The 57671-nt window shown below is 38.1% G+C and carries 62 protein-coding genes and 2 pseudogenes (2 of these 64 only partly in view); 12 read left to right on the top strand and 52 right to left on the bottom strand.

The genetic code is table 11. The annotated features are described in order from the left end of the window. Positions 1-541: the 3' portion of a MurR/RpiR family transcriptional regulator gene (locus IGJ25_RS03830; protein WP_005227526.1), read on the top strand. It extends 212 nt beyond the left edge of the window; the window shows 541 of its 753 coding nt (coding positions 213-753); its start codon lies beyond the left edge, outside the window; its stop codon occupies positions 539-541. 190 nt (positions 542-731) lie between these two features. On the opposite strand, the gene IGJ25_RS03825 is transcribed toward IGJ25_RS03830, so the two are convergent. Then, positions 732-2060, bottom strand: a complete 1329-nt coding sequence (locus IGJ25_RS03825) for a PTS sugar transporter subunit IIC (RefSeq protein WP_225001296.1) — start codon at positions 2058-2060, stop codon at positions 732-734. Between the two features lie 144 nt (positions 2061-2204). Then, on the bottom strand, positions 2205-2918 hold the full coding sequence (locus tag IGJ25_RS03820) for a GntR family transcriptional regulator (RefSeq protein ID WP_005227520.1): 714 nt from the start codon (positions 2916-2918) through the stop codon (positions 2205-2207). Positions 2919-3086: 168 nt separating this feature from the next. Here IGJ25_RS03820 and IGJ25_RS03815 point away from each other — a divergent pair, with 168 nt between their 5' ends. Next, a complete protein-coding gene (locus IGJ25_RS03815) occupies positions 3087-4511 on the top strand; it encodes a glycoside hydrolase family 1 protein (RefSeq protein ID WP_060792765.1) in 1425 nt (474 codons plus the stop codon). Positions 4512-5030: 519 nt separating this feature from the next. Here IGJ25_RS03815 and IGJ25_RS03810 read toward each other — a convergent pair. Further along, positions 5031-5135, bottom strand: coding sequence for a putative holin-like toxin (locus IGJ25_RS03810; protein WP_081116989.1), 105 nt, complete (start codon positions 5133-5135; stop codon positions 5031-5033). Positions 5136-5502: 367 nt separating this feature from the next. On the opposite strand from IGJ25_RS03810, the gene IGJ25_RS03805 reads away from it, so the two are divergent. Together IGJ25_RS03805 and IGJ25_RS03800 are read left to right on the top strand one after the other, a co-directional pair. Further along, entirely contained in the window at positions 5503-6336 is an 834-nt protein-coding gene (locus IGJ25_RS03805) for an AraC family transcriptional regulator (RefSeq protein ID WP_081116990.1), read from the top strand. Beyond that, positions 6329-6748 carry a DUF2000 domain-containing protein gene (locus IGJ25_RS03800; RefSeq protein ID WP_005232083.1) on the top strand — a complete coding sequence of 140 codons (420 nt, stop codon included), beginning with the start codon at positions 6329-6331 and terminating at the stop codon, positions 6746-6748. Before IGJ25_RS03805 ends, IGJ25_RS03800 begins: the two co-directional genes overlap by 8 nt. Positions 6749-6942: 194 nt before the next feature. On the opposite strand, the gene IGJ25_RS03795 is transcribed toward IGJ25_RS03800, so the two are convergent. The 3 genes from IGJ25_RS03795 to IGJ25_RS03785 all read right to left on the bottom strand — a co-directional run bounded on the left by IGJ25_RS03795 (position 6943) and on the right by IGJ25_RS03785 (position 9276). Continuing rightward, entirely contained in the window at positions 6943-7485 is a 543-nt protein-coding gene (locus IGJ25_RS03795) for a DUF3267 domain-containing protein (RefSeq protein WP_208788461.1), read from the bottom strand. A gap of 58 nt (positions 7486-7543) precedes the next feature. Beyond that, entirely contained in the window at positions 7544-7861 is a 318-nt protein-coding gene (locus tag IGJ25_RS03790) for a hypothetical protein (RefSeq protein ID WP_081116992.1), read from the bottom strand. A gap of 446 nt (positions 7862-8307) precedes the next feature. Next, positions 8308-9276 carry a GGDEF domain-containing protein gene (locus IGJ25_RS03785; protein ID WP_225001295.1) on the bottom strand — a complete coding sequence of 323 codons (969 nt, stop codon included), beginning with the start codon at positions 9274-9276 and terminating at the stop codon, positions 8308-8310. 126 nt (positions 9277-9402) lie between these two features. Here IGJ25_RS03785 and IGJ25_RS03780 point away from each other — a divergent pair, with 126 nt between their 5' ends. Beyond that, positions 9403-10593 (top strand): IS256-like element ISLgar5 family transposase, encoded by a 1191-nt coding sequence (locus tag IGJ25_RS03780; RefSeq protein WP_438779109.1) that lies wholly within the window; start codon positions 9403-9405, stop codon positions 10591-10593. 387 nt (positions 10594-10980) lie between these two features. On the opposite strand, the gene IGJ25_RS03775 is transcribed toward IGJ25_RS03780, so the two are convergent. Both IGJ25_RS03775 and IGJ25_RS03770 read right to left on the bottom strand, forming a co-directional pair. Then, the gene (locus IGJ25_RS03775) at positions 10981-11361 is read right to left on the bottom strand and encodes a DUF7006 family protein (protein WP_194185775.1); all 381 of its coding nucleotides are present in this window, start codon (positions 11359-11361) and stop codon (positions 10981-10983) included. A gap of 653 nt (positions 11362-12014) precedes the next feature. Beyond that, positions 12015-13262 (bottom strand): helix-turn-helix domain-containing protein, encoded by a 1248-nt coding sequence (locus IGJ25_RS03770; protein WP_438779108.1) that lies wholly within the window; start codon positions 13260-13262, stop codon positions 12015-12017. Between the two features lie 544 nt (positions 13263-13806). Between IGJ25_RS03770 and IGJ25_RS03765 the strand changes: the two genes are divergently transcribed. Then, entirely contained in the window at positions 13807-14994 is a 1188-nt protein-coding gene (locus IGJ25_RS03765) for an IS110 family transposase (RefSeq protein WP_438779107.1), read from the top strand. A 912-nt stretch (positions 14995-15906) separates the two neighbouring features. Here the strand turns inward: IGJ25_RS03765 and IGJ25_RS03760 are convergent. The 8 genes from IGJ25_RS03760 to IGJ25_RS03725 form a co-directional block, all read right to left on the bottom strand. Then, entirely contained in the window at positions 15907-16611 is a 705-nt protein-coding gene (locus IGJ25_RS03760; RefSeq protein ID WP_002326402.1) for a Firmicu-CTERM sorting domain-containing protein, read from the bottom strand. Positions 16612-16673: 62 nt separating this feature from the next. Continuing rightward, complete coding sequence (locus tag IGJ25_RS03755) at positions 16674-17843, bottom strand: GGDEF domain-containing protein (RefSeq protein ID WP_162783196.1); 1170 nt, start codon at positions 17841-17843, stop codon at positions 16674-16676. Positions 17844-17860: 17 nt separating this feature from the next. Further along, positions 17861-18565 (bottom strand): EAL domain-containing protein, encoded by a 705-nt coding sequence (locus tag IGJ25_RS03750; RefSeq protein WP_194185778.1) that lies wholly within the window; start codon positions 18563-18565, stop codon positions 17861-17863. Between the two features lie 439 nt (positions 18566-19004). Further along, positions 19005-20525, bottom strand: coding sequence for a TIGR03766 family XrtG-associated glycosyltransferase (locus IGJ25_RS03745; protein WP_025478680.1), 1521 nt, complete (start codon positions 20523-20525; stop codon positions 19005-19007). Between the two features lie 13 nt (positions 20526-20538). Next, positions 20539-20910 (bottom strand): 6-carboxytetrahydropterin synthase, encoded by a 372-nt coding sequence (locus tag IGJ25_RS03740; RefSeq protein ID WP_002326398.1) that lies wholly within the window; start codon positions 20908-20910, stop codon positions 20539-20541. A gap of 6 nt (positions 20911-20916) precedes the next feature. Then, positions 20917-22251 carry a TIGR03111 family XrtG-associated glycosyltransferase gene (locus tag IGJ25_RS03735; protein ID WP_081117380.1) on the bottom strand — a complete coding sequence of 445 codons (1335 nt, stop codon included), beginning with the start codon at positions 22249-22251 and terminating at the stop codon, positions 20917-20919. Next, positions 22251-22853: an exosortase family protein XrtG gene (xrtG, locus tag IGJ25_RS03730; RefSeq protein WP_002326396.1), complete on the bottom strand. Its 603-nt coding sequence runs from the start codon at positions 22851-22853 to the stop codon at positions 22251-22253. The genes IGJ25_RS03735 and xrtG overlap by 1 nt, the downstream gene beginning before the upstream one ends. A 404-nt stretch (positions 22854-23257) precedes the next feature. Then, on the bottom strand, positions 23258-24448 hold the full coding sequence (locus IGJ25_RS03725; protein ID WP_002324630.1) for an IS256-like element ISLgar5 family transposase: 1191 nt from the start codon (positions 24446-24448) through the stop codon (positions 23258-23260). A gap of 508 nt (positions 24449-24956) precedes the next feature. On the opposite strand from IGJ25_RS03725, the gene IGJ25_RS03720 reads away from it, so the two are divergent. The 3 genes from IGJ25_RS03720 to IGJ25_RS03710 all read left to right on the top strand — a co-directional run bounded on the left by IGJ25_RS03720 (position 24957) and on the right by IGJ25_RS03710 (position 26315). Next, positions 24957-25202, top strand: coding sequence for a hypothetical protein (locus tag IGJ25_RS03720; RefSeq protein ID WP_081117390.1), 246 nt, complete (start codon positions 24957-24959; stop codon positions 25200-25202). Positions 25203-25325: 123 nt separating this feature from the next. After that, the gene (locus IGJ25_RS03715; RefSeq protein ID WP_081117389.1) at positions 25326-25727 is read left to right on the top strand and encodes a VOC family protein; all 402 of its coding nucleotides are present in this window, start codon (positions 25326-25328) and stop codon (positions 25725-25727) included. Between the two features lie 291 nt (positions 25728-26018). Continuing rightward, the gene (locus IGJ25_RS03710) at positions 26019-26315 is read left to right on the top strand and encodes a YciI family protein (protein ID WP_081117388.1); all 297 of its coding nucleotides are present in this window, start codon (positions 26019-26021) and stop codon (positions 26313-26315) included. 1478 nt (positions 26316-27793) lie between these two features. On the opposite strand, the gene IGJ25_RS03705 is transcribed toward IGJ25_RS03710, so the two are convergent. From IGJ25_RS03705 to IGJ25_RS03615, 19 genes are all read right to left on the bottom strand, one after another. Further along, the gene (locus IGJ25_RS03705) at positions 27794-30100 is read right to left on the bottom strand and encodes a phage tail tape measure protein (RefSeq protein ID WP_438779106.1); all 2307 of its coding nucleotides are present in this window, start codon (positions 30098-30100) and stop codon (positions 27794-27796) included. Positions 30101-30109: 9 nt separating this feature from the next. Further along, a complete protein-coding gene (locus IGJ25_RS03700; RefSeq protein WP_438779105.1) occupies positions 30110-30469 on the bottom strand; it encodes a hypothetical protein in 360 nt (119 codons plus the stop codon). 14 nt (positions 30470-30483) lie between these two features. After that, entirely contained in the window at positions 30484-30849 is a 366-nt protein-coding gene (locus IGJ25_RS03695; RefSeq protein ID WP_010749671.1) for a hypothetical protein, read from the bottom strand. A 125-nt stretch (positions 30850-30974) separates the two neighbouring features. Further along, positions 30975-31604, bottom strand: coding sequence for a hypothetical protein (locus IGJ25_RS03690; RefSeq protein ID WP_225001459.1), 630 nt, complete (start codon positions 31602-31604; stop codon positions 30975-30977). Further along, positions 31601-31885 (bottom strand): hypothetical protein, encoded by a 285-nt coding sequence (locus IGJ25_RS03685; protein WP_216448641.1) that lies wholly within the window; start codon positions 31883-31885, stop codon positions 31601-31603. Before IGJ25_RS03685 ends, IGJ25_RS03690 begins: the two co-directional genes overlap by 4 nt. Continuing rightward, positions 31869-32141: a hypothetical protein gene (locus IGJ25_RS03680; RefSeq protein ID WP_317745569.1), complete on the bottom strand. Its 273-nt coding sequence runs from the start codon at positions 32139-32141 to the stop codon at positions 31869-31871. The genes IGJ25_RS03685 and IGJ25_RS03680 overlap by 17 nt, the downstream gene beginning before the upstream one ends. Before the next feature lie 22 nt (positions 32142-32163). Continuing rightward, a complete protein-coding gene (locus tag IGJ25_RS03675) occupies positions 32164-32763 on the bottom strand; it encodes a hypothetical protein (protein ID WP_333718932.1) in 600 nt (199 codons plus the stop codon). After that, positions 32763-32975, bottom strand: coding sequence for a hypothetical protein (locus tag IGJ25_RS03670; protein WP_438779104.1), 213 nt, complete (start codon positions 32973-32975; stop codon positions 32763-32765). Before IGJ25_RS03670 ends, IGJ25_RS03675 begins: the two co-directional genes overlap by 1 nt. Beyond that, positions 32959-33210, bottom strand: coding sequence for a hypothetical protein (locus IGJ25_RS03665; protein WP_438779103.1), 252 nt, complete (start codon positions 33208-33210; stop codon positions 32959-32961). The genes IGJ25_RS03670 and IGJ25_RS03665 overlap by 17 nt, the downstream gene beginning before the upstream one ends. Before the next feature lie 291 nt (positions 33211-33501). Beyond that, complete coding sequence (locus IGJ25_RS03660) at positions 33502-33642, bottom strand: hypothetical protein (RefSeq protein WP_016249869.1); 141 nt, start codon at positions 33640-33642, stop codon at positions 33502-33504. A gap of 12 nt (positions 33643-33654) precedes the next feature. Beyond that, positions 33655-33984, bottom strand: coding sequence for a hypothetical protein (locus tag IGJ25_RS03655; protein ID WP_225001455.1), 330 nt, complete (start codon positions 33982-33984; stop codon positions 33655-33657). 21 nt (positions 33985-34005) lie between these two features. Then, the gene (locus IGJ25_RS03650) at positions 34006-34275 is read right to left on the bottom strand and encodes a hypothetical protein (protein ID WP_225001454.1); all 270 of its coding nucleotides are present in this window, start codon (positions 34273-34275) and stop codon (positions 34006-34008) included. Positions 34276-34564: 289 nt separating this feature from the next. Beyond that, a complete protein-coding gene (locus IGJ25_RS03645; RefSeq protein WP_438779102.1) occupies positions 34565-35968 on the bottom strand; it encodes a DNA primase family protein in 1404 nt (467 codons plus the stop codon). Next, positions 35965-36870 (bottom strand): primase alpha helix C-terminal domain-containing protein, encoded by a 906-nt coding sequence (locus IGJ25_RS03640; protein ID WP_225000878.1) that lies wholly within the window; start codon positions 36868-36870, stop codon positions 35965-35967. Before IGJ25_RS03640 ends, IGJ25_RS03645 begins: the two co-directional genes overlap by 4 nt. Beyond that, positions 36867-37223: a hypothetical protein gene (locus IGJ25_RS03635; RefSeq protein ID WP_071856508.1), complete on the bottom strand. Its 357-nt coding sequence runs from the start codon at positions 37221-37223 to the stop codon at positions 36867-36869. The genes IGJ25_RS03640 and IGJ25_RS03635 overlap by 4 nt, the downstream gene beginning before the upstream one ends. After that, positions 37223-37378 (bottom strand): hypothetical protein, encoded by a 156-nt coding sequence (locus tag IGJ25_RS03630; RefSeq protein ID WP_179189955.1) that lies wholly within the window; start codon positions 37376-37378, stop codon positions 37223-37225. Before IGJ25_RS03630 ends, IGJ25_RS03635 begins: the two co-directional genes overlap by 1 nt. Beyond that, positions 37375-37509 carry a hypothetical protein gene (locus tag IGJ25_RS03625; protein ID WP_263637914.1) on the bottom strand — a complete coding sequence of 45 codons (135 nt, stop codon included), beginning with the start codon at positions 37507-37509 and terminating at the stop codon, positions 37375-37377. Before IGJ25_RS03625 ends, IGJ25_RS03630 begins: the two co-directional genes overlap by 4 nt. A 6-nt stretch (positions 37510-37515) precedes the next feature. After that, complete coding sequence (locus IGJ25_RS03620; RefSeq protein ID WP_225000879.1) at positions 37516-37818, bottom strand: hypothetical protein; 303 nt, start codon at positions 37816-37818, stop codon at positions 37516-37518. A 74-nt stretch (positions 37819-37892) separates the two neighbouring features. Continuing rightward, positions 37893-38165 (bottom strand): helix-turn-helix domain-containing protein, encoded by a 273-nt coding sequence (locus tag IGJ25_RS03615; RefSeq protein ID WP_225000880.1) that lies wholly within the window; start codon positions 38163-38165, stop codon positions 37893-37895. A gap of 152 nt (positions 38166-38317) precedes the next feature. Between IGJ25_RS03615 and IGJ25_RS03610 the strand changes: the two genes are divergently transcribed. Beyond that, complete coding sequence (locus IGJ25_RS03610; RefSeq protein ID WP_208788247.1) at positions 38318-39106, top strand: helix-turn-helix domain-containing protein; 789 nt, start codon at positions 38318-38320, stop codon at positions 39104-39106. Positions 39107-39150: 44 nt separating this feature from the next. Then, complete coding sequence (locus IGJ25_RS03605) at positions 39151-40302, top strand: tyrosine-type recombinase/integrase (RefSeq protein WP_438779101.1); 1152 nt, start codon at positions 39151-39153, stop codon at positions 40300-40302. A 96-nt stretch (positions 40303-40398) separates the two neighbouring features. Here IGJ25_RS03605 and sufB read toward each other — a convergent pair whose 3' ends face one another. The 15 genes and pseudogenes from sufB to IGJ25_RS03530 all read right to left on the bottom strand — a co-directional run bounded on the left by sufB (position 40399) and on the right by IGJ25_RS03530 (position 54509). After that, the gene (gene sufB, locus IGJ25_RS03600) at positions 40399-41790 is read right to left on the bottom strand and encodes a Fe-S cluster assembly protein SufB (RefSeq protein ID WP_225000882.1); all 1392 of its coding nucleotides are present in this window, start codon (positions 41788-41790) and stop codon (positions 40399-40401) included. A 29-nt stretch (positions 41791-41819) separates the two neighbouring features. Next, positions 41820-42314: a Fe-S cluster assembly sulfur transfer protein SufU gene (gene sufU / locus IGJ25_RS03595; RefSeq protein WP_005232105.1), complete on the bottom strand. Its 495-nt coding sequence runs from the start codon at positions 42312-42314 to the stop codon at positions 41820-41822. Next, a complete protein-coding gene (locus tag IGJ25_RS03590) occupies positions 42292-43536 on the bottom strand; it encodes a cysteine desulfurase (protein WP_081117111.1) in 1245 nt (414 codons plus the stop codon). Before IGJ25_RS03590 ends, sufU begins: the two co-directional genes overlap by 23 nt. Further along, complete coding sequence (gene sufD / locus IGJ25_RS03585) at positions 43533-44837, bottom strand: Fe-S cluster assembly protein SufD (RefSeq protein ID WP_005227369.1); 1305 nt, start codon at positions 44835-44837, stop codon at positions 43533-43535. Before sufD ends, IGJ25_RS03590 begins: the two co-directional genes overlap by 4 nt. A 13-nt stretch (positions 44838-44850) precedes the next feature. Continuing rightward, a complete protein-coding gene (gene sufC, locus IGJ25_RS03580; RefSeq protein ID WP_005232112.1) occupies positions 44851-45624 on the bottom strand; it encodes a Fe-S cluster assembly ATPase SufC in 774 nt (257 codons plus the stop codon). A 305-nt stretch (positions 45625-45929) separates the two neighbouring features. Continuing rightward, on the bottom strand, positions 45930-46280 hold the full coding sequence (locus tag IGJ25_RS03575) for a type II toxin-antitoxin system PemK/MazF family toxin (RefSeq protein ID WP_081117112.1): 351 nt from the start codon (positions 46278-46280) through the stop codon (positions 45930-45932). Beyond that, the gene (gene mazE, locus IGJ25_RS03570) at positions 46273-46497 is read right to left on the bottom strand and encodes a type II toxin-antitoxin system PemI/MazE family antitoxin (RefSeq protein WP_375353303.1); all 225 of its coding nucleotides are present in this window, start codon (positions 46495-46497) and stop codon (positions 46273-46275) included. Before mazE ends, IGJ25_RS03575 begins: the two co-directional genes overlap by 8 nt. A 187-nt stretch (positions 46498-46684) precedes the next feature. Beyond that, a complete protein-coding gene (locus IGJ25_RS03565; RefSeq protein WP_438779100.1) occupies positions 46685-47227 on the bottom strand; it encodes a GNAT family N-acetyltransferase in 543 nt (180 codons plus the stop codon). 60 nt (positions 47228-47287) lie between these two features. Next, positions 47288-47944, bottom strand: a complete 657-nt coding sequence (locus IGJ25_RS03560; protein ID WP_081117114.1) for a DUF624 domain-containing protein — start codon at positions 47942-47944, stop codon at positions 47288-47290. Between the two features lie 11 nt (positions 47945-47955). After that, positions 47956-48829: pseudogene (locus IGJ25_RS03555) on the bottom strand (carbohydrate ABC transporter permease). Between the two features lie 13 nt (positions 48830-48842). Further along, on the bottom strand, positions 48843-49745 hold the full coding sequence (locus tag IGJ25_RS03550) for a carbohydrate ABC transporter permease (protein WP_438779099.1): 903 nt from the start codon (positions 49743-49745) through the stop codon (positions 48843-48845). Between the two features lie 86 nt (positions 49746-49831). Next, positions 49832-51102, bottom strand: a pseudogene (locus tag IGJ25_RS03545) (ABC transporter substrate-binding protein). 45 nt (positions 51103-51147) lie between these two features. Next, positions 51148-52299: a glycoside hydrolase family 88 protein gene (locus IGJ25_RS03540; RefSeq protein WP_081117117.1), complete on the bottom strand. Its 1152-nt coding sequence runs from the start codon at positions 52297-52299 to the stop codon at positions 51148-51150. After that, the gene (locus tag IGJ25_RS03535) at positions 52283-54124 is read right to left on the bottom strand and encodes a DUF2264 domain-containing protein (protein ID WP_438779098.1); all 1842 of its coding nucleotides are present in this window, start codon (positions 54122-54124) and stop codon (positions 52283-52285) included. The genes IGJ25_RS03540 and IGJ25_RS03535 overlap by 17 nt, the downstream gene beginning before the upstream one ends. Next, on the bottom strand, positions 54087-54509 hold the full coding sequence (locus tag IGJ25_RS03530) for a hypothetical protein (RefSeq protein WP_074535302.1): 423 nt from the start codon (positions 54507-54509) through the stop codon (positions 54087-54089). Before IGJ25_RS03530 ends, IGJ25_RS03535 begins: the two co-directional genes overlap by 38 nt. A 177-nt stretch (positions 54510-54686) precedes the next feature. Between IGJ25_RS03530 and IGJ25_RS03525 the strand changes: the two genes are divergently transcribed. Continuing rightward, positions 54687-55730, top strand: coding sequence for a LacI family DNA-binding transcriptional regulator (locus tag IGJ25_RS03525; RefSeq protein ID WP_005232137.1), 1044 nt, complete (start codon positions 54687-54689; stop codon positions 55728-55730). 59 nt (positions 55731-55789) lie between these two features. Here IGJ25_RS03525 and IGJ25_RS03520 read toward each other — a convergent pair whose 3' ends face one another. Both IGJ25_RS03520 and IGJ25_RS03515 read right to left on the bottom strand, forming a co-directional pair. Beyond that, positions 55790-57457, bottom strand: coding sequence for a heparinase II/III family protein (locus IGJ25_RS03520; RefSeq protein ID WP_225000885.1), 1668 nt, complete (start codon positions 57455-57457; stop codon positions 55790-55792). Further along, on the bottom strand, positions 57454-57671 hold the 3' portion of the coding sequence (locus IGJ25_RS03515) for a hypothetical protein (protein ID WP_081117122.1). 631 nt of this gene lie beyond the right edge of the window; the window shows 218 of its 849 coding nt (coding positions 632-849); the start codon falls outside the window, past its right edge; it ends in the stop codon at positions 57454-57456. Before IGJ25_RS03515 ends, IGJ25_RS03520 begins: the two co-directional genes overlap by 4 nt.

The raw sequence follows: 57671 nt of genomic DNA, 5'->3' as shown, positions 1-57671 counted from the left end.
ATCTCTTAAAGAAGAAAAAGAGGTAAAAACACTTGATTTTGAGAGTGAACTCTTGAATTTTTTAGCACGCACACAAGACAAATTCTTTGAAGATAAATTTGATGAGGCAGTTCACTTATTGATGGAAAAAGAGCTGATTATTTTTATTGGCGTAGGCTCCTCAAATGTTGTTGCTGAATATGGTTCACTTTATTTCTCGTCACTATTTAACATGGCGATTCGCATTGAAGATCCTAGTAATTACCCTATTAATTACCTATCCACTGAGTTAGCAAAAAAAATGTGTATCGTCGCTTTATCCGTTTCGGGCGAGACCACAGAAATCATTCAATATTTAAATCATTTGAATCTATCAGAAAGCTCAGTAATAGGAATTACCAGCAGCTCTAATTCAACACTTTCTAAATTAGCTGATATTGCAATAACCTATAATATTTCGCTAGAAAAAATTAATGAAGCTGATATTACAACACAGATACCGGCAATGTACATTATTGAAAAGTTAGCGAAAACCGTGAGAAATAGAATGGAAACTCAATAGATTTGTAAAAAAAATTCTTCAGGTAATTCTTTCCCTCTATTCACAAGTTCACCGATCGATATCCCCACAAAAAAAGAGACTCACATGTATCTGTGTGGTCTCTTTTTGATATATAGATTTGTTCAATTTATTTGTTTCTCTTACCTTTGGTTTGAGAAGACTTCAAAAAATCTTGTGAAGTTTCCTCTTCTCAATCATTTGCCTCTTCATTCCCTATTGTTGAGGTAACTTTTTCATCGATACGTAAAAATGGTAAGTAGATAAAAACACTCACAGCAATGATCGCAATTTGCAAGACTGCTGCTCGCCAATCGCCACCAGTTGCTAAAAATCCAGATATGACGGGAGGAGTGGTCCAAGGTATCTGCACGACTACATGATTGATTAAACCAACAGCTGTTGCAAAATATGCAACTGTTAGGGAAAAAATCGGCGCCAATACAAATGGAATAATCAAACTAATATTGAAAACAATTGGTAAACCAAAAATGATCGGTTCACTGATATTAAATAGTGCAGGAGTTACGGATAATTTTGCAAAGTCTTTGTAGTCTTTACGACGACTAAAGATAAAAATAGCAATTAGCAAAGCAATAGTATTTCCTGATCCTCCCATAACAGCAAACGTATCTTTAAATGCCATGTTTATGATATGTGGAATATCTTCCCTATTCGCATAAGCAGCCATATTCTCTTGCATATTTTGAATTAAGAACGGATCGAGAAGTGAACCTGATATCACTGCTTGATGAATTCCAAACCCGAAAAATAGATTTGCAATTGATGTAATTAAGAGGAACCCTGGTAAACCTGTCGTTACCCTACTTAAAGGTCCAGTGATTAGAGTAGTAATCAACGAATTAACATCCATATTGAATAATTGATTGACTGCAAATGAACCAATTGCGAAGGTAGTCACGGTAATCATGATTGGAATAAGGACGTTAAATGACTTCAACACAGCTGGTGGGATATTTCCTGACAACTGAATTTGTAACTTTTTGTTATTTGATAACTTAATAAAGAGTTCCGTAGCAGCTAAGCCCACAAAAATTCCAACGAACATTCCTGACGCGCCAGTATGAGTGACAGGAATAACCCCACCTACCTCCAGCGCTTCTTGACTTCCTTCTGGTGTAAACATCGTCATCATAGGGGTGAGAACAATAAACGTTGAAATAGCGACTAGAACAGCAGCAATATGATTCGTATAATTTCTGCTAACACACGTATGATAAGAAACTGCCGCAACAACTAATAGCGTCGTTATACTTAGTGTTCCATTACTGATGGAAGTCCCGATTTCTTGAATCGTCGTTAATGTTGCTGGATCAATGATATTTCCCATAAATCCTGTTGGCTCTAAAATAACATAGTTGATCAATGTAACAAATCCCGCCAACATCATAAAAGGCATAAAAGTGGCGAAAGCATCCCTTAGTGTTCGAAGATGAATCTGGTTCCCTAGCCTTGTGGCTATTATTCCGAACTTTTCAAAAATAGCATCTTTTTTACTCATAATCCCGATCAGTCTCCTTTTTTAGTTGTAAGCGATTGCTTATGGGATGATCATACACCAGCTTTTTAAAAAAGTAAATATCTTTATCTAAAATTATATATCTTTTTTAAAAGTCAAAAAAAGACCAACGAAATTCGTTGGTCTTCACTTCTCAACAAAAACTGCTTCAAAAATAAAATCTTTGTATAAATGTCTCGAAAGAGAATATTCAAACGGTACACCAGATGACAATGACACCACTTTGTCTACCTCTATCATAAACTCGCCTGGTTTTACAGAAAGAATTTCCGCATCGAAGTCATTTGCCACATCACCTTTGATCCAAATATGGGAAGATTTAATCTCTAGACCAAGCTCATTTGTAATGTAGCCATATACAGAACGTTTCAAATGCTTTGGTTCTAACCCCGGTATAACAGAAAGTGGCATAAACGTTTGCTCAATAGAATACGGTTGTTCATCAATAAAACGACTTCTAATAATATTATAGACATACTCTTTTTGATTTATTTCTAAAATTTCTGCCACTTCATTCGATGGCAACTCAATTGAGAACGTATGGATTTCAGAAGTCACATGTTCTTCCCCTACTAAATCAAAAAGACCTTCATTTGGTCCAAACACTTTCGAATTATCAATTGGTCTGCGTAGAACTTCCGTTCCGAATCCACTACGTGTTCGTAAAACTCCCTCTGATACTAGCATATCAATACCTTTCTTCACAGTGAGCTTACTTGTTTGATACTCATGCGCAAGTTCATCGCCTGTAGGTAATTTTTCGCCGATTTGATAGGTTCCATTGGCAATTTTTTTCTTTACCTCCGTATAAACCTCCATATATTTTGGCTGTTTCTTCATAACTTACTCCCTCATACTCATCTCTATTACTTATACTTTAACATAAAAAATTGTCTTTTTACAGCTAAAAACATACCCATCACACAAAGATATATATTTTTAATAAAAAGTATTTATTTATATCAAAAGCAATGTTACACTATTAAAAACGAACAGGAGGAAACGATAATGTCAAGACAAACTCAGTTAACATTTCCAGATGACTTTTGGTGGGGCTCCGCTTGGTCAGCAGAACAATCTGAAGGGCGTGGAGAAACAGGAAAAGCAGAGACAGTATGGGATCGGTGGTTTCACGAAGAACCACATCGTTTTTATAAACGAATTGGACCTAGTATTACGACAGACCATATCCATCGTTACCACGAAGATATTCAATTGATGAAACAAACGGGGCACAATTCATTTCGTGTGTCTATCTCATGGGCACGAATGTTTCCAAATGACGGGGTTGGTAAACCAAACGAGAAAGCGATAGCCTATTATCGAGATCTTTTCACCGAAATGAAAAATAATAATATCAAAGTTTTTGCGAATCTCTATCATTTTGATATGCCCGCAAAATTACAAGATAAAGGGGGATGGGAATCACGTGAAGTTGTTGATGCTTATGTAAATTTTGCTGATACCTGTTTTCTAGCGTTTGGCGACTTGGTTTATCATTGGTTCACCTTTAACGAACCTTTGGGGCCAATCTTGGGATCTTATTTAGAAGATTTTCACTATCCAAATCTCATTGATTTTAAGCGTGGTGCTCAAGCAGCGTTCTTTACCATATTAGCCCATGCAAAAGCCATTCAAACTTTTAAAAAATACCAGCTATCTAGCAAAATCGGAGTAATTCTCAATTTGAGTCCGACTTTCCCAAGAAGCCAAAATTCAGCAGATAAAAAAGCAGCAGAAATTGCGGATCTTTTTTATACTCGTAGTTTCTTAGATCCCATGGTCAAAGGAGTATTTCCAGAAAAACTAATCTCGTTGCTGGAGGAATATGACCAATTACCCGTTGATTTCAATGACACAGACCTAAAAATTATTGAAGAGAATACCGCACAGATACTTGGTCTAAACTACTATGAACCACGCCGTGTCAAAGCAAGAACTTCTGCCGTTAATCTAGAAAGTCCATTCTTACCAGAATGGTTCTTTGAACCGCATATTATGCCTGGCCGTCGAATGAATGAATATCGTGGATGGGAAATCTATGAAAAAGGAATTTATGATTTATGTATGGATATCAAAAATAACTACGGAAATATTGAATCCTTTATCTCAGAAAACGGCATGGGTGTTGCTAATGAAGAACGGTTCATGGATGAAAATGGACAGGTGATTGATGACTATCGCATTGAATTTATCCAAGACCATCTCGCCTATTTATGGAAAGCAATTCAAGATGGCTGTAATATAAAAGGATACCATCTATGGACATTCATTGATTGTTGGTCATGGATCAATGCATATAAAAACCGCTACGGCTTAGTTTCTTTAGATTTAGCCACACAGAAACGTACAATAAAGAAAAGCGGCTTGTTTTACAAGGAACTAAGTAAGCAAAACGGTTTTTCCTACGATCTCGAGCGACTGGTAGATTAGCATTCACGAATATGATCGATAGTGATCTGTATAGAAGAAACCTGTTGCCACAACTCCTCTTTCGCACCTTTGAAGAAGGCGACAGGGTTTTATTAGTAAAAAAATAACCGTTTCCCTGCTAAAGTCGACGGTTATTTTTTTGTCATTTTTCACTGTGGCTAGGATACGAAAGAGCAGCATGGCAATAAATGTATCAGAATTTATCTGGAACTTATTAGCCGCTAGTTTCGATAATAATGCTTCCCTTTTCTTTAAACATTGCATTCGTTTTTAGATGTTCGAACACTTTTCCAAAATGACTGCATCGAACACCTTATTTCAATTGAGAATAAGGTTTTGCCTATGTCGCTTATCGATTTTGTTTGAGAATATCCTTGTTAAAAGTTGAAAAATCACTCTCTTCTTGCTATACTAACTATGTAAAGAGGAGTTGTTGCCACAACCCCTCTGCAGCGCCATTTAAGACGGCGACAGTTTTTTTAACTTAAAAGATAACCGTTTCCCTGTTAAAGTCGACGGTTATTTTTTTTTGTCATTTTTCACTGCGGCTAGGGTACCAAAGATCAGCATGGCGGTAAATGTACCAAAACTGATCATTAGCCCGATTGCTTCCGCTGTGGACAAAAAGGCTTCTCCTTTCTGAAGAGTTAGTACTTACATTCATAAGCACCACCACCTTTCAAAGATAGCCACCGTCACAAACTTTACTGCAGTCAAATGGTCCCATACTTCCATCAATAAAACTTTCAAATGCCAAGGATTTATCATTATTTTTTCACGGCGCATGGTCCATCTGCTGTGATTCATTCCATAAATTCGTCAAAATAACCCGCTGTTCTCTCTTCAAGCCTGATCCACTCTTTTCCGACCTTCTCCAGCCCCTTTTCTCAGTCCCAACCAAGTGTCTTCCATCAAGAAAAATAGTCAAAAGTCAATATCATTCTATTCACCAAAAACCACTTTTGTTATAGTAACAAAAAGGAGAATGCAGATGAGAAATGAACGAAAAATCATTCAAGATAGCACCCTTGGTGTAGAAGCTTTATTATTTAACGGCATCCAGCAGGAGTTTCCTAACCATTGGCACGAATATTATGTGATTGGCTTGATGGAAGCTGGGACGCGTCAATTCACCTGTCAAAATACCTGCTATATCGTTGAAGCAGGCGACTTGATTTTGATTCCGCCAAAGGCTGCCCACCGCTGCCAGCAACTCACGGAGGAAAAGCTGGTTTACCGCAATATCCACTTAACCCCGGAGAACATGGCGGTACAAGTACAAAAAATTTTTAACACTCAATTGACGCCCCACTTTCCTGAACCGGTCATTCGCCAAGTGAAAGAAAAAGAGGAATTTCATGCAGTGCACCAGCTGTTGCTGTCGGATCGCGGTGATGAGTTTGAAAAGCAAGAACGCTTTACTTGTCTGCTTCACGACCTGCTTGTTCAGTATGCGGATTTCACCCACGAACAAACGGACCCGGTGTCAAATAAAGCCACAGCGGCAAAAGCCTATATCGATCAACATTATGCCGAAAAATTGTCCTTGAGTGAATTAAGTGACGTTCTTGGAATGAATCAGTACGTCTTGATTCGGCAATTTACCAAAGCGTATGGGCTGTCGCCGTTTCAATATTTAAGTACGGTGCGCATCAGTGCTGCCAAGAAAAGACTAGAAGCACAAGAAGCAATTGCAGAAGTCGCTTTTCTGACAGGTTTTAGTGACCAAAGTCATTTTACCCGTATCTTTAAAAGCTTGATTGGGGTCACCCCGAAAGCTTACCAAACAATTTACCAAGAAGATGGAGTGAGAACGTATGAATAACCAAGAAAAATGTGTCATGATTATCGATGAACAATTACCGATTGGCTTAGTTGCAAATACTGCTGCAATTTTAGGCGCAACCTTGGGCAAATTGTTTCCCGAAGGAATCGGAGAAGATATTTACGATTCGACGGGCAGAAAACACCTTGGCATTGTCAACTTCCCCATTCCTATCTTAAAAACGAACAAGGAACAGTTGCAGACCATTCGTGAATCGATCAGTCAACAAGCAGATCCAGAAGTAACCATCATTGATTTTTCCGACGTTGCTCAGACCACCAATTCTTATGAGCAATACCGTCAGACGCTTGAGACGATTCCCACAGAAACACTGGCTTATTTCGGCCTTTGTTTAAAAGGCAAGAAAAAGAGTATCAATAAAGTCGCTGGCAGCTTACCGTTGTATCGGTAAAGCGCTAATAAGAAAACGGTCGTTTAAAACAAGTTGTCTTTTTGTCGGCCGAACAGTCTTCTTGCTATATACGTTTTTTATAAACAGTCCTATAAAAAAAACAAACACTTTTGAGGTGTTTGTTTTTTTGTAAGAGATTTTCTAGCATACATTTTCTTGCTCTTTGATTTTGACAAGATCAATTGAAAAATAAACTACTCTCCTTGATAAATATTCAGCCCCACTTCAGTATCTTCTACACAACTGTTCGCTGGTGCTTTAACAATCAGAAAAAGAAAGTAAAAGTCTCCCACACAAGAAGCGGCATGTGCGGCAGCAATCAAGGTAAAAAGAGATGCCGTCAACCAGCCAAATAAATAAAATAGAAAGAGACCCACAGAAATGCCAAGGAATGGCGCCAATAAAATGATGGCAAATTTCCCTTTTGAATAAAAGGAATGGGGACTCGTGGCATATGCTACGCCATTTTTGAACCCAAACTTTACCTTCCCTTTAGGGTCAAAAAGCTTGAAGAAGTCACCATGGATCAATTCATGAATAATGATGAGAATAAAATATGCAACCATTAAGATCAAAAGATCGAAAATAAACGAAGTTTCAGCATTTGACCCATGACCACCTAAGACAAAGAGTGTAAAGAACACATAGAAAAAAATAAAACTAGGAATCGCCGCGAGATTCAATCTCTTTATTGTTTTTTTATCATCCATCAAATTGATTTGTTTGAGTAATTTCATCGCTGTTCTCCTCTTCTTTTTGTCATTCTTCTTAGTACATGATTTCTATGAATTCCCTTTACCCAACCAATAAGAGCAGCAAACACAAAACCAGTGCCGTTAAAACGAAGAGGAAATTGATCATCTCTGGCGCACTTTCAATCCTTCTCTGTAATGGCGGAGGACGAAAACTTGGATTCATACGTTTCGTTTGGTAGTCCACGCTGCTTGATAAAAAGCTGTCGGAAGGGATCATAAACACCAAAAGAACGCCATAAATAATGGATGCAGGAATCAGGAGTGAGCATTTGGCTAGGTAGCCAATCAGTAGACTCACGATCAAAGGAATAGCTACGTACAAAACACTTTGGTATAGTATTCGCCGAATTGGTTTCATGGGGAAGTCTCCTTAGTCAGTAATCGTTACGCACAGGGACAAAATAATTTTATTTACTTATCAAATAAATATACCATTGCTTTTAAAGACTGTAAACACGCCAGAAAACCAAGTCGATGCTGCCAAGCGCGACTGCCCAATGCTTGGTGCAAAAAAAGAAGTGGTTTCTTCCCACTTCTTAAAAAGCACTCTACTTGTTTTTTCCCTTCAATTAACCTCTCAAGATAATCGGTAAACCGTTATACTTGCCAGATTGCTTCCTCTCTTCCCTTTGAAAAAGACACGACGCTGGAAAAAGAAGCCTGCGAACCTTGTCTCTTTATTAAAACTTCTTCTGAAAAATATTCGTCTAAAAAATCATACGACCTTGTCTTTCCTTTTGGTTTCCTACAACACCTATCCACTTGAGAAAAGACTGCGGAACCTTCTTGAGAAAAGCAAACGTCTCAAGAAAAAATAATCGTGCGGTTTCTGCCTTTCCTTTTGGCTTCGTACAATGCTTGATCTGCTTGGTAGAAGGTTTCTGAAATGTCTAACGCAGAGGCTGCTTCTGAAATCCCTGCCGAAAAGTAAAGGGTCAGTTGGGCGGTTTCTAATTTCAACTGTTCATTGCTTAAAAACAAATGGAATTCTTCAATAATTTTTTTCACAGCATCAGAAGTATTCTCTTTAAATAGGACTAAAAATTCTTCGCCGCCATATCGATAAACTTCGACTAAATGGGAAGGACTTTTCTGGTAGAGAAACGTCATCAGTTTTTCCGAAAAGAAGGATAGGGCTTGATTGCCGATTTGATGTCCATGGTGATCATTGATGCGCTTAAAATGATCTAAATCCATCATCACCACGACGAGCTGGTCCTTCTCAAGTAGCGCCAGCTTTGAAATATCCTCGTTCAGACTGCGGAAATTTTTCACCTTGGTCAACTCATCATAATTGCGTTCAATGATTTTTGTGTTGATTTTTTCCAGGAAATTTTTTTGATTCTGCAAATAATACTTCCATAAAGAAACGATCCCCACAGATCCAATGCCTAAAGACACCACATCCCAAACGCTAATTTCGCGGCGATAAAAAAGCAAGGCGTTGAGCATCGGCGAGACAACCGTAACGAAAATCGAAAATAGGTAAAATGCCGTGTGATTTGGTTGTCCATAAAATCTTTTCTTTAATAAGCCCGTAACGATTAAAATGATGTAATTTAATCCGATAATAAAGAGCATGGCTTCCCATTCAAATTTATTGATCAATGCAAAAAAGGTCAGCAAAATGACGGGTACTAACCCAACCAGATAGATTTTTTCTTTGAGAATGCCAAAATAATAAATAAAGATTGGAATCGTATATTCATACGCAACATAACCGATACTGTTCAAAGAAAATGATATAATAAAGTAGACTTGCGAAATAAACAAAACAATACCAATAAGAATTTTAAACGACAGGCGAGAGTGTAAAATATTTTGTGTAAATAGAAAAAAGGAAGTCCCTTCTGTAGAATAGAGTTACCACAACACATTCACAGAAGAGAGGACTTCCCTATGAACGATTTTACTACAGAAATTCTAAAGACTCTAGCGAACAAAGGCGATTTGAATGAATTATTCCGTGTCCATTTGGAGAAAGCAGTCAATACGCTTCTCAAAACGGAGTTAACGGCTTTCCTAGATTACGAAAAGTATGATCGCATTGGTTTTAACACGGGTAATTCTCGTAACGGCTCCTATGACCGTACGGTCAAGACCGAGTATGGGGAACTTCATCTCCAGATTCCGCGCGACCGCAATGGTGAGTTCAAGCAACAGACTGTTCCTGCTTATAGACGGACGAATGACACGTTAGAGGAGACCGTCATTCACCTCTTCCGAAAAGGTATTACCATGTCGGAAATCGCAGACTTGATTGAGAAAATGTATGGGCATCACTACACGCCCCAAACCATGTCTAATATAACAAAATCATTTACAGAAGAGGTAACGGCGTTTAAAGGGCGGGAGCTTCATGACCGTTATGCTGCTATTTATATGGACGCAACGTATATTCCGTTAAAGCGGAAAACCGTCGCCAAGGAAGCTATTCATATCGCAGTTGGCATTCGCCCGGACGGATCAAAGGAAGTATTGAGCTATGCGATTGCACCGACTGAATCCATCACGATTTGGGAGGAAATTTTATTGGACCTTCAAGAGCGCGGTTTGAAAAATGTCCTCCTGTTCATCACGGATGGCTTAAAGGGGATGGTAGGAGCGATTAGTCGGTTCTATCCCAAAGCTCGTTTTCAACATTGTTGTGTACACGTTTCCCGTAATATCAGTCACAAAGTGCGTGTCGATGATCGTAAGGAAGTCTGTGATGATTTTAAAATGGTGTATCAAGCCTCATCTAAAGAGGTGGCGTTGGAAGCACGTGGTGCTTTTGCGGAAAAATGGAAAACCAGCTATCCAAAAGTGGTTGAATCGATTCTTTCGAACGATCACTTGCTCACTTTCTATGATTTCCCCTTGGCCATACGCAAGAGTATTTATTCTACGAACTTGATTGAATCCTTTAATAAGCAAATCAAGAAATACAGCCACCGCAAGGAACAGTTCCAAAACGAAGAGTCGATGGAACATTTCTTAGTCTCGTCTTTTGATACTTACAACCAAAAATTCCTAGGTCGCAGTCATAAAGGCTTTCAACAGGCCGAAGGCGAACTTGAACAAATGCTAAGCCAACTGATTGAGAATTAGAAACAATCTGCAGTAGGGAAGAATCATTTACACAAAATTATTGACGCTCCCCTACTAATTCATACAATATTAATATTTATTATAGAAAATCAACAGAGTAATATTTCTAGATTCATTTCTATAGTTTTTTTGTTATATTTGCAATTAAAACCTTATTCTGAAAGAAACTGCTAAATGATTAATTAATCTTAAGTTAAGAGGATTGATCAAACCAGTAAAACTACAAAATAATTAAGACTAAATACTATGCATACAAATTCTATTTTTGGCTTTCACAATTGATTATAACGAATCAGAAACAATTTTATAATTCATCATTATTTTCCCAATCAGTTGAGAGAATGATTTTTTGTGCGGAATTGCATGAGAATTAGCAAAAAAATATAATTATAATACTGAAAAATACAATGAGTGATCCATAATTTCACTGGGATAATATTCGCATTGTTCTTTCATGTATGTAAGATAATCTTGCTGAGCGCAATCCAGAATGTCTTTTTCAGTTAAGTTTTTAATAAATTCTGATTCTACTGTCTCAACTAAAAATAAAATAATCTGTAGTTGAGCATCTAAACCAAGAACTTTAGCATGAAGTCGAAAAAAGTCTTTTCCTTCGTAACTGTAAATACATTCTTTAATTTCTTGGCAAATTTTATTTATTCTATTAATAATCAGCGGATACTTTTCACGAAATTCCAGATCATTACATTTCTGTTCAAAGTATAAAAAATACGATTCTTCATTAATATAATGAGGTTTGGAAGTCATAACTGTCTCTCCTGTTTCTTACTGTTTTATCTTTTTCTTAGATTACATAGTAATTGAAAAATTTTTAGATTAAAAAATTATGCAGAGCTGGTTGTTTCCTGGATTGTCTTCTTTGTCAGCAAAATTATTTGTAATAAATATTTGTTAAATTAAGAAGTTTATTTTCATAAACTTCTTAATTTATAGCAATTTTTATACTACTAATAAAGTTTATAAATTGTCTAACGGCTTGTCTTTGCACTATTCATAGTAACATGGATATAACAGAAATCGCCATTCCCAATTTATGTATGATATTTTACACAAATTGGATTCAATAATAGTATATAAGAAAGTAATACACCCACACTTCTTAATAAAATAGGCTCTATAATTTGATGACAGATTCAGAGAATAAATTCAAAACCTTATGAACATTATCTAATTTTTCACAACTCTTCATTTTTTATTGACAAAAGTCCCTTAAAAACGTATCACATTAGAAGAATATAGCATAATTTTACACATTATCTTGCATAAGAAATTTATCGAAATAATTAAAATATAATATATGATAGAATTTAACCGCCAAAATCGTAATCTACAAAGAAATAAACACAATATAATACTATCTAATTATCATAGTGAATTATATAGAAGCATAAATACTTCCTCTACACTTTTTGCATCATCTGTTTATCAAGATACGAATGTTGTATTAACGAAAGTAATTTTCTCCAACTATCCATATTACTGATAGAATCTAAATAGAATACTTTCTTATCACATATTGCTCTTTCTAATGTGTCTGTAACTACGATATCAGCTACAGAATAGTCTTCTGTTATGATAATTTGGTTTTCATTAAACAAACCTTTAAGTCTTCTTTCAATAAAAAATCCAGCCATAAAATCTTTTGACATTCGTAAATATATTTTTATCTCTGTCTTTAATTCTGAAATAAATAAAACATGAAGTAAACTAACTAAAAGGTAATTGTGACTTTTACTAAGATTAAAGGGAGCTATGCTTTTCTGTAATTCATTTATGTATTCATCATTAATATCTGAGTGATATGTTAATGGTGGAATAAAAAGCTTTGTAAAATCCATAATAGATTCACCAACCAAAGCATACAGTGCATTGAATAGTGTCAAGTAATATATGAATAAGTTCTGTTCATGCGTAGACATTTTTTTCTGAAATATTGAAGTGCTTACTCCTAAAATTTCTCTTGATAAAAAACAAAATGGATGTTTAGAATCAATAAATATTTGCCCCAAATTTATTTTACTTTCTTTAGAAATAATGTCGGGAATAAAAAAAAGAGACATAAAATAGAAGTAATCGGCTTCGCAAATTTCATCTACTTTTTCAAGAAAAAAAAACCTATTGTCTTTACGAAATAATAAACCACTTATATTTTCTGAAATGATAGAAAAGAACGATTGGATAAGTTTCGATTTTGGTGAAAACAAGTATTGCTTATTATTAATCCGTGTTTGTAAGACTGCAAAAAAAATATCCTTTAACTGCCCTTGAGTACTTGATTCGCTATAAGTAGTGTTTAGTAATTTATCAGGCAAAAAGGAGGGAATGCTTGCATTAGAAACATCAGAAAAAGGCCATTCTATATCTTGAAAGGAGTCTTGCAAAAAAATACAAGAGAAGAGCCTGATATTAAATTCATTTCCTGCTAATCTATACTGACCATTTTCATTTAGTATATAAAAATCGAAAGAAGAAAAGAAAATATTTAGTTTTTTTGTTATTTTATTTAAATAACTCGGTGAAATGAAGAGCTCCTCTAAAATTTCTTTTTTTGTTAAAGAAACTCTTGTTACAAGTAATATCGTATAATTAAATGCAATATTTTTTTCAGTAAAAGGAGTTTCAATGTGTAGGCCAAAGAAATGGCACAATCCCAGTATTCTTCTCGAATTTTTATATTCCCATTCCTACTTGAAACAACAAAATCAGTGATTTTCATTAGTTCTTCAAAGTGTTCATTTATCGTTTTAATAGTTTCTCTAACTGCTCTTTTAGAAATTTTTAAATTAAAAGAAATTTCTTCCGTTCTTGTTTCCTTTTTATTAATAGTAAAAAAAAGTACATGAAACTCTCTTCGCAAATAATTTGGAATCACTCATTAACTTCCTTGTATATTAGAGTTAGGGTTTTAACCTTCCGGTTTTGATTGGATAACCCTATGAACCATCGTTATTTTAATTTGGTATTAACTCATTCATTTTGAGATAATATATTTATTGGATTGAGAGGCTTTGCCGTTGCCTCCTTGAGTTTTGAAGCTCGTAATCGAAAGACTGGCACCTCTCTCTGATAAGTGGATTACGTATGAGTTAGATGTTGAAAGTTTTTGCTTTACTCCGTATCTCGTACAAGGTAGTGACGCTTTTCAGTTGAGCGGGTTTCAATCAAAAATATTTTTTTAGAAAGGTCAAATGTATGTACTTCTTAGGAATTGATATCGGCAAGCGAACTCACGTGGCTTCTTTAATGAGTGAAGAAGGTAAAGTGATCCTAAAAGGTTTTTCTTTCCCTAACACTACTGAAGGAGCTGATTCCCTGATTGAGCGGCTTTCAAAATATTCAGAGACTCCCGCTGACTTTATTGTCGGAATGGAAGCTACGGGTCATTATTGGCTCTCCATCTTTTCATACCTCCACGAATCAGACTTTTTGATTCACGTTGTGAATCCTCTTCAAACCGATGGCTGGCGCAAAGGAACAGAAATCAGAAAACGAAAAAATGATATTATTGATTCTGTTTTGATTGCTGACTTGATGCGTTATGGTTCCTTTGTAGAAACAGTATTGTCTGATGAAAATGTTTTTTCGTTAAAACAACTTTCACGTTACCGAACCTATTTAGTAGGTACCGCAAGCGACTTCAAACGAAAAATCATAGCTGTACTAGATCAAGTGTTTCCTGAATATGCATCAATTTTTTCTAAACAAGGTATTTTCGGAAAAGCGTCTAAAGAGTTATTGCTTGAGTTTAGTTCTCCTATAGAGCTAGAAGAAATTTCGGCAGAAACGTTGGCTCAATACTTAGCTGAGTTAAGCAGGAACCGAATAAAGCCAGAGAAAGCAGATCAATTGAAGCAAGCAGCTTCTAACTCCTTTGGAGTGAAATTTGCTCAAGAAGCTTTTACATTTCAATTACGCTCCATGATTGAACAATTGAAATTCATCGAAAGCCAAGTAAAAGAAACTGAAAAAGAAATTAAGCGCATAATGAGTAATTTAGACTCTGTTATTCTCACAATCCCTGGAATCGGCCCTATAAATGGCGCGACAATTCTTGGTGAAATTGGAGACATTCGCAAATTTTCTAATCCGAAAAAACTGGTTGCTTATGCTGGCATAGACGCGTCTGTGTCCCAATCTGGGCAATACGAAGCAACACATAATGTTATGAGCAAGCGTGGATCTCCATACTTACGAAAAGCCTCGTTTTCAGCTGCTCTAGTTGCTTCTCGATGTGATCCTGTTTTTCGCGCGTTTTATCAGAAAAAAATTTCTGAGGGAAAGCATCATCTGACGGCCTTAGGTGCTGTTTCTCGTAAGCTTTGTTATGTGATTCATGCTATTTTAACTAAAAATGAACCTTATAAGATTGTTTCCGATTAGCTATTGAACAATCAAAAAAATCTAATAGTGAAAGGTCTATTTGTTGTACTCATTTTTTGGACTTAACTGTTATAAAATATTTTTTTGATTTAGCTAATTTTCACTTGACTCTATATAGTTAGTCTTTCTTACAAACCTTACCTACTATTAATACCTATGATTGTGTATAGGGATTCTTGTTTTTTACTTAAGATTGATCGATATCTAAAAAAAATATATTCAGCTAAAATAACTAATTACTTGAATTAATAAAAATCCACCTTTACTTGCTCTCTTATATCTAGTTTTTTCCAGCGCTTTTAAACGATTAGGTTCTTCAAATCTTTTAAATAAACGCTTTTCAAAGTCTGATTTAGGGCGTGGAGTATATTTTTTTCTTCATGCAATAATCACCTCTTAAAAAATTCTTACATCTATTATTACCACATTTGGATATAAATAAAATGATTTTCTAAATCATTGTAAATTTGCTAAATTACATGGAGTGTTTTTCCTTCACAAATACCAATACAACAAGATATTTCTTAAGATTATATCGCAATAAAAACGAATAGGATGATACATATTTTCAAATGTAACATAGTTAAGTAAATCTCTATATTATTTTTACAATTGCGTTGGCATAGAATTTTAATCAAGCACTATATTCACTCATTCCATAAAGTTGTTTCCATCTAGATATAGTAATTATATGTTCTATATTCTTTTAAAATATAATAATTTATGTAAAAAAGAGGGGCAACCACTTCCCCAAAATTCCCCCTCAAAATATCTTAAAAGATATCTTTAATTCTATTATAAGAAATTTGAAATAATTAAATCAAGACATCTTTAACCACAAAAATTGTTATTCAAATACAATTTTTGTATTTATACTATAGCTATTTCCTCATAAATATTCCTAATTATTAATCAAGAAATTCTTGAGAGTAAGTTTTTTATTTTAATTTTTTGGGATTTCTCTTTTTTCCATAAAGAATAACCTACGATTACTGCTGCAATTCCGGCAAGTATCCATGGCCCAGTGCTTCCTCCTGCTACAGAAATCATCTGCTGTCCCAAATTGTTATTGCTATAAGTGATAGTTTGACTGCTTGTTGCTTCTACTTTCAATTGCTCAAAAGGAGCTGCAACTTCCACTGTATCTGAGTAAGAAGTAGCGCTATAATTCGTTTTTACACGAGTAAGTTTCCCTGGAATCGTTAAGTTAACAGTATTATCTTCAGCCCAAAAATTGACCTGAACATCTTTTGTTTGACCAATAACTGACAGGTCTTCACTATTAAATACATTAATAAATGTCATCCAATACACTTTGTTTCCAATTGTCAACCTATGTCCACTTGGTTGTAAATTACGGTAGTTATGTCCTTCTGGTGCCATATCCAAACAGAAATACAAGTTCTTATCATCCGTGACTAGGCTAGCATATTTAATATTTTGTCCATTTTCATAAGAAAAAAACATTTTAGTCTTTGGCAAGTCTGACCAGTCACTAAATGCACCATCAATCACAATATCATACTTATTGTCTGCATGAGCATTTATTGTCAAAAAAACATCCGTTATTACCATGACTAGTAAAGCGATAAGCAACTGATAGTATTTTTTTTTCATTTGGTTCTCCTCCCTAATAACCGCTATAAATACTGTAAAAGTAGAAACACAATCTATTCTAATTAGGTAATATAATTGATTTTACCATCCATAAATATGGCATTACGTCCCGCGCGCTTAGCGATATATAAGTATTCATCCGCACGCTTATAAAGATCCTTCTTACTATGATCCGTTATATTATAATGAGATACACCAGTGGAAATGGTTACTCGAATTTCTTCTCCCTCAATAATGAAGGAAAAATTTTTTATCTTTTTACTTATCACTTTCAAGATATCCAAAATATCATGATGTTGTTCTTCTTGAAATAATAACCCGAACTCTTCCCCCCCAATCCGAAATACCTGATTTTCTAATTGATATTGAAAGAGTGTTTCTTCAATGATTTGAGCTACACTTTTTAAAATTCTATCACCTGTATCATGTCCATAATTATCATTGATCCTTTTAAAATGGTCGATGTCGACTATAGCAAGCACCAAACTATTTTTTAAATTCGGAGAATCGAACCGTTTCTTAAATTCTTGTTCAAAAGTCAATCGATTTTTTATACCAGTCAAAAAATCTATTTGAACTTGGTTTGATAATTCATTTATTTTTGCAAATTGTTTATACACTAATCTGTTGACTAAACGAACTATAATCATCAAAAAAAGAAAGTTTAATAAGAAAACAATATATGTAGGAAAATCAAATTTCAAAGATGGATTCATTTTGAACCCCCAAGTAGATCCGAAAAGAAAAATTGACAAAAAGAATGTAGAAAAATCTGTTAGGGCTCTATCTTCTAAAACCAAAACAAGATAACATGATAAAAAGATCCCTCCTATAATAGCTATTGAAATAATGTAATCTTGTGTTGTGTGATATTCTCCTTGATACATATAGTAAAAGGTAATAATACTGCCTAGAAACACATTAAAGTAAATGACCCATTTTTCTCTAAATAGATATAAACTATAGAAAAGAATGACCATTTGTAAATCAATATTTTGAACAACAATACCATAAGCGTAATTCTGAATAATGTAAGAAAAACCAGGTACCCCTTGCAAAATTAACAAACTATTGATTATAATCAATATCCAAATAATTCTTTTTAGACTACTTTTTGTTTCAAAAACAGGTGATTGAGTTACTCCCATAAAAATCATGTAGTTACAAAAAAGGAGTCCCATTACAATAAATAGCCGAATAATCATAAAATACATTCCATAAAATATTTCCATCAAAAACTTCCTCCTTATCAATCGATATTTTGGAGCCTTTTCGGTATCGAGTAAAGATAGCCTTGATGATAACAAGAAATATTTGTTTCTAACCATTGTGCAAATTCTTGATTTTCTATTCCTTCAACAACAAAGAGCTTATCTAACTGAATCGCAATGCTTGCAAACAACTTTATAATTTGCTTCAAAGTTTCTTCCGAAGTTGTTTTCCTAAATACCATTGTTGAAAATTTGATGATATGAAAGTAATTTTTCATTTTAAACATAGCACTTAAAGAATTAATCCCTTGACCAACATCATCTATAGAAACTGTGTAACCAAATTGGATAATTTTTTTTAAAGCATCTTCGCTTATTAAAGAGTAATAGGGGTAGTTTCTCTTAAGGGGCGGAGTTTCTGTGATTTCAATAATTAATTGATGCTTATACCGCCTCAACTCTTCAAGCAGTAAAAAGGTGGAGTCGTACTCTAACTCTTGTGGGTCTAAATTAAGACTAAAAATTTTTTTCGGATTATTTTCTAAGATCTTAATTAACGTTTTCTTTAGCCAATACATATATAGCCAATGTTTATCTAGATCGCTAATTATACTCAAATGAAAATCTTTAGGAAAAATACTTTCACTTTCTTTTTTTCTTAATAATAACTCATAATAAATTGTTTTCTTCGTTTCTGGGTGATGAATCCCCTGACAAAAAAAATTTAAATCATTATAATTCATTACCAAAAAATACTCCCTTAACAATTTTTCAAAAAATATGATTATTCCAATATACTTACTATTCGCTTAAACAAAATAATACTTGATGTGGGATATTCTCCTTGATACATATAGTAAAAAACAACAATTATACTTAGAAAATATCAAAGCAAACGAACCATTTTTATCAAAATAGATATAGAGACTAGAAAAGAATGATCATTTGTAAATCAATGTTTTGAACAACAATCCCATTAGTGAAATTCTGAATAATGATAAAAAAGCGAGGCACTATTGATCATTGTCAAAACCCAAACAACTTTTTTAAATCACATTTTGTTAAAAATAGCTAATCGGGTTACCCTCACATGAATGATGGAGTTAAAGATTCTATATCAAGTAGAGACAGCCTTGATGGTAACAAGAAATATTTGTTTCTAATCATTCTGCATGTAATCCGTCATTTCGATGCGAAGAGTCGTTTAATAAAATTTATGCTGTTGTCCATAGAAAGACTTGCCAATAATAAAAAAATTGGTAAAAACTGAATTAAATATCGACTACGTCCTCCTTCAAACAAAAGCAAGAAAATGAATCCTCCAACTAAACTCAGTCGCAACATCTGTTCAAATTTTCCTTGATACTTCCATCCAAATACGATAAAAAAAAGACAAGTGACCCACCAAATTTGTGCAATAAAACGAAAATCAGCGATTCGTTCTCCATACAAGTAATACCATTCTTCTAGCCAACCGCTGTATCCTTTACCCGTAGGTATTTCTCTCTCTTTGATAAATGACCCTTCTTTTAGCCAAGCAAATGTTCCATCTGATGTATTGTTTCGATGTTTTTGAAATAGAAAGTTCAAATAGCCAAGAATTCCTCTTTCTTTGAGACGCTCGTGGATTTTTTCTTTTGAATAAGCGATCTTCGCTTCTTTACTCGGTAATTTAGCCATTGCTTGTGCATCTTCAGCACTATACCCACCATCGTTGGTTAGGCCGATGTTCATAAAATGAATCATTGGAATTCCGCGACTTTCATCTATAGTAATATACTGCTGCTTTTCTAATAGTTGATTGCAGACAGCATACGTTACACCTGCGGTAAGTACGGCTATTAATAGCAATACCAAACGACCTTTTGACTGCCATTTTTTTTCAAAAAAACTTACTAGTTCAATCAATAAAATAGCAATGATAGGAATCAACGCTGACGGTTTGATGAAATAACCCAATGTGGCAACCACAGCCATAGCAATAGCTCCAACTGCTCTGTATTTTAAGTTAAGCTTTTTCTTGTTCATCAATGCGTAAAAGAATAGACTGGAAGAAACAAAAGGCAAGACCCATGTATCCGTATACGGGACGATGATCCAAGGAAATACCAATAACCAGATTCCTTGCAGATAAATAGAAGGAAACAAATAGTTTCGGGCTAGTAAGCGAATCGATAGTACGTTGAGCAAGACTGAAAGATCAACTAAAAAGAGTGTCACAAAATCAAAAAAGAGCCACGAAGTCGTTGAGAACCACTCAGACAATTGATGTTGCCACAAGAGAAGCGGTAGATTATTCTGATTCAAACTATAATAAGCAAGAATCTCAGGACTCATGTTATCTGTCAGGGCATCATGAATTGCTGACACATCCCAGCCTATCGCCGGATGTAAGAAGTGTACAAAGGTCACTTGCCAAACTAAAACAACTATAATGAATATAGTGATAGCTATCATGCGATTTTTTACAAAAAGCCACTTAAATGATCGTTGTAATTTTGGATGACAATAAAGCGCAATGAACAAAGCAACTGCACTTAAAACAAGATAAGTCGTAACTAATGTCGTACTGGTTCCAAGGGTTTGATTATCTCCGATTATTAAATTAGGAGAAGTCAGTGCAAACAATAACGCCGAAACTATGAAGATAAAGAATAGGACGTTAATTAGTCTATTCCCAGCATTAAATATTTTCGATTTCATTCTCCACCCCATGTTACCCTTGTTTTTCAATACAATAAAAGCGAGTAGGTGATTCCCCTACTTCAATCCGAATCAACTCCGTTTGGATTGCTGCAAATCTATGAAATAATTGATCATAGAAATAATTAGCTACATTCTCAACTGATGGGTTGATTTCCACAAACGGTGACATTTCATTTAAGAAACAGCCTGAGAAAGGTTGGAAGAAATCCTTTAGCACCCCTTCTATTTCTTCAAACAAGTGCATTTCGCCATTATTGGATTTGATTTCACAAATAATTTCCCAGGTGTGATTATGTTTTGCTCCCATACCACCTTCCCACCGCATCGCATGACTTGCATTAACATGTGATTTAAATTTATAGATACAGCTTTTTTCTGACAATGATGATCACTTCTTTCTAATTTTCATTAAATCATTGGAAATAGTTTCTTTAATCTGTCCTATTTCTTTTGAAAAAGGCGTCGCATTCCATTTCGAAGTAGAAGTGATTTCATTAATAATTCCAATCAAACGAAACCATGATATTAAGAAATTATAGAATGGAAAGGTTAACACTTCTATCCATTGTTTAAAATAAAATTTTTGTTCAGACTTAAAGGATTGCAACAACAATGAAATGCTGATAAATTTGAGTAACGAGTCAAAGAAATAAAGCAAATAAATGAGTAAATAAGATAGGAACAATATTTTAACTGTATAACCAAAGAAAAATAAAACGGTACTAGCAAACAACCAAATCATTTTTGGAAAAATAAACGTATGGTCAATAATTAACCTGCGTACCAAAAAATTATCAAAAAATTTGCTTAAACCAACTTGCTCTTCAGAATACTCCTTGGCTACTTCTAGCTCACCTCGCTGCCACCTTTGTCGTTGAATATATAATTCATCGAGAGTTTGGATCGGTTCCACATAGAATATAGCATTCTCACATAATGAAACTTTTCCTTTTAATCGATGCCTTATTTGAAACGTCATATCGGTATCCTCTCCAACAGTATCTGTGTTGTAGAGATAGGTATTAATTAAAATTTCTTTTCTAAAACCAGAAAATGCACCGGCCATTGTGAATAAATGATTATTCATTGCTTCGACATTTCGTCCAGCTAGAAAAGACTGGGCATATTCTATGTATTCACTTTTTTGTACCCAACGAATCAACGAGGATTTAGTTTTCTCAATAACTTCTTTTTGCGTTAATATCGTACCAGTCATGGCAGAGATACTACAATTACTTTCAAAATTTAGAACCATGTTCATCAACGCTGTCGGTTCTAAATAACCATCGCTATCTATATTGATAATGTATGTGCCGATACTATTGTATATAGCAGAATTCAGTGCTTGTGCTTTTCCTTGTTCAGTGCGAATCCAATGCATATTAAGATGGTTGAACTGATTATGTGCCTCATCAAATACAGAAAAGCTAGAGTCTGTACTTCCATTGTCTGCTAAAATAATTTGAATATTTTCATTCGGATATGAAGAAGCATCAATCGACTGGATGCATTTATATAAAGAATCTGCCGAATTATAAACAGGGATGATTACAGTTATGAAAGGCAATTTCTCTGGTAATTCCAACGGTTTAATCCGAAACTTTTTGAAGAATAAGTAACAAATGGAATAGATACCTGGTATGATTTCCACTAACAAAGGAATGAGCAACCAAGTAATCCAGAAGCCCATTTGTGCAAGTGTTAAGTTAAATACATAATCCATTAATATACCCCTCTTTTAAGCAATTTACTCTTTTTTTGATACAAACTTTTGGCCACTTGAGAATACGTAAATGTGTAATAATATAAAGCAATGACTAATCCATAAAAGATTAATCGCCCTAATATCGAATGTGCAAAGAAATAAAGTTGACTACCGCCAAAATGCACAAGCATAATAACAAGAAGTAACCTTATGACATTGCTAGCAAAAATACATAATATACCAAAAATTCCATAGAAAAATTTTTCCTGTCGATCGTATAAAGGATAGAAAGTCAACAATCCTAAAAATGCTGCTGTTTCTATAACCCCTGAACATTCATAATCAACATACAAAGACATTTGTTCCTTTGCACTATGGACAACAAGCAAACTATACTGACTAAACGTCTCTGTAACATGAGTGATTGAATCAAATAAAGCGACTGCTTTAATTAACAATTGAGTCAAGAACCAAACCCAATAAGGTCTACTAAACAAGATCAGGAAATAAAACAAACCTATACTGCCTAAAATAAAGTAGAAGGCTGACAGTCTAGAGCGTTTCATTATGGACAATAAGTAAATCCAGATAAATAAACAAATCAATATATATATGTTCATTTTTCAATCCTCTTTATATAGTTAATCTCATTCAATTCATAATCAATAAGATCAGTAATTGGCAAATTTTTTAATACACTAATAAATATTTTTATCATCTCTCATATGTTCAAGAAATGGTAGCAATTTTTTAGCTATCAAAGAATGACTAGTTTTCTCAGTGTAATTATAAATAACTTACGCTTTAAGTAATAAAACAATACACGTGCTTAATTTTGAATGATTTACAATAATTGAATATTTTAATAGTTTATAGCGATATAATTGATTAATATGTTCTGATTTTTCTAAATATATAATATATACTTCATGATTTGAAATCAACAATTATTTATCTTTGAATTACAACAGAAGGGAGCGTCAATAATTTTGTGTAAATGATTCTTCCCTACTGCAGATTGTTTCTAATTCTCAATCAGTTGGCTTAGCATTTGTTCAAGTTCGCCTTCGGCCTGTTGAAAGCCTTTATGACTGCGACCTAGGAATTTTTGGTTGTAAGTATCAAAAGACGAGACTAAGAAACGTTCCATCGACTCTTCGTTTTGGAACTGTTCCTTGCGGTGGCTGTATTTCTTGATTTGCTTATTAAAGGATTCAATCAAGTTCGTAGAATAAATACTCTTGCGTATGGCCAAGGGGAAATCATAGAAAGTGAGCAAGTGATCGTTCGAAAGAATCGATTCAACCACTTTTGGATAGCTGGTTTTCCATTTTTCCGCAAAAGCACCACGTGCTTCCAACGCCACCTCTTTAGATGAGGCTTGATACACCATTTTAAAATCATCACAGACTTCCTTACGATCATCGACACGCACTTTGTGACTGATATTACGGGAAACGTGTACACAACAATGTTGAAAACGAGCTTTGGGATAGAACCGACTAATCGCTCCTACCATCCCCTTTAAGCCATCCGTGATGAACAGGAGGACATTTTTCAAACCGCGCTCTTGAAGGTCCAATAAAATTTCCTCCCAAATCGTGATGGATTCAGTCGGTGCAATCGCATAGCTCAATACTTCCTTTGATCCGTCCGGGCGAATGCCAACTGCGATATGAATAGCTTCCTTGGCGACGGTTTTCCGCTTTAACGGAATATACGTTGCGTCCATATAAATAGCAGCATAACGGTCATGAAGCTCCCGCCCTTTAAACGCCGTTACCTCTTCTGTAAATGATTTTGTTATATTGGACATGGTTTGGGGCGTGTAGTGATGCCCATACATTTTCTCAATCAAGTCTGCGATTTCCGACATGGTAATACCTTTTCGGAAGAGGTGAATGACGGTCTCCTCTAACGTGTCATTCGTCCGTCTATAAGCAGGAACAGTCTGTTGCTTGAACTCACCATTGCGGTCGCGCGGAATCTGGAGATGAAGTTCCCCATACTCGGTCTTGACCGTACGGTCATAGGAGCCGTTACGAGAATTACCCGTGTTAAAACCAATGCGATCATACTTTTCGTAATCTAGGAAAGCCGTTAACTCCGTTTTGAGAAGCGTATTGACTGCTTTCTCCAAATGGACACGGAATAATTCATTCAAATCGCCTTTGTTCGCTAGAGTCTTTAGAATTTCTGTAGTAAAATCGTTCATAGGGAAGTCCTCTCTTCTGTGAATGTGTTGTGGTAACTCTATTCTACAGAAGGGACTTCCTTTTTTCTATTTACACAAAATATTTTACACTCTCCCCTCATTCAATGATTGATGAAAAGATTAATTCTAACTATAGTACTTATTTCGCTATTTTATTATCACATCTTTGTTTTCTATAATCTAGATCACTTCATATTTATATTTTTATTTGAGGTGATTAACTTGTAGTTATTTACCTCTATCGATGGAAAATATAATTTAGCCATCAATGCTATGACAACAGTAAAAACTATTTTGTACCTATTCTGCTACCATTTATCAGACAAATTCAGAAATTACTCATTTGACTAGACAAAATCAAGTTAATCATCATATTTACATACTTATCCAATGATTAAACAGTTTATTTGAACTTAAATTAAGAGTTATTGACATTGATGTCACCTCACGCACACTCCTGCATGTTATAATTGTCACTATAAAAATTATAGTAGGAGCGTGATTAGCTATGGGTAAAATTGAAAAAAAGGAAGTCGTAGGAAATATTGTCGCATTCACTACTGTTCTTCCCGACCTGATGGATTTTCGCAATTCAAAACTTGCAACTTTTAGCTACTCCATTGATGGAAAATATTATATCTCAGAAAACAGTATTCCTGTTCCAATGAGATATGGTGTGGGCAATACAATGACCATCAAATATAACGTAGAAAAACCTACTGAGATTTTTCCAAGACATTATTTTGTCATTTAATTGCAGCGACGTATTCTGCTCCTTTTTTGGACAACCAATTCAAAATTTTCCGATTCCTACGAAAAAACTGAAAGAAGCGAGTAACTTCTTTGTGATACTATCAATAAAAAGGAGAATTTTTGTATGCTTATCCCAGCTATAAGTTTTCAAGGAAATTGTGAAAATGCAATAAAATTTTATCAAGAGGCGTTAGACGCTCAAATTAAGTCCATCGTTTATGCGAGTGAAGCCCCGATAGATTCAGGTTTAGATCCTGAGATGCCTGATGATTTCGTTATGGACTCAGAAATCATCATCGACGGTCAGAGAATCATGATGACAGACGGCAGACTAAATAGACCAGCAAATGATTTTTTCTCCTTTTGTCTTGTGAAAGAATCCGCTGATGAAGTTACTACTATTTTCAATAGCCTTTCGATAGACGGAAAAGTGATTGATCCTCTTGCGCCAGTGTTCTGGTCCTCGCTCTATGGTATGGTTGAAGATAAATACGGTATCACATGGATGATCATGACCTCGCATTAGCATACTGCCTTTTACTTACTACTCGTTTAGCTATTTTTCGTTTCAACAAATTGGGTGAATAGCTGATCGAACCCTTCTGTACATTATTCAAAATATCGATAACTGGTTTAAAATTCTTTTGGTATAATTTTCTTGTCAGACCCGATATGTAAAAAACATGTCATTGTTGATCATATACTTAAAGAGCAGGGTAATTAACTCAACATCTTTGAATATAAGTGATAACATTCAGTAAAAACTATTGTCTGAAAAGCAAAACAGTCATAAGGTAAAAATGGAGGACTCCCCAACATGAAGAATTTATTTATTTTAGAATTGACCTATCAAAAAGATTTAAGCCAAGTAGAAAAATTTCTTCCCCCACATAATCAATATCTACAAAAAAACTATGATTCAGGTCATTTTATCTGCTCTGGACGTAAAAATCCTAGAACAGGAGGAATCATATTAGCACGTTTGTCCTCCAAAGACGAGGCACAATCTATTATCAAAGAAGATCCATTTTTAATTCATGGTATTGCTACTTATTCTATTATCGAATTTGTTCCTACTAAATTCAGAAGTGACTTTACATTTAATAGTTTGTAATGAGGGCGACTGATCCATATTGGTCACTTTTTATTTCAATCAATTTCACTATTTCTTCTATTAACAAAACAATTAACCCAATTCATTCATCTGAATTACCAGCAAGTGATGAGGAATGTTTTTCCATTTATACACATAAATTAGACAAGCGTTTTTTAATTCGTTTGCGTTTTTGATTAATCACGAAGCTTTTTTGTAAGAAAATTGATAGTAGAATAACGAATAAACAAATTGAATGAAATGACCGTATATGCTGAAGAATTAGTATAAGTGTCGAAGTCGTAGTAACCAAAAAATATTGTAATCTTCCTGTGAGCTGCGAAAGATAGTCATGGTGCGGTTTTTCTATGCAGATTTCCACTATGCTCACACTTTTTTACCAATAAAAAACGACAAAAAGGAGCACTCCTAAGAGTGCTCCTTTTTGTCATATTATTTTATGGAAAACAGTAACATACTAATCAAGTCAATGAAGCTCTGAATGTAATGGTGTATCCCTATTACCCCACAGACCCTTCCATTTAACGATTTTCTATCTAAGTACGCGCAAATACTGTTATATCAATAAAAAATCTCTAAAAGTTATCTTCTAAAATCCATATATTCACAACTATTTTTACAAATAGATAGTTTTTAGATAGCTTTTTTAGCTGGGGGCAATCAATTGTTCTATAATTTTTTTCTTCTTATCTTCATCAAATTTCCTTGGTAAACAAATGACTTGCTAAGGCGAGCTTGTACATAAATATATCCATATTACTTGCAGTAATTTAGTTTATGCTATAAATTAGTAATTGCGTGCAATACTTTAAGAAGAGTAGTTAGGCGGTGAAAACTTGGGGAAGTGCGCCTAATACTCTTCTTTTTTATTTTATCATTATTTCAACGTAATAGAAATTATTGATTAGAAAGTCGTCATAAATTGGTTGAGTTTAATTAATAAAAGATGTATCGTAGACTCATACAAACCAATCCAATTTTTCATATTACTCTTCTTTGGGTCCACTCTATCATGACTAGGGTGGACTTTTTGTTGAAATAAAAACTATGTTCTTGTAGAATAGAATCATAGCCTTGACCGGGGCTATTTCATTTTTTATCTTTTTTCAGGCCCACTCTCCTTGAGGGTGGGTTATTTTTGAGCAAATAGTTTGAAAGATTAGGAAATAGTCAATATAATGAAACCACCTTATAAAAAACTTTTTCATCTAATTGTGCCACTCCTCCCCGGGAGTGGTTATTTTTTTGCAGAAAAAATAGCACAGCATATTCTCATACGCCGTGCAGGTGGAACTATGTTCCGTCATCATAATAATCATCATATAATAATTTACTGAATAGGCAAAGTAACACGCTTATTGAACATTGATATTTTCAAACTCAATCATAATCTTCGTCTTGCCAATCACCCTCCTAGTATACGATATTCCGAGCATAACAAAAAAAGACACCCAGCCGATAAGCTAGGTGCCTTGTATTTATCCTCCTATTCCGCCAAGCGCTTGTTTGCTTGCACGGTAAAATTTACGGTTCATTTTGTTTAATTCGCTTGGGTTATTCGCATCGACATTGCCAATGTGGATATGTTGTTCCACTTTAGAAGGCTGTACTTTTCCGCCAATGCCTTTACGTTTTTCTTCGTCTGATAACGGAGTAACAGTTGTCTTGCCGTTTTTGTTCGTAAGCAATTCTGGTCCAGCTTCACCAACGATCGCTTGGCCATTTAATACATGACCGCCATCTGCTAAATAAGGAATCGTGGATATACTAAACCCTTTTCCGCCAACACCAGGAACCCATTTTGGAATTTTAATGTTGTTTAGTCCACCAAGAAATGCATTGATCAATCCAATCATTGTGTTTAGTGGTGCTTTAGCCATAGCAGCAATCATATCAAAGATACCACCGAAAATGTTTACAACGCCGTTCCAAGCTCGTTCCCAATCACCTGTAAATATGCCAGTTATAAAATCTATAAATCCGGTAAAAATTCTCTTACCTGCATCGAAAAAGTTTTGGAAATTTTGTATGATTCCTCCAAAAATATTGCTAATGTATCCGCCCATAAAATTAAATACTTCTACCGCTATATCAGAAACTCCTTGGAAAAATGCATTCACGCCATTTCTAAACCATTCAACATTGTTATAAGCCCAAACTAGCCCAGCGACTAATGCGGCTATTGCTATTACAGCTACGGCAAACCATCCACCAGATAATCCGAATAATTTGCCTAGCTCACTCCACACAGTGGCCAGATCTTTTACCCCAGCGGTGATCTTAGTAACGGAACCCATAAGCGTTCCTAAAACAACTAATACAGGACCAACTGCAGCAATGATACCTGCTATGGTTATAATCCAAGTCTTCGTACCTTGATCGAGAGAATCCCACCATCCTTTAAAACTCTTCAAAGCTTCGATCGCCATTTCAAAGAAAGGCAATAAGCTGATTTGTATCGACTCTCCGACATCCGCTAAAGCGAACTTCGCATTATTCATAGCACGATTGGCCGCATCAATAGGATCTTCTGTCTCTGCAAACGTATCTCCAACTGCTCCAACACTGTTTTTAGCTGCTTCTGATAAATCATCTAAACTTAAAATTCCACGTTTTATAGCATCTAGCATTTTCGTGGCGCCTCTTGTTCCGAAAACCTCACTTGTAATTGTCAAAGCTTCTTGATCATTTTTAGCATTCTTTATCTTCTTAGAGGTTTCTTCCAATCCTTGTGCAAGACTTTTATTATCTTTTGCATAAGTAATTGCTGTCTTCGAAAGATAACCTAACGCTCCTCCGGAATCTACACCGGCTTGTTCAAACTGTCCCATTAATGTAATACCTTCATCAAAGCTCAATCCTAGCTGTTTGATTTGAGGTGCTCCATCAATAGCTTTTTTCATCAAATCATCAACGGATTGCCCAGTATCTTGCGAAGTTTTCGTTGTCACATCTAAAACCTTGTTCAAATCGTCATAGGATAAATCATAGGCTTCTATCGCTTGTCTAGCTGAAATTGCTGCCTGTGATACATCAGTATTATTGATTTCAGCATATTTTAATAAGTAATCGGTCGAATCCTCCAATTTCTTATCCATGAACCCAAATTGAGTATTGACTTCACCAATCGCTTCTCCGACTGTTTGTAGTTCTAAGTGAGTGTTTGAGCCAACATTTTCAAACGAGGTAGACAAACGATCAGCAACATCGCCTGTTGCGCCTGTCTTTTGTATAATAGTGTCCATAGCTTCATCAACTTCTGAGAATGCAGCTAAACCAGCAGCCCCAGCAGCCATAATCGGTGCTGTAACGCCTACAGTCATTTTCTTGCCAACGCCCGCAACTTTTTCGCCAGCTTCTTCAATTTTTTGTAACTTTTTGGCTGTATCAATAGATACATCACCTTGTTCTTTTAGTGCTTCATTCGTTTCATCCAAAGCGGCTTTTAATTTATTTTGACCAGTTTCGGATTCAAGCATCTTCTTATAAAGTTTTTCAGATTCTGCTGAGTACTTACCAGTTTCTTCTACTGATTTTTCATATTGTTCTCGCAAAAGTTGAGTACGCTTTTCAGCAAGCGTCAACTGGGTTTCTAATTTCTTTTTGGTAACTGTCAACTTCTCAGTTGCAGTCGCATTTTTATCCATAGCAGACATCTGATTGTTGAATTCAGTTACTGCTAAGTTCATTTCACGATTGATCCCCTTGATCGTTTTAGAGTAATTGACTTCTCCATTTGTCTTAAAATTCAAGACAACATCGGTTTCTCTTACACTTCCTGCCATATTTTACTCTCATCTCCTTTGCATTTTCTGTCTTCTGATCGCAAGAAATTCGTCTTGCCTATTCTTCATTTCTTGCATTAATTTATCGTATTTCACACCATCTACTTCATTTCTATCTTGAAATTCATTTATTAGGAACTCACAAATTTCCATTCTTTTAGAAAGCAAAGAAAAATAGCTTTTAATATACTCTCGATTAGAGCTGTTTCTCTTCTGAATCAGCCTTAATTCTCGCTCGATCGCTTTTAACTTCCGAAGCAATTCTTTAAAATTAGAAATCGTTTCAAAAGATTTGCCTAAGTCAGTTTTTACTGTGTGTTGATACCAAATGTTATCCGCCTTATCCCGCAAAAATTCTAATCTTTCCATTTTTCATCCCCCGATCATTCTCTGGTTGTTAGAAAGTTCATAAATTCGTCTACTTCTGGACTTCCTATTTTTGTTTTATCATTCTCGACTACCAATCTAAGCAATTCTTTAACTGCGGCAGTATATCTATTGATCATCGTGTTATATGTCTTGACTGAAGCCGATTCTTTGTAAAATTCTTGGCTTCCATTCTTGAAAAGTTCAATAGACCCATTTTTATTGATATCCTCTTCAAGTTCTGACAAAGTAACATTCATAAATGAAACTCGCTCAATCAAACCTTTGACTACTTCAGCGCTACTACTAGGTACTCCGTCCATCAATGTTGTTAGTCTTTCTTTCTCAGCCGCTATTCTTGCTTCTTTTGCTTTCTTTTTCAATGTTTGCCCCCCTCCCGTGTGTGGTCCTGTGTGTTTTTCGGAGTTCCATCCCCGATTCCTAACCGATTTATTTTTTATAAAAATAACGGGGGGATAAATCAATCCCACACCGTTAATCATTTAATTTATTTTTTAATTTCAAATTTATTATCTGGCATGCCATTCAGTCTAATGATTTCATCTAAGTAGTTACTCACTGATCGTTTAACATCATGGAAATAAGAACCCAACACTGAGGCGTAGCCCCATCCTCCTTTGTAGTATTCTCGTTGAACTCTCTCCAATATGTTTTTGTTCTTAATGCCCAACACATCTATAAGTTGTTTCATTGAGCTGTTATGCGATTTGATTAACTGATCATTTAATTGGAACAGTCTAGTAGTTTCTGTTCCCAGTAAAGCAGTTACTTCAGCGAATCCTTTGTTGTCAAATAGTTCTTTTGCTTCAGACAATAGCGCTGCTTCTTTCCGGTTGGTTTCATTTTTCAACTGATTGATATAATTAAGATAGATACTATTGGTGATCTCTGCACGTTCTTGGTACGCCTCGGCAATCACCTTCTCAAGATCTTCAATATCCTTATTTGCTTCTTTGTTAGCCTTGAATGTCTCTAAGCTATACTTTCCTTTTGCTGAAGCTTTCTTGTCTCTCTTTTCAACCAGACTATCTAACTCTTTCTCCAACTCATTGATATTGATATCGATCTCTTTTAATTCTTTTACCTCTGGTGTGGTTACTGTGTACTCTACTGTCATTCTTGATTCGCTCCCTTGATTTTTTCTTTGAGTTTACTTACTACTGTTTTCTTAGGTTCTTTGATCTGTGTTACTCGTTCTTTCTTATATTGAGCCAACAACTCTCTGCGGCGCTCGATGGCAATTTCATTTGTACTGTCTTCCTCGATCAGCTTATTTAATTCAACCAGCGATAGCTTTTTAATAGCATCTGGATTTTCTTCCAGCTCTTGCTTCATTTGTTGTTCTTCAAGGTATTCCTTCCATTCTCTATAGCTAAAGAAATCATCTTCTGTTTTCATTTGCCAACTCCTCTACTTTCTTACGAGTATCAGGATCTAACCCATTCGTGTTCTTTGCTACCAAGGTGAGCATTGCTTTGCGTTTAAACTCAGCGGTACAAATGCCTTTAAGCAAAACCAACTTCTTCTTATCAGCTAACACTCCATCCCGATCCTCATTTAGAGCATTCTCCACTTGTTCAGGACTTAGCCCTGTGACTTCGCACAAATGCTTCTGTTTGATTTTGCGTGTCTTCATAATCTCTACAATAGTCATTTACACTTTCCTTTCTGCTTAATCAGTCAAACCATATATCAATGAATTTTATATACTCGTCTCGAGGTTCCATTTTCTTTAATCGAAGATACATCTTTAGCTGGTTACCCTGTGTAGAGTCCTGTTTGAATCTTTTCGCTTTGGACCTATCTTGCGTAAAGATATAAGAATCTGGATCCGCGCGATTGCCGCTAATGATTTTGTAATCCTTTAAATAAATAGTCCCAACGCCTAGAATGTATTCCTCTAGTTCGTCAGCATCAATTTCGATAAACTCTTTTCTCAGCCGATTGATAATAGCCTGTAGTTTCGCCTCCGACTTGCTCCTGATTTTTCGATATTCAAGAACAGATATTCCTCTTCGGTCAGCCAATACCTTATCTGTTATAGGTATATAAGTTCGATAACCGTTATGCATATAACTAAAGTTGGCACCTTGTTCAGTTTCGTAATACTTCTCAGAAAGAATTAAAACATCTTCTTTTGGCAGCTCTTTTAAAGCAGTAAATAGCAAACGAGCATATCCTGCTGTATTTCCCTCTTTCAAATGATTTCTATTTACCACAAAGGCTTTCCATTGAGTGAGTATCCATTTTGGGCGAATGTCATAATCATAAACCACTATCCAAACACCTCCGCCATTAATGCAATATTCGAAAACAAATCGTCTGTTAATTCAACCTTTTCTTGCGGCACTTCCCATTCATATCTGAACGCCATAGCTGTTTCTATCTCGTATATTTCATCGAGTGCTTTCTGTTTCAACGATGGGCTTTCAACCCCTTTTAAAAGGCTCTCACGTTCAGCTACAGGCAATTCATCTAAGAAGTGCATAAAATAACTTCCACCGCTCTATCCGCTTGTCAATGAGCATACACGCTTCTACGTTATCTGCTACTAAATAATCAATCTTGGGAGCTTTTGCATGGATAGCAATTTCATCATAGGCAATTCCTGTGCATAGGCTTTGGCAATAAAGCTCTTGCCTGATTAATCGTTTTTCTTGTTCCAGCTTTCTGATATAAGCCTCTATGTTCAAATAGCGGTTTAAATTGTATTCACTATCCATGCTTCCCTCCTAAAAAACAGTATTCTATTATGTTGCGGCTTTGATCGTTGGTCTAGCTTGGGATTGTCATCATCTAGGACGGCTTTTTCAGCAACCGCAGTATACAGTTTTCAAAGGACAACTAATAATAAAAAACGGACACGAGACGTCTGCCATATTACTGGCTTTTTTCGTCTCATATCCGTTGGTTCTTCCTAATCAGATATTATTATTAAGTTGTCTTTATTATACCATATTTGAGCGATAAAATCTTTATAAAACGTTGATATATCAGCTTTTAAAACACTTTTTTCACTCTAATTTATTTGTTGTTTTCGTCTCATATCTGACTACTTGACCATCTTTTACGATCAGGATAATTTCCCCATATTTAGGTAACTCGACACCCACTGTTTTTGTTTGTTTATCAATATATACTTTATCCATACTCATTGATTATTCTCCTTATTCTGCAATTTTTAATGACTCTTGCCAGTTTTTTAGATCTGCTTGCTCAATATTCGTGATTGTTTGTTCCATGCTCTTAAATTGGTTTCTAAACGCTTGAAGGCCAATAGTCCGTTCAGCTTCGTTGGTAGCGATAAACATGCCGCCTTCGTATCCTCTGACAGAAACAATAGGCACTCCTTTGGCTCGCAGCATTTGAATAACTGCTTTTACGTCTCGTTCGTCCAGATCAATAATAGAGCATATATCTGGTACTTTGATTTTCCTTTCAAAACCTCTTGGAATTAATTCAAGTACCGATTGTTCAATAATCGTAAGTTCTTCCATTACATGCCTCCGCTCATTTTTTTAATTTTCTTCAAACATTGGATAGTCATTTGGATAGAGATTATGACTTTTAAAATCCAAATCGTTTCTTGTAGCTAACTTGATAATATAACCAGTTTTTTTAAACGGTGAGTGTGGGTTAATGCAATGCGCCACCCTCATTCCATCTTTCTTTCCGTGAAAATGCCATTTCGAACAATACGGACACCAAACTGCATATTGTGATCCTGTATCATAAGCGATTAAAATTGGGTATTTTCTTTCATTTTTATTGGTTTTCAGTGTTTTCACTCCTATCTTCTTTGCGTGTGTATTCCTTAGATAAATATAGCCGAACCGTCCGAACCGTTAGTACAAAACCCTGATTTATCAACATTTCCACTGCTGTTTATTATCGAACCACTAAGTACCTAAACCGAACCATGCCGAACCATTAAGTACCTATTTATTTTTTCGAAAATGCTGGTTCGGGTTGGTTCGATATTTTCCCTTGGTTGGTTCGACTTCGGAACACTGCTATACCAACGTTTTCCAAAACCGGTTCGGATGGTTCGGTATTTTTCACTTCTTCCAGACACACTCAGTCTTCGATCGAAATATATTGCTTCAAAAACAAATGAATGTAACGTTTCATTCGCTGATTTTCTACTCTTGGGTTCTTTTTATAAATCCCTATTTTTTCAAGTTGCTTAGTAAACTTCGGTTGAGATAGTTCTTTGAGGTTTTCCCTGAAACAAAAATTTCTATATTCTTCGTATATCATTTTAGAAGAATCTCCCTCACTTGATTCCATGTCAACCTCGCACACTTCTTCAATGAACCTCATAATATGGTTGGATTCTTTCAACCATTTATCTTTTGCTTGATTCATCTTGTCTGATACAGTCAGTTCTTTGCGGTCTAGCGCTTCTTTAAACATACTTATGCAATAGGTGGCGAATAGTGGAATCTCTTTCTCGATGGCATTTAAGTCGTGCTTAGTTTTAAAGCTTTCGTCTATCACGCAATCAAAAGGAACTACATATAAGCGCCTCTCAAAACCGTATGTGAAGTCATTGAACGCTGGCAACTCATTCGCTGAAAATATCAACTTCGCAAAATTCACAAACATAAAGTGATCTTTTCCTTTAAACTCAGCAGATAAACGATCCCCACCAGTTAGGGCTTTGAGTAATCCTGTTGACTTGAGAAACTCGGAATCAACATCCGCAAACAGATTGGCTTCTTTCTGAAATAGGTTGGCACCAGCAAAACGATTCTGTTTGTTCCCTAATTCTTGAAGCGTCATATTGCTGGTATTGTCCTTACCGATGACTTTTGTTAGAAAATCTAAGAAAGTGGATTTACCATTCTCGCCGCTCCCTTGCAAAATCGTTATCGTTTGAAAAGGCACATAACTTCGATAGAAACAGTATCCTATGATTTCCATTAAATGCTGTGCGCTTTTTTCATCACCAGTCAAATCTCGCAGCCATTCGATTGCCTTCTCTGGCTTCAAATTTGATTTCGGATCTACAACATAATCATGGCTTTGAAGAATATAGTCTTTAGTATCGTGCGGTTTCAATTCGCCAGTATTAATGTTGTAAGTTCCGTTTTTAAAATTGGCCAGATACGGCTTGCTATTGTTAAAAGGATTTTCTTTCATAGTCGGGTCAAAAATCTTAATCATAATGAACTTTTTTGTTTCGCCTAGTTTTTGCTGGCTCCACTTATTGAAAGATTCCAATTTGTCAGTGATATAACCGTCTAAAAAGTCGCTTAAACTATCAATTCGCCATGATCCTGTTTTTTTATCAAACCTCGCACCGTAGAGCAAACCATTTGTTCGGATCATTGGTATCTCGTTCATAATTTCATAACCTAACTTAGAAGCGTTTACTTTAGTGTTTCCTTTTTCATCTGTGTAAATCCAAGAAGGCAGTTTCTTTTCTTCGCCAATCTTCTTTTTTTGTAATTCTTGTAACTCAATAATTTCACTCAATTGGCTCCCAACTCCTTTTTCGCTATCGAATAGAATGTTTCCTCCACTTCTTTTTCGGATAGTGGTTCTGTAAAATATTGATTGGCGACTTTAACTAATTCGAATACTGCCTTTACATCTACTGCTCTTGCCAACAATCCCCCTGTGATTTGTGCAATGCGATTATTGCGATTTCCCTCTTCACATCCGCACACAATGCTTTCGAAAAGTTCAGTAGTTGTATTCCTATATCTTGATCCGCCTTTTTTGAATTGGCTTGTGTTTTTGTACAATTTTCTTGAAGTTACGCCTCCTGTGTCTTGCTTGTAGTCTTTCAGCCAACGTTTTGCGGCATCTAAGCCATCAGATATGGGAAATAATTTTTCTCCGCCATGGACAATAATTTGTTCTTGCTTAGAATATTGTGTCAACACTGGTAGTAACTGTATTTGCGACCAGGTAAGGTTTGACTGATCCGCATTGTGGATAATGCCATCCAGTATTTTATTTGAAAAAAAGTAAATCAGTAGCTTGTACTCTTGTTCATTCACTGGTTTATCCAGTGGAATAACTAACCGATAGCGTACGCCTTTTAACCCATGACTAACACTTGGATAAAGAACATAAGCAAACTTGGCTAGTTTTTGTTTGATGGCAGCTATCAAATCAATTTCAGATACGGTCACATCATCTAAATCTAAAATTAGGCAATCTCGATTGATTAAATTTTCATTTTTTCGTATCAAAGCCTTCATTTCACCAGCTATGAACCCATCAATTACAATCGTTTTTAATTTCTTCTGCTCTTCAGGATCATCAGAAACATTGACTTTAATCGGTGTATATTCTGAAAAGAATTGAATAATGCTTTTATCAATTGGTGGTTCCATAATGGATGGCCGCACTTTACCTATATAAATCATTGTGTCACTTCCCCATATAGTTCTTTTAACAACGCATCCCTTACAAAAACTTGCCCTTTGCCTTTGTTTTGGTAAAAGCCCCAAATATTGTAAACCTTAGCACTAGCGCAAGCATGGTCCATATTTTTTTTATATTTATCAACTAGCGCTTGTTTTAAATCATGGACTTCTTTATCAAGTAATTTTTTTTCGGCGTTTTCTGCTAAAATATATAAAACTTGCTGAAGGTTATCGCAACTTTTTCCAAACCACACACGTCCTTTTTGCGTGTTCACTTCTTCAATAGCTTGCTGAATATCTTCCAAACTAAAAGAATCTAATGTTTTAAGTACATCCGATTTTAAAATATCCATTATTCCATGCCTCCAAATTTGTTTTTATAATCGTATTCATCAAATTCGATTACAAGTGCTGCAACGATCGGTAGCGCAATGAGTGCCTTCACCATCGAAGGAAGTGCTGACACAGTGACACATAGCGCAATGATTAATTTTAATTTTCTGTTCATTTTTCTTTATCTCCAATCCAATTATTGATATAATAGAGAAAAGAAATATAGGTATAGTACCTACGTATAGCCATTTGCTGATTCTCGCCAAAGAATTCTACAGCAAAGGCTTTTTTCTTTTCTCCACCCATAGTTTTTTACTCCAAGTCAATACCTAACAACATAGCCAACAAATCAATTTCACGATATAAAATATCTTGATACTCATTCAGGGTTAGGTTTCCCTCTATTTCTGCGGTTGCAAGTTCGTTCAAACTTTTCACAACAGAGGTAACCGTTGGCTCTTCAGGTACCAATCCTTGACACTCCATTTGTTCGTGCAAGGAATTATAAACATCAGTTAAATTTTGCCCCTCAATATTTGCCAACTCTTTTGCTGCTTCTTCTGAAATAACCTCGCTTAAAGATTTCTCGATTGCTTGATTTTGTGTGATTCCCATTGTTATTCCTCCTATATCAAACCATTTGAGACTACCATTTGATTGACTTGCTTTCACTTGCCCCCAGCAACTAATTAAATTTCAAATTGCGCCATCCATTCATCAACCTTTTTCCGATTACAACGCTTCGTCTGACTGATTGTAGAAACTGGAAAATCCAATTCTTTGATAAACTTAGATAAATTGGATCGCGATATTTGCAAATATTTACAGGTTGTTTTTAAGTCCATCCATTCTGGAAAAGTCCGTTTCTCAACTTCACGCTGCATTGTTTCCGCCCATACACGACTAGCAACTTTTGTTAGTTGTTGCTCGATAGTCGGGCTTAAATCTACTTCTAATTTCATTATCATTCACCCCCAAGACAAAATATATAGTTTACATATACAGTCGTATGTTGTAATCTATATGTACATGTTAAACTAAAAACAAATATGTGTCAATCAAATATTCAATTTAAACTTAAAGTGTAAACTATATATGCACAAAGGAGGATTACATGCTTTATTTTAAACTCGACAAAATCATGGATAAAAAAGGTTTAACTATTAACAAAGTTTCATCTGAAGCTAATATTTCTAGACCAGCTTTGACGGCAATGTATAACAATGAATCCAAAGGAGCGCAATTTGAAACTTTAGAAAAATTAATGAAGTATCTTGACGTGAACTTGTCTGATTTAATAGGTGAAAAATCTAGCGAAAACATTTTTGCATTCAGACCGAGTTTTAACAAAGAAGAAATATCTAAAATTGAAAAAATGAATTTAAAAAATCGCAAAGATCATTTTATAGAATACAAACCTTCCGATTATATTACTTTTGAGGGTGTCTTAATCGAAGAAGAAAAAACCGGGGAAAAATTTAATTTCGTTATTGTGCCAACGTTTAACGAATATGATGAGATTGCTATTCTTATGGTGGCTTTTTACCGTTCCGACAGCCAAGGAAATACATTTGAGACAAAAGATATTGACTCATTTTTTGACAAACTAACAGTTGGGGCTATTGCGAATATTCTTGAAGCTGTTTTTTATGATTGGCTTGAATTGTACAACTCTATAGATGGTGTCGAATCGAAGTTATCTGATATTTTGCTCTTTGACATTGTTGTAGTCCATAGTAAAAAAAGGATGGCAGCTGTCGCTCAAATCGATAAGAAAAAAAGAGGCAGCGGCGTTCATATAAATTTCGACATTTTTAGGTCTACCCGTCAAGATATGGGAAGTAAAAATTATAGTAATAAATTGCGTGTCAAACAAATTCCAGAAAACATAAAAATCCCTTAATCCCTTCCACCACTTGCCCCCAGCAGTACCAGGAGGGAATAATATTGGGAAAATTTGAACAATATAAAGATAAAAACAATAAAAGAAAATGGTTATTCAGTGGATATGTTGCTACTGATCCTGTTACAGAAAAAAAGATTGTCACCACTCGTAAAGGTTTTGACACCAAAGCAGAAGCAAGGCTTGAGTTTGATAAATTGAAAGCAAGCATTCTAAAAGGCTCTAAAAAGAAACGTACAATCACATTCCAAGAGCTGTATGACGATTGGTTGGAACAACACCGAAAAAGCGTTAAATCTTCTACAGTAGCCACCAATAGACGGTTTATTGAAGGTCATGTATTGCCAAAATTCGGCAAGTTAAAACTAGACCAAATAACCGTTTCTTTTTGTCAAAAATGTGTGAACGAATGGCACGACAAATACAAGCAATATCACTATATAAGACGTGCTACTGCTCAGGTCATGAATTATGGCGTATCCATGGAATTAATGGAAAGTAACCCCATGAAAAAGACGATTCTTCCACGCAAAAAAGAAGAGGAAAAGAAACCTAACTTTTACAGTAAAGATGAATTACACGAGTTTATGACATTCGTTAAAACACTTGATAACTATAAATACTATGCGTTCTTCCGTTTGCTTGCTATTACTGGCATGCGTAAATCAGAAGCGTTAGGGCTGTATATTAAAGACTTGAACATATTCAACAAGACACTAACAATGGGTAAAACGATAGCCATTGATGAATACGATCAGGTTGTTTTACAGACACCAAAAACAAAAAATTCATACCGCACCATCAGCTTAGATGATGAAACGATACGAATTTTACAAAAATGGTTCAGTATTCAAAAAGAAGATTACTTCAAACTCGGATTTAATACGTCAAAAGCAAAACAACTCATGTTTAGTAATATGAGTAATGATTTATATTATCCACAAGTAGTAAACGATTGGCTTGATTGGATTTATGACAAAGCAGAAAAAGAAGGCTTAATTCTAAAAAGAATAAGTCCTCATGGTTTCCGACATACTGCTTGTTCGCTTATGTTTGAAGCTGGCGCAACGATTAATGAGGTTCAGAAGCGCTTAGGTCATAAAGACGTAAAAACAACCATGAACATTTATAGCCACGTTACACCGCAACAAGCAGAAAACACCAGTCAGAAGTTAGCAAACTATTTAGGTTTCTGACAAATAGATAGTTTTTCGGATAGTATTTATGAGATTGAAGGCAAATAAAAAGCCAAGAACGCTATAATATCAACGTTCTTAGCCTATGGTTAGGTTTTAACCTACACTGCCTTCCATCTCATAACTAATCAACCGGTTCAATTCGACTGCGTATTCCATCGGTAATTCTTTGGTGAATGGTTCGACGAATCCCATGACGATCATTTCGGTTGCTTCGCTTTCGGAGAGGCCGCGGCTCATTAGGTAGTACAGTTGTTCTTCTGAGATTTTGGAGACTTTGGCTTCGTGTTCTAGGGACACTTGGCTGTTATGGATCTCATTGAATGGGATGGTATCGGATTTCGATAGGTCATCCATGATGATAGTGTCACACTCGATATGGGAGATAGAGCCTGCGCTCTTCTTGCCGAAGGTGACTTGTCCACGGTAGTTTACTGCACCGCCGTCTTTAGAAATTGATTTTGAGACGATGGAGCTGGAGGTATTTGGTGCGTTATGGATCATTTTTGCACCAGTATCTTGGATTTGGTTGGCACCTGCAAAGGCAATGGAAAGCATCGTGCCCCGTGCGCCTTTGCCATCAAGATACACACTTGGGTATTTCATGGTTGTTTTTGCACCTAAGTTGCCATCGATCCATTCAAGGGTAGCACCTTCTAAGGCTTTTGCCCGTTTGGTTACTAGGTTGTAGACGTTGTCTGACCAGTTTTGAATGGTGGTGTAGCGGCAGTAAGCGTCTTTTAGGGTAAAAATTTCAACGATGGCTGCGTGCAAACTATTGCTTGAATAGGTTGGGGCGGTACAGCCTTCGACGTAATGGACGCTGGCACCTTCGTCAACGATGATCAATGTGCGTTCGAACTGACCGGTATTTTCGGCATTGATTCGGAAATAGGTTTGTAATGGCACATCGACACGAACGCCTTTTGGTACATAGATAAAGGTACCACCTGACCAAACGGCTGAGTTTAAAGCAGCAAGCTTGTTATCGGTTGGTGGGACTAATTTTGAAAAGTATTGTTTGAACAGCTCAGGGTATTCCTTCAAGGCTGAATCGGTATCGGTAAAGACGATGCCAAGTTTTTCAAACTCTTCTTTCATGTTGTGATAAACGACTTCTGATTCGTATTGAGCAGAAGCGCCAGCCAGGTATGCCCGCTCGGCTTCTGGAATACCAATGCGTTCAAAGGTCTCTTTGATTTTTTCTGGTACGTCATCCCAATCACGGGCAGGACGATCACTTGGTTTTTGGTAATATTTGATGGCATCAAAATCGATGTCAGACAGGTCTGGGCCCCAGTTTTGCATGGGCATCTTGTTGAAGGCTTCAAGAGACTTCAAGCGGAACTCAAGCATCCATTCTGGCTCTTGCTTGACCCGTGAGATTTCACGGACGATGTCTTCGGTCAATCCTTCGCCGGTACTAAAAACAGGCTGCACGTCATCGTGGAAGCCAAATTTATATTCTTCTAATTCGGGTACACCCATGGTTCTCACTCCTTTTGTAGTGCGGTTGTCTATTCGCTGGTTTCTTCAGTGTCAGATTCATTGGCGTGGCTGTGACTGACAGATGCTTGTGTACTGTCGGCAGCAATGGCTTTTTCTAATGCTTTCCAAGCTAAAGTCGCACACTTGATGCGTGCAGGAAACTTCGCCACCCCCCCAAGCATGGAAGCATCGCCTAAGCGATCGCTTTGGGGAATGTCGTTTCCTTGGACGAGTTCAGAAAACAAGCCTGATAGCTCACCAGCTTCTGCTAGTGTCTTACCGATAATCGCATCCCCCATCATGGATGCACTGGCGGTACTGATGGAACAGCCTTCGCCAGTAAACGCGATGTCTTTGATGGTGTCTCCTTCGACAGCGAGCTCCAAGTGGATCACGTCGCCACAGGTAGGGTTATTCAATTCGACTTTGTACGTTGAATCATCCAAGGTGCCTCGATGATGTGGGTGGCTGGAATGATCCAGAATGACTTGTCGATACAAATTATCTAATTTCGTTAGTGCCATGTTGGAAAAACTCCTTCGTCAGCTTGATGGCGTCAACCAGTCGATCGGCGTCCTCTCTTGTATTATACAGGTAAAAGCTGGCCCGTGCAGTCGCTGGGACTTGCAAATAGGTCAAGAGGGGTTGGGCACAATGATGACCTGCCCGTACCGCGATGCCTTCCATGTCTAAAGCGGTGGCAACATCATGAGGATGGATGCCAGCTAGATTAAAGGCGATCACTCCCGTGCGTTTTGCTGCTTCTTGGGGGCCATAGATGGTCAAGCCTTCAATGGCTTGCAGTTTTGGCAAAACGTAAGCAGCTAAGTCTGCTTCATGGGCGTGGATGTTTTCTAAGCCGGTTTCTGTTAAGTAATCCACCGCTGCACCTAAACCGATCGCACCGGCAATATTTGGTGTACCAGCTTCAAATTTCCACGGCAGTTCTTTCCACGTGCTTTCTTGCAGATGGACAAAATCGATCATTTCCCCGCCAAATTCGACGGGCTCCATCTGATCCAGCCATTGCCGCTTGCCGTATAAGACACCGATGCCAGTTGGTCCGCACATTTTATGGCCAGAAAAGGCATAGAAATCACAATCCAGTGCTTGGACATCAACTGCCATATGTGGAACAGCCTGAGCACCATCCACCACCATGACGGCTTGGTGCTGATGCGCCAATTTGGTTAGCTCCGCAATCGGATTGATCACGCCTAAAACATTGGAAACATGAGCGATCGAAACGATAGCGGTTTTTTCTGTGATCTGTTTCTTGGCATCTTCCATGTCCAAGGTGCCTTCTGGCGTCAGCTGGATATATTTCAAGGTAGCTTTTTTTCGGGCTGCTAATTGTTGCCAAGGGATGATATTGGAATGATGTTCCATATAGGAAATCACGATTTCATCGCCTTCATTGACAAAACGGTCGCCGTAGCTGCGGGAGACCCAATTTAAACCAGTGGTCGTCCCTCGGGTAAACAGCACTTCCGCCGTTTCATTCGCATGGATAAAGCGGCGCACTTTTTCCCGTGCGCCTTCATAGGAATGGGTCGCCCGTTCTGCGAGGGTATGGACCCCACGATGAACGTTGGCATTGTCTTGATGGTAATAATCGGTGATCGCCTGCAGCACCGCCTCTGGTTTTTGTGTAGTGGCGGCATTGTCGAGGTAGATCAATGGTTCGTCATTTACGAGCTGATCCAAGATGGGAAACGCTTGTTTCACTTTTTGGGCATCGATCATGCGAGTAACTTCCCTTCGATAACGGCAACCAATTCTTGTTGCACTTCTTTGACTGGGATCGCGGTCAAGACGGAGCCTAAGAAACCACGAATCACCAAACGTTCCGCTTCTGCTTTGCGCAGCCCACGACTCATCAAGTAGTACATTTCTTCTGGATCGACCCGTCCCACACTGGCTGCGTGTCCGGCGGTTACTTCGTGCTCGTCGATCAAAAGGATTGGGTTGGCATCCCCACGGGCTTGGTCAGAAAGCATCAAGACCCGACTTTCTTGTTGCGCGTCCGCCCCTTTTGCTCCTTTTAAAATGTGTCCGATACCGTTAAAGGTTAAGACGCCGCGTTCTCTAATGACGCCGTGTTGCAGGATATGGCCAATGGAATGCGGTGCTTTGTTGGTGACGCGAGTGTCGATTCCTTGTGTTTGACGCCCAGCACTGATTGCGACCGCTTTGACTTCCGAATGCGCGCCTTCGCCTACAAGATCAGAATCAAAGTCCGCCACGACGTCGCCGTCATTCATGACTCCAATTGCCCAATCTACCATCGCATCTCGTAATACGTAGCCGCGACGATTCATGTACGTAGTGATGTTGACACCTAACTGATCAATCGCAGAGAATTTGACCTTCGCACCTGCTTTGGCGATCACTTCCACTACGATATTACCAGACAGTTTTTTCGCTTGGTCGCCTTTGGTTTGGAAACGTTCCAAGTAGCTGAACTCACTGTGCTCATCAGCAACGATCAAAATGTGTTTGAAGAAATGCGCTTGACTATTGCCATTGTGATAGAAAATCGCTTCAAGGGGTTCTTCGATCACCACGTTTTTTGGTACATACAAGAACATGCCGCTATTCATAAACGCCGCATGTGCTGCGGTCATTTTGTCTTCATCCATTGGTACTGCTTTGGTCATGTAGTATTGATTGACCAACTCTGGTACTTCTTTCATTGCTGTAAACAAGTCGGTGAAGATCACGCCTTTGTCAATCAGCTCTTGCGGTAATTGCTCAAAGATGGTGGTGTCATCAAACTGAACGAGAGTCGGATGGTTATCCATCGCGTCAAAGGCGGGAACTGCGCCTGCCACTTCTTCTTCTGGCAAAGCGTACTCACCAGCAAGTGCTTGTTCGTCGATATTGAACAATGGCCAACGCTCGTAACGCACCCGCTCGATTTTTGGAAACGCAAGTTCATCCACTTTCGCAAGGGCTGCTTGGCGTAATTCCAACATCCATTCAGGCTCTTCTTTTAACGCTGAAAAAACGTTGACTTGTTCAAGATAATCCTGTAATTTTGCCATTTACCTTGCCTCCTTACGCTTCTTCTTCTTTGTAGTCGATCCCTAACTCTTTACTGATCCCAGCATAGCCTTCTGCTTCTAGGCGTTTGGCTAAATCTGCCGAACCGGTCATCACGACGCGGCCTTCCATCATGATATGAACCACGTCTGGTGTGATGTAGTTTAACAGACGTTGGTAATGGGTGATGATCAAAGCGCCAAAGCCTTCGCCGCGCATTTCATTGACGCCTTTTGCTACGACTTTCAAGGCATCAATATCTAGACCAGAGTCGATCTCATCCAAAATCGCAAAGGTTGGATCTAGCATCAACAATTGTAAGATTTCATTTCGTTTCTTTTCTCCACCAGAGAAGCCTTCATTCAAATAGCGTTCCGCCATTTCTTCTGGCATATTCAATAAATCCATTTTTTCATCTAATTTTTTCAAGAAATCCATGACAGAGATTTTGTCGTCTTCGTCACGTTTGGCATTGATCGCTGCCCGCATAAATTCCGCATTGGTGATGCCTGGAATTTCACTTGGGTATTGCATCGCCAAGAACAGACCTAAACGAGCCCGCTCATCCACTTCCATTTCCAAGACATTTTCGCCGTCGAACAAAATTTCCCCTTCTGTCACTTCATAATTCGGGTTACCCATGATGGCAGCGGACAAGGTTGATTTCCCTGTACCGTTTGGTCCCATGATGGCATGGATCTCTCCAGTTTTTAACACTAAGTCAACGCCTTTTAAGATCTTTTTATCTTCGATTTGGACGTGTAGATTTTTAATTTCTAAAACTGACATTTCTTTCCCTCCAGTATCTTTTCTTTCTCACTATTTTAGACTAATTGAGAATGAACTTCAAACGCTATTCCCGACTTTTTTAAAATATTTCTAATCTGTACATTGGAATTATTATAAAGTATTACATAGAGATAGTACATGGTTATTGTTCAGAAAGTCGACTATTTTTGAAATTTTACTTTTATCTTTCCACTATCTTCTTTTCTCTATTGTTGAAACCTTGTATTCTTAGGAAATCAAAGTGAAGGACCCTCACTCGTTTTTTGTGAGGGTCCTTCACTTTTTCCATCCTGCTGTTTTTTTAACTATAATGGAAAATTAAAGTTCATCATAAAATGCTGTGCAACATTAATCAGTTCTTTTTTTGATAGTTTCCCTAATATTTCAATCTTTCTACCGTCACGCTCGGAATAATCTAGCGTATAAACTTGCTTTGTATTTACTTTACTCCCAGGTTTCAATTTATCGTGTTGAATATCGACAAAGTAAGGACGCTTCCTATCTGTACTCGTTATTGGACAAACAATGATCAAATTTGAGGTGTAACTGTACTCATCCCTGCTGATGACTAAAGCAGGCCTGCGCTTTTTGATTTCACTCCTTTTCGAGGGATCAAAATCAATAAATACAAGAGTCCCTTGTTCGAGCCTATTCATCAAGCTGCCTGCCTTCAACAATAAAATCAGCAGCTAGCATATCTTCTGCATCAACAAATTCTTTCTCTTTCGCAGCTAAAAAATAATCATCGATCTTAGGAATCAAGGAAATCGTACCATCGTTTTCTTTGCTGATAAAGTAGGTCTTACCAGCAGGAATCTCAAACTTACTTGCTAGCGTGACCATTACCGCATTTCCTTGCTTTCTTGTTTTCACTGTATCCAAAACAATCACCTTTCCTTCATAACATATATAGTCTATTTCACCACGTAATTACTGTAATTACAAAATACAGCTAGGAGATCAGCCCCCTTTTTTACTAGGTACTTTACTATACGCAAAATGCATCTGATAAATCATCAACAACAAAAGAGGACACGAAAAAATCTCGCATCCCCTACCTTCACTTCTGCTGTGCCCATTCTTCTCGCAAGATGCCATACTTGATGGAATCATAATAGGTGCCTTCCCAGAAACGGACTTTGCGGATCTGGGCTTCTTTGGTCATCCCTAGCTTTTCTCCTAGTTTCATCATGCGGTGATTGCCCGACCACGTGGTATAACCGACACGCTGGATATGAGTCTGTGATTCAAACAACTCATTGATCCACTGGCGAATTGCTTGGCTGCCAATGCCTTGATTCCAAAGGGAAGCATCATAGATGGCTATCCCGAATTCCAACCACTGCTGCAAGGTATTGTCTTCCCAATAAGCGGTCGCGATCCCTACGATTCTACCTTGATAGCTGATCGCTTTACGTAACGGGTTGTCGATGCAGCTAGCACCAAACCCCGTTCGAAATTCTTCCCACGTCAACACGGGGTCTTGGAAATACGGTCCGTCCCATTTTTTCCATTCTAAATCTGCCTTAGGCCCATAGCTGATCGACCAAAGTTCAGCAATCATTTCTTCCGTAATCGGTTGAAGTGTGACTGTTTCTGCCATCTTCAAGCCCCCCTTTCTCCTAAAAAAAGTCGTCTCCTTTATTCGTAGACGACTTTCTTTCTATTTTATCTGAAATTTCCGTAAGTTTAAATAAAGGAGTCCGAAAAAAAGGACTGGAAAAAGAGTAAAGCCAAATTGCGGCTTCAAAATCAAGGCGACAAAAACGGCAACAAACAAAAAGGTTGCTAACAAACTAACAGGCCATTTTTTCAAAGTGAAGAAAAGTGCGGTACGCAGGACATCTTTCTTAGCGGCTTTTGGATTACGCACTTGGAAGTACCAAGCGTTGATACTTAGAGCTATGGAAAGCATCCCTAACAAAAGAAAGAAAGGAACGAGCCATTTGCCACTTTCAAATTGAACCGCAAACAGAATATCCACGATCGCAATGACACTTCCCAGCCAGCCGATGAGCCAATAGAGAAACCCGCGCACGGCAAAGGTTCGTAAAAAGTAGCAGAAATCTTTTACTGGATCGATGTCTTTGTGTTCTGCAAAGCGATCGATCGCAGCCAGGAGGCTGATCATGCTTGGCCCAATCAGCAAGAGTGCCAATGCAAACCAAAGGAGGTTTCTAGGATCGACTGCCAAGAACATTGACGTGAGGGTGTAGGGTGTATTCACGACCCAAAAACTGATATTCAGGGCAAAGCCAATATATAGCCAGCGGAAGATCCGCATGTAAAGATTGTTTTCAAAGGTAGGTTTGGTAAACATGATTGATCACCTCAATTTTTCATTCCCGAAGTAGCGATTCCTTCTACGAAGTATTTTTGCATTGCTAAAAAAGACGATCGCCACTGGCAAAATGGAGACCACAGATGCTGCCATGATCAGGGCGTACTCGGCATCATATAAGCCGACAAACATTTTCAAGCCTAACTGAATGGTTTTGTTTTCGGTTGAGGAGAGGTAGATAAATGGTCCCATATAATCGTTCCACGTATTGACGAAGGTGATGATGGTCAGACTCGCTAAAGCGGGCTTCGTCAGTGGTAGAATGATTTTTCGATAGATCCCCCACTCACTCAAGCCGTCGATCCGCGCACTTTCACACAATGAATCAGGAATACTACTATAGTATTGTTTCAACAAAAAGACGCCAAAGGCACTGAAGGCTTGTAAGAGGACCAAAGACCAAAGCGTGTCTGTCAGCCCGAACTGGCGCATCATGATGAACTGAGGAATCATATAGGATTGCCAAGGAATCGCAATCGTACCGATGTATGTCAGAAACAACAGGTCGCGTCCTTTGAAATGCATCTTCGAAAACCCATAGGCCGCAAAGCTAGAGGTAAACAATTGGATCAAGGTAATGATGATGCTCAAAAAAGCTGTGTTCTTGAAAAAAGTCAGCAAAGGAATGCGATCCCAGATCACCGTATAGTTTTCTGGGTGCCAACTTTTTGGAATCCATTGGATCGGTACGCTAAAAACATCGTTATTGGTCTTAAAAGAAGCAGAGATCATCCAAAGAAACGGGATCAGTGTCACTAACGCGAGAAATGTTAATAAAAGAATCAAGGAGACACTGCCGACCGACAGCTTGGCTTTTTGTTTTGGTTTGGCTTGAACATTCTTTTTACTCAGTGTATTTTCCATCTGTACTCCCTCCTTACACCCGTTCTTGTCTTTGGTTCCACTTAAACTGGATCACCGTGATGCCCAAAACGATCACAAACAAGACCATGGCGATCGCAGATGCGTAACCAAAATTAAATTTCACAAACGCTTCGTTGTAAATTTGATACACCAAGACATTGGTGGCTCGACCGGGTCCGCCGGCAGTCATGACTTGGACCAAATCGAAGATCTTGAAACAGTTGATGACCAGCATGATCGAAACAAAGAAGGTCGTGGGTCGTAAGGACGGCAAAGTCACGTTGCGAAACTGCTGCCACTTGTTGGCGCCATCGATCGAAGCCGCTTCATACAATTCCTTTAGCACACTTTGTAACCCTGCCAAGTTTAAGATCATGTAATACCCCATGCCACGCCAGACGCTGACTATGATGATCGCCGTCAAAGCCCAATCAGAGCTGGAGGTCCAACCAGGAGGATTTTCAATAAAAAATTTCAAAAACTGATTGATTGGTCCCATCGTTGGGTGAAACAACATGTTCCACACGACAGCGATCGCAACTAACGAGGTGACATAAGGAAAGAAGAAGGCAGTACGGAAAAACTTCATTCCACGTACTTTTTTATTCAATAAAATCGCTAAGCCTAAGGAACATACTAACGTCAATGGAACGACGCCAATCGTATAGAGAAAGGTGTTCTTTAACGAGATCCAAAAGGTGTCGTCCCCTAGCATTTTGCTGAAATTTTTCATTCCCACAAATTCAGGTGAACGAAAGGAATCCCATTCCATGAAAGCCAGAATCAATGAGAACACAACGGGCACTAAGGTAAATAAGAAAAAGCCGATAAAGTTCGGTGCAATAAAAGACAGCGCGGTTAGCGTATTTTTGCGTTTCAACTTATTGGCTGCTTTTGATTTTGAAGTTATTTCCATATTTGTCTCCTGCTGCTTGCCAGCAGGCCCCCTTTCATTAATAAAGAGAAGGAACTTTTTTGCCCAAGTCCCTTCTCTCGTTAGGACTATTCGGTTTCAGATTTCACCCTTTTTTCCATATTCGCAATGCCTTCTTTTGGTGTTTCATCCCCTACAAGAATCAAGTCATGTTCTTCTTGCAAGATTTTGTCGATCGCTGGTCCATTTTCATCGACAGGAAACTCGATCGCGACGGTTTCTGGATTGAAGGCTTTTTTCGATACTTCATCGGCGGGCATGCCTTCACGGGAGAAGTAAAGTTCATCAATGGCGTCAGTCTTATACGAAGGAACGACACCGACTTCTGCTAATACTTTGGCGCCTTCTTCACCAGAACAAAAGTCTAAGAATTTTTGAGCAGCTTCTTGATGTTTTGAATTTTTATTGATGGCAAAAGCAGTTGGAGAACCAAATGTCGTTACTTCCCCTTTTTCATTTTGCGGCATTTCCGCAATGCCCCACTCAACATCTGTCTTGCCATCGTCGATATTGGTCATCAACGCTCCCATATACCAAGTTCCCATGTACATCATGGCTGCTTTTTCATTTTCAAATTGTGATTGATACGTAACTTTCGTTGATTTTGCTGTCCCAAAGTCCATTTGCGCTTTTTCGTCTTGCATCCGCAATGCACGATCATAGTACGTTTCCAAGTAGTCGTATTGAGGATCGATCAAGTTGGCGCCATTTTGGGCAGCTGCAATCGCTTGGGTAGTGGAACGCCACGTGTGTTGATACGCACCATAAATTTGTTCGTCTGGTTTTGTTAGCTGCTTGGCAAGCTCCTCATATTCGTCCCAGGTGATGTTTGATGGGTAGTCTAAGCCTGCCTCATCGAACATTTTTTGTTATAATACAAGACCCAAAAATCCGTCCGATACGGTTGTGCATAGGTTTTGCCTTCTACGTCATACATGTCATAGCTTTCTTGCGCTGGGGCAATATCCAATGATCCGATATGGTCGGTGAGATCCACCAATTGGTCCCGCAACGCATAATTAGAGTAAGAAAGTAAATTTTTCATGGTCAAAATATCTGTCGTATCTCCTGAAGAGAGCATCGTCGTCAGTTTGGTATCATAATCATCTGAAGCAATATCGACAGGTTCAACGGTAATGCCCGGATTCGCTTCTTCAAAGGCACGGAATAGTTTTTCGAATTCAGGTGTCGTATCGTAATTCCAAGTGGTTACGGTCAATTTGATGTCGCCATCTTCAGAAGCAGCGGAATCATCTGTCGCTCCGCCTCCACACGCTGCCAAGGCTGCGATTGTCCCAAACATCGTTGCTGCTAATAAACCTTTTTTCAAAAAGTGCATGTTCATTCCTCCATTAAACATTTTTTTAAAGGGTCGCCCCTAAAACTACCAATAGGAATACCAACTTTGTGACACCCGCATCAGCGCTTCCATATAATAATAATCGCCCCAGATCATGCATTCATCGACCCCTTTGAGGGAATTCTTGTCATAAACCCCATGCATCAAAAGTCCGTTTGATTCGGGATGGTCGATCGTTGTATAGTTTTGGGCTAACGACGCCAAGATCGCCAAGGCGTTTTCCTGATAGGCGGCTTGGTTTGGCTGCGTGATCGGTAAATGTTTCGCCAGTTCTAGCAAGCCACAGACTGCGATGGCGGCGGCCGAACTATCCCTTTCTTCCTGACTACCATCATTAAACACTAAATCCCAATAACTGACCTTGTCCGCCGGTAATTCCGCAATAAAGTAATCCGCAAGGTCTTGAGCAGTCTTCAAGAAACTGGTATCACCGGTGTAAAGGTAACTCAGCGTAAATCCGTAGATTCCCCACGCTTGCCCTCTCGCCCAGCAGGAATCATCGGCATAGCCTTGTTGGGTATTGCCGCCGATCGCCGCTCCAGTTTCAACGTCGAAGTAATAGGTGTGATACGTCGTGGCGTTGTCTCGCACGATGTATTTCTGGGTCTGCTTGGCATGAGCATAGGCTGCTTGTTTGTAGGATTCATCCCCCGTCATTTGGGAAGCAAAATACAATAGCGGCAAATTCATCAAGCAATCAATAATGATGCGCCCCCGTTGTTGCGGATCATCGAGATTGCCCCACGCTTGAATGATCTGGGCTTTGGGTGAGTAACGGGCCATCAATAGATCGGCGGCGGCAATCGCGAGTTTTTTCGAAGATTCCAGTCCGTTCACTCGATAGTCGGCAATCGCAGTCAAACTATACAAAAACCCGATATCATGGGTTTCTAGTCCAATTCTTTGGTCCAATCGTTCTTGGAAAGAGTGCAGTTGTTTTTCGATGGTTTCATCAAATTCTGTTGATCCCGTCAGTTCTTTACTCAAAAACAACATGCCAGTCCAAAAACTCGCCGTCCAATCATGGTTGGCTTCTGGTCGATAGACAAGCTGTTCACTTGCTGCCGGTGGGACCAACGTGTCAAAGGTCTTAGTATTCTTTCTTACTTGATTAACGGTGAAGTCGATTTGCTCGGCTACCCATTGTGATAGCTGTACGTCATAGCTGGTTTCCATTTTTTCCTCCTATTCGCTCAACCTGGATCATATGTCCGGATTGATTGATCGTAATGTTGTTTGTTGTCACTTCGACGGTCACTGCTTGTTCTTGTTCTTGTGGAAGCAAGCCGGTGATGAGGGAAACGAACAGGTGCTTTCCCGCTTGTCGTTGAGCAGTTAAATACGGCAGCCACGTTGCAGGATACAAGAGGTTCGTATTTGGCTCCGTTCGTAAGACATCGCTCGTTTCATAGCCAGCGATTGCCTCGATTTTCGAATAGCCGATCGATGTTCGTACCGCAGCGCTGCTTGTGGTTTTTTCAGTGATGGCAGTTGCCTCTTTCGGTGATGAAAACCCACCCTCATAGAAAGAAAGGGCGCGCTGAGAATTGATCTCATGAATGCGAAGGTGACTGCCTATCAGTGGAATGATTGTTGTTTTTATCTGGACGTCTTCCCATGGATTCCATTCATGAATGATCCGATCAGGTAAAAGCTGATACTGGCGATCCAATCCTTTAGTGCGAAAGTAATGGTCATCTTCTGATAAAGCCAATGTGTTGTCATAATTTCCTTCATAAAACCAATAATTGCTCTTGGGCACGCTATTGCCAAACGTCGTTGAGTAGACAAATTTGCTATACTTGCTGCTGGCATGACTTTGATAGTTGATACATTGTCCTGCAGGAAACATCAAGGCATCCGTCAAGTCTTGATTGTGTTGATAAAAGTTCTTACTGATGGGATGAGCCAGTGTTCTTTCAGTGATCACTAATGGCGTCGGGGTGGCTTGCCAATAGGGATGCTCCTTTGGTACCGCTAACAAAAGAAAGGTTTTTAACGCCCAATAAGGTGAACCTGGTGCATTGTAGCCTTCGGCAAAGATCAGATTCTGGTACGAATAGCCGACCGTCAGTATCCCTTCGGAAGTAAAAATGTCTTGCTGCATCCACTGATGCAGGTGACGACTGATCAACCCTTTGATCTCTCCCCATGGCAATGCTTCAACATCCGCAAAAACCAATGCGCTGAAGAAAGAAACTTGCGCAAAGCGATACGTCAAACTTCGACCAAAAGGAACGGCAGCTCCACCTGCTGCAAACCAATGCTTGAAGGTTTGAGCAAACTCGGTGGCTCGTTGTTTGAACTTCCTTTCCCTTTCAAGATCCTCAGGGACAAATCGACAGTACAGAAGACTATAGTAGTGGATCGCAAAAGATACATAGTAATCGATTTGAGTGGCTACTCCGTCACAGTACCATCCTTCCCCTAAATAAAAGGTCTCGATCAATGCCAAGTCAGCATCGATCTTTTCTTGGGAAAAGCTGCTGCCACAACGCTTCATGGCTACATTGACTAGAACCCGAAAGAAATGCCAATTGTTTGCGGGAATTTCTCGTTGATTGACTTGGATCAGCCACGCATGGAGATTATCTTTTTGGCGTTGGGATAAAACATCCCACGTTTTTTCCTTGTTTAATAGTAAAAAGGTACTTAGCGAAGCCATTTCCACGATTCGTTGGTCGAAGTCTTCCACAACACCCCAATAATTGCGACTCTCTGGATCTGTACCCGCAATAATTCCTGAGAGATAGGTTTCCATGAATGAATCTTCTTGCTGGGTTAGATAAGGCGCGAGTCCCCAAAGCGGTCGCAAGAACGCTTCAAGTTCCTGTACCTCTTTCTCATAGACAGTCCCATGGCTGCCTAAAGCCAAATGACCGGGACGACTGCTTGCAAAAGCGGGTTTGAGTTGATCCATGATCGTTTTGAAGCCGGCTGCTACATCTTCATAACTTTCAAATTTATTCTTTTTCAATTGCTGCAGCTTCTGTGATTGCATCCGCATCCTTCCTTTCAATCAATGTCGCTTTAATAAAACCATAATATTCTCCGTAGACCGTCACCACATCTTGCAGTTTCAGTTGTTGACTTTGTTCATTGAATACTTGGTACTGTCCAGCTGCTGTTTCTAGAATAAATCGATCCCCTTTCTCAATGTCTGCTGTTTTCGCATCACTCTTTACGATGGTGCCAGATAGCTTCACGAATTCATGCAACGGGACGACACCTTGCGAAAAATCTTCGTCAGAATAACAAAGCGCTCGTTCTTTTAATTGCTTTTCGCTGCTTTGGGAAAATGCTTGCGTCTGCGTTGCTTCATTTGGAGAACAAGCAGTCAACCCCATAAGTAGACCCAGGATAAATAACGAATTAATCCACTTCATACATGCCACCCTCATTTTTAAAACGCTTTCTTCATTTCAAATCATACTTTTTTTTAGGAAAATAATCAATAGTTTTTCCTAAAAAAAGTAAAATTTTTACTTGAGGGCAATTTCTCTCTTGGTTTTTTTACTAAAAAGAAATATACTGAAGAAAAGAAGCATTGGAGGAGGGATTCTATGGCTACGATTACCGACATAGCGACCATAGCTGAGGTATCAATATCAACCGTATCACGGGTTCTGAACTATGATCCTAGTCTTTCAGTGACCGAAGAAACCAAACGAAAGATTTTCGAGGCAGCTGAAAAACTAAATTATACGAAATACAAAAACAAGCAAAAGCAGCGTGAACTACCAGTGGATGTACCAAAAAAACACAACAAATCGATTGGGATCGTTCAGTGGCGGATGGATGATGAAGAATTAGAAGACATTTACTATATGTCGATTCGTTTAGGTGTGGAAAAACGCGCCGCCGAACTGGGTTGCGATCTGTTAAAAATCTCCAACCTTGATGAGTCAGTGATCCAGTCCGTCGACGGCTTACTGGCAATCGGCAAGTTTACAGAAGAGCGGGTCAAGAAACTCCATGAGCTACACCCCAACCTCTGTGTGATTGGCAGTAACTTTCCGCTGGATGACTACGATTCTGTCAATACCGATTTTACGCAAGCAACGGAGTTGGCTCTTTCTCACTTGATGGGACTTGGTCATCAAAAAATCGCCTTTATCGGCGCCGAGGAAAGTCAAAATATGTATGGGTATCGGCGGTACAAAACGCCAACGGTCAACACCTATGTCGATATGATGCAGCATTATCAGCTGTTTGATGAGGATTATTTCATCGTGAAAGAAAATAGTCGGTTGGATGTCCAAACGGGGGAAGAATTAACGGAGCAGGCATTGGCTTTGTGGCAAGACCGCTTGCCGACTGCGATTTTGGCAGCCAATGATGCCTTTGCGATCGGGGTCATTCATACGCTAACGGCTCATGGAATCAAGATTCCTGAAGATATCAGTGTTATGGGCATCAACGATATTTCGGTGTCCCGCTATGTCTCTCCACCCCTTTCTTCAGTCCAAGCATTTACTGAAGAGATGGGTGAAACGGGGTTAGAGCTACTCTATAACCGCATCGAAAATCCTGGGATCGCCAGACGCATCTTTTTAAGTACACAGCTGGTGATTCGTCAATCTACCGCAAAACCAAAAGAAGGCTGAGAAGCTGCGGTGTCTTCTTGCATTGATCAACGTCATTGCAAGGAAGCACCGCATCCTTCTCACCCTTTTTTTATTTTAATGGTCGTTTTGATTTCCCCTGTCTGCTCAAGCGCGTATTCGGCTTGGATCAAATACGCTTGTGCCTGTACACCATGGTGGTCTTGATAAGTGACTGGCTGTATTTGGATCTTATCACTGGTAAAACGAAGAACACAGCGTGCTTTTTTTGTCATTAGTTGAACGGTCTTATCTTGCACCATTGGTGGTATGTTCGTAATAAAGTTTTCCACCACCAGATTCTTTGCTTGGTGCTCGTCAAAGACAAAATGGTCTTCGATCGTTACTTGTTGCTGCGAGACAACGAAGCGCCGCTGGTATTCAGTGACCGCTGCTTTCGGATAGAACGCACTGAGGTCTAAGTCAAATTGCTGGTCATTGACCTGCAGCACCGTTGCTTCCTCGGCTGTTGGGCGTTGGGTGTGCTGGTTGATGATTGGCAGCGAATGACTGATTGCGGCTGCGGGAAAGTAGTGATAGCGCGTGTTCTCGTCAAAATACTCTTTGGTGTACTCCCCTGCACCAAGGTCCGTCAGAAACAACTCCTCCGTCGTTCCTAAAACAAAATGACCGACATCGAGATGATTGTGGCTTTCTTGATTGCTCCCCCCTTTGGCAGCAAAAAAGAGATCCTGCTGCACATCTTTTGCCATGAACCACTGTGCTTGTTCAAAATAGTGATGAAATGAGGCATTCGTTTCTCGTGTGATCGCTTCGTTATGCCAATACAAATTTCGATAGCTGTGGGCAAACCGGTAGCAAGGATCAAAATCTAACGGACTGACCCCCGATAATTGGGGAACCGCCACGCCCAAATGCTCGTAGCAATAACTGACCAAGCCGCTAGGCAGTTCGATCGCCGAATAATCAGAAAAAGGAACGTAATGCCCTGGAGAAATCATCGTGTAATAAGGAAAAGCGGCAATTTTCCTGGTTTTAGGCTGCTTTAGGTAGGTATCTTCTTGCAATACTTCTGCCAACAATTGCGCATAATACAGAAAATAACCAAACCCATACGCCCAGTATCCGACACCTTCCACACAAGCCCCATCTTCGCCAAAGCTGTTGAGATAGCTTTGCATTGCAGTATCCAATCGTTTGATCATCCGCAATTGTCGCTCGCTTTTTTTCGGCAATACATAGAGCGCCGTCATTCCAAGACAGCCACCAATAACTGCGGACCAATTGTTCTCTTTTGTCTCCCACTCCCAGGTTTGCTCCTCGAAGGGTAAAAAAAGCCGTTGATCGATCTCATACAACACTCGTTCTGTGATAACTGGTGAAAGGTCTCCCCCAACCAACATAAACAACTCTGCTAAAGATTGCCCAGTTTCAGCTGCAAAAAGATCGACTGTGTGGCGCGCTTGCGAAGAAAACTGGCCATCGACAATCGGCAGATGCGCTGGCAGACACCATGTATATTCATTGCAGATTTCCCAAATCACTTGCTCCAACAGCACTTTGATCGCTGCCTTACGCTCCATTTCATAAGCAAGTCCTAAAACCACCAACATCCGTCGGCGGGCAAAATAATGGGATTCGAAGGCAACACGATTCCCCGATTCGAGATACTCTTGATAGCCTTGATAAGGCAAATAGGGAATCTCACCAGTCTCAAGATAAGCCTGTGCCGCCTGTAAAATTTCTTCTTTTACATCTGCTGGATTCACGCGTTTTCCTCCTGAATGGAGCGTCCGAAGACTTCGATTTGGGTCAACGCTGGAAATGGTGAGGGATCGTCATTTTGGATCAGCTCATGCAATTTCACCCAAGTGACCGTTCGCGGCTGGAAAGAAAACCGTTGAGGCTGGCTGCTTTTGACCGTCTGCAAGATTTCTTGACTCCCGTCGGAAAACGCCAACGTGACTTGTTGCCAATAGCTAT

The organism is Enterococcus sp. DIV0240d, from assembly GCF_051711245.1.
Classification (GTDB): domain Bacteria; phylum Bacillota; class Bacilli; order Lactobacillales; family Enterococcaceae; genus Enterococcus_D; species Enterococcus_D casseliflavus.
This window is presented reverse-complemented; position numbering and strand designations above follow the sequence as displayed.

Coding starts and splice junctions, on each gene's coding strand:
- IGJ25_RS03665 (WP_438779103.1), bottom strand. CDS start 33,210: ATGGATAGTGAATACAATTTAAACCGCTATTTGAACATAGAGGCTTAT.
- IGJ25_RS03670 (WP_438779104.1), bottom strand. CDS start 32,975: ATGCACTTCTTAGATGAATTGCCTGTAGCTGAACGTGAGAGCCTTTTA.
- IGJ25_RS03760 (WP_002326402.1), bottom strand. CDS start 16,611: ATGAAAAAAAAATACTATCAGTTGCTTATCGCTTTACTAGTCATGGTA.
- IGJ25_RS03590 (WP_081117111.1), bottom strand. CDS start 43,536: ATGATCGATGCCCAAAAAGTGAAACAAGCGTTTCCCATCTTGGATCAG.
- IGJ25_RS03820 (WP_005227520.1), bottom strand. CDS start 2,918: ATGAAGAAACAGCCAAAATATATGGAGGTTTATACGGAGGTAAAGAAA.
- IGJ25_RS03825 (WP_225001296.1), bottom strand. CDS start 2,060: ATGAGTAAAAAAGATGCTATTTTTGAAAAGTTCGGAATAATAGCCACA.
- IGJ25_RS03565 (WP_438779100.1), bottom strand. CDS start 47,227: ATGGCAGAAACAGTCACACTTCAACCGATTACGGAAGAAATGATTGCT.
- IGJ25_RS03690 (WP_225001459.1), bottom strand. CDS start 31,604: ATGACAGTAGAGTACACAGTAACCACACCAGAGGTAAAAGAATTAAAA.
- IGJ25_RS03805 (WP_081116990.1), top strand. CDS start 5,503: ATGAGAAATGAACGAAAAATCATTCAAGATAGCACCCTTGGTGTAGAA.
- IGJ25_RS03765 (WP_438779107.1), top strand. CDS start 13,807: ATGTACTTCTTAGGAATTGATATCGGCAAGCGAACTCACGTGGCTTCT.
- IGJ25_RS03735 (WP_081117380.1), bottom strand. CDS start 22,251: ATGGATTATGTATTTAACTTAACACTTGCACAAATGGGCTTCTGGATT.
- IGJ25_RS03620 (WP_225000879.1), bottom strand. CDS start 37,818: ATGGGAATCACACAAAATCAAGCAATCGAGAAATCTTTAAGCGAGGTT.
- IGJ25_RS03800 (WP_005232083.1), top strand. CDS start 6,329: ATGAATAACCAAGAAAAATGTGTCATGATTATCGATGAACAATTACCG.
- IGJ25_RS03715 (WP_081117389.1), top strand. CDS start 25,326: ATGCTTATCCCAGCTATAAGTTTTCAAGGAAATTGTGAAAATGCAATA.
- IGJ25_RS03790 (WP_081116992.1), bottom strand. CDS start 7,861: ATGAAACCAATTCGGCGAATACTATACCAAAGTGTTTTGTACGTAGCT.
- IGJ25_RS03540 (WP_081117117.1), bottom strand. CDS start 52,299: ATGGAAACCAGCTATGACGTACAGCTATCACAATGGGTAGCCGAGCAA.
- sufD (WP_005227369.1), bottom strand. CDS start 44,837: ATGGCAAAATTACAGGATTATCTTGAACAAGTCAACGTTTTTTCAGCG.
- IGJ25_RS03815 (WP_060792765.1), top strand. CDS start 3,087: ATGTCAAGACAAACTCAGTTAACATTTCCAGATGACTTTTGGTGGGGC.
- IGJ25_RS03725 (WP_002324630.1), bottom strand. CDS start 24,448: ATGAACGATTTTACTACAGAAATTCTAAAGACTCTAGCGAACAAAGGC.
- IGJ25_RS03625 (WP_263637914.1), bottom strand. CDS start 37,509: ATGGGTGGAGAAAAGAAAAAAGCCTTTGCTGTAGAATTCTTTGGCGAG.
- IGJ25_RS03630 (WP_179189955.1), bottom strand. CDS start 37,378: ATGAACAGAAAATTAAAATTAATCATTGCGCTATGTGTCACTGTGTCA.
- IGJ25_RS03550 (WP_438779099.1), bottom strand. CDS start 49,745: ATGGAAATAACTTCAAAATCAAAAGCAGCCAATAAGTTGAAACGCAAA.
- IGJ25_RS03615 (WP_225000880.1), bottom strand. CDS start 38,165: ATGAAATTAGAAGTAGATTTAAGCCCGACTATCGAGCAACAACTAACA.
- IGJ25_RS03750 (WP_194185778.1), bottom strand. CDS start 18,565: ATGAATTATAATGATTTAAATTTTTTTTGTCAGGGGATTCATCACCCA.
- xrtG (WP_002326396.1), bottom strand. CDS start 22,853: ATGAACATATATATATTGATTTGTTTATTTATCTGGATTTACTTATTG.
- IGJ25_RS03525 (WP_005232137.1), top strand. CDS start 54,687: ATGGCTACGATTACCGACATAGCGACCATAGCTGAGGTATCAATATCA.
- IGJ25_RS03795 (WP_208788461.1), bottom strand. CDS start 7,485: ATGAAATTACTCAAACAAATCAATTTGATGGATGATAAAAAAACAATA.
- IGJ25_RS03700 (WP_438779105.1), bottom strand. CDS start 30,469: ATGGAAAGATTAGAATTTTTGCGGGATAAGGCGGATAACATTTGGTAT.
- IGJ25_RS03635 (WP_071856508.1), bottom strand. CDS start 37,223: ATGGATATTTTAAAATCGGATGTACTTAAAACATTAGATTCTTTTAGT.
- IGJ25_RS03780 (WP_438779109.1), top strand. CDS start 9,403: ATGAACGATTTTACTACAGAAATTCTAAAGACTCTAGCGAACAAAGGC.
- IGJ25_RS03680 (WP_317745569.1), bottom strand. CDS start 32,141: ATGACTATTGTAGAGATTATGAAGACACGCAAAATCAAACAGAAGCAT.
- IGJ25_RS03560 (WP_081117114.1), bottom strand. CDS start 47,944: ATGTTTACCAAACCTACCTTTGAAAACAATCTTTACATGCGGATCTTC.
- IGJ25_RS03705 (WP_438779106.1), bottom strand. CDS start 30,100: ATGGCAGGAAGTGTAAGAGAAACCGATGTTGTCTTGAATTTTAAGACA.
- IGJ25_RS03710 (WP_081117388.1), top strand. CDS start 26,019: ATGAAGAATTTATTTATTTTAGAATTGACCTATCAAAAAGATTTAAGC.
- IGJ25_RS03655 (WP_225001455.1), bottom strand. CDS start 33,984: ATGGAAGAACTTACGATTATTGAACAATCGGTACTTGAATTAATTCCA.
- IGJ25_RS03755 (WP_162783196.1), bottom strand. CDS start 17,843: ATGGAAATATTTTATGGAATGTATTTTATGATTATTCGGCTATTTATT.
- IGJ25_RS03775 (WP_194185775.1), bottom strand. CDS start 11,361: ATGACTTCCAAACCTCATTATATTAATGAAGAATCGTATTTTTTATAC.
- sufU (WP_005232105.1), bottom strand. CDS start 42,314: ATGGCACTAACGAAATTAGATAATTTGTATCGACAAGTCATTCTGGAT.
- sufC (WP_005232112.1), bottom strand. CDS start 45,624: ATGTCAGTTTTAGAAATTAAAAATCTACACGTCCAAATCGAAGATAAA.
- IGJ25_RS03660 (WP_016249869.1), bottom strand. CDS start 33,642: ATGAGTATGGATAAAGTATATATTGATAAACAAACAAAAACAGTGGGT.
- sufB (WP_225000882.1), bottom strand. CDS start 41,790: ATGGGTGTACCCGAATTAGAAGAATATAAATTTGGCTTCCACGATGAC.
- IGJ25_RS03575 (WP_081117112.1), bottom strand. CDS start 46,280: ATGAATAGGCTCGAACAAGGGACTCTTGTATTTATTGATTTTGATCCC.
- IGJ25_RS03745 (WP_025478680.1), bottom strand. CDS start 20,525: ATGAAATCGAAAATATTTAATGCTGGGAATAGACTAATTAACGTCCTA.
- IGJ25_RS03640 (WP_225000878.1), bottom strand. CDS start 36,870: ATGATTTATATAGGTAAAGTGCGGCCATCCATTATGGAACCACCAATT.
- IGJ25_RS03530 (WP_074535302.1), bottom strand. CDS start 54,509: ATGAAGTGGATTAATTCGTTATTTATCCTGGGTCTACTTATGGGGTTG.
- IGJ25_RS03720 (WP_081117390.1), top strand. CDS start 24,957: ATGGGTAAAATTGAAAAAAAGGAAGTCGTAGGAAATATTGTCGCATTC.
- IGJ25_RS03610 (WP_208788247.1), top strand. CDS start 38,318: ATGCTTTATTTTAAACTCGACAAAATCATGGATAAAAAAGGTTTAACT.
- IGJ25_RS03685 (WP_216448641.1), bottom strand. CDS start 31,885: ATGAAAACAGAAGATGATTTCTTTAGCTATAGAGAATGGAAGGAATAC.
- IGJ25_RS03535 (WP_438779098.1), bottom strand. CDS start 54,124: ATGCAATCACAGAAGCTGCAGCAATTGAAAAAGAATAAATTTGAAAGT.